This is a genomic window from Plantactinospora sp. WMMB782, from assembly GCF_049179135.1.
Classification (GTDB): Bacteria; Actinomycetota; Actinomycetes; order Mycobacteriales; family Micromonosporaceae; genus Plantactinospora.
This window is the reverse complement of the sequence record NZ_JBMHMC010000007.1, coordinates 113261-170931: the sequence shown is the minus strand read 5'-3', so window position 1 is coordinate 170931 and position 57671 is coordinate 113261. Positions and strand designations below refer to the sequence as shown.

The 57671-nt window shown below is 73.0% G+C and carries 45 protein-coding genes and 1 pseudogene (2 of these 46 running past the window's edge); 25 read left to right on the top strand and 21 right to left on the bottom strand.

Features of this window, described 5'->3' with window-relative positions; translation table 11 throughout:
• Together ACN28A_RS02580 and ACN28A_RS02575 are read left to right on the top strand one after the other, a co-directional pair.
• Positions 1–1315 carry the 3' portion of an anthranilate synthase component I gene (locus ACN28A_RS02580; protein ID WP_421391901.1) on the top strand. It extends 362 nt beyond the left edge of the window, so 1315 of the gene's 1677 nt are visible here — the last part of the coding sequence; its start codon lies off the left edge, out of view; it ends in the stop codon at positions 1313–1315.
• A 104-nt stretch (positions 1316–1419) separates the two neighbouring features.
• A complete protein-coding gene (locus ACN28A_RS02575; RefSeq protein ID WP_421404094.1) occupies positions 1420–1953 on the top strand; it encodes a Trp biosynthesis-associated membrane protein in 534 nt (177 codons plus the stop codon).
• A 47-nt stretch (positions 1954–2000) separates the two neighbouring features.
• Here the strand turns inward: ACN28A_RS02575 and ACN28A_RS02570 are convergent.
• Positions 2001–2237 (bottom strand): annotated as a pseudogene (locus tag ACN28A_RS02570) (hypothetical protein); the annotation flags it as partial.
• Positions 2238–2721: 484 nt separating this feature from the next.
• Between ACN28A_RS02570 and trpC the strand changes: the two are divergent.
• The 6 genes from trpC (at position 2722) to ACN28A_RS02540 (ending at position 12313) form a co-directional block, all read left to right on the top strand.
• Positions 2722–3525, top strand: coding sequence for an indole-3-glycerol phosphate synthase TrpC (gene trpC / locus ACN28A_RS02565; RefSeq protein ID WP_421404092.1), 804 nt, complete (start codon positions 2722–2724; stop codon positions 3523–3525).
• Positions 3522–4763 carry a tryptophan synthase subunit beta gene (trpB, locus tag ACN28A_RS02560; protein WP_421391900.1) on the top strand — a complete coding sequence of 414 codons (1242 nt, stop codon included), beginning with the start codon at positions 3522–3524 and terminating at the stop codon, positions 4761–4763. The genes trpC and trpB overlap by 4 nt, the downstream gene beginning before the upstream one ends.
• A 5-nt stretch (positions 4764–4768) precedes the next feature.
• The gene (gene trpA, locus ACN28A_RS02555; RefSeq protein WP_421391897.1) at positions 4769–5605 is read left to right on the top strand and encodes a tryptophan synthase subunit alpha; all 837 of its coding nucleotides are present in this window, start codon (positions 4769–4771) and stop codon (positions 5603–5605) included.
• Between the two features lie 311 nt (positions 5606–5916).
• A complete protein-coding gene (lgt, locus tag ACN28A_RS02550) occupies positions 5917–7251 on the top strand; it encodes a prolipoprotein diacylglyceryl transferase (protein ID WP_421391895.1) in 1335 nt (444 codons plus the stop codon).
• 17 nt (positions 7252–7268) lie between these two features.
• On the top strand, positions 7269–8474 hold the full coding sequence (locus ACN28A_RS02545; RefSeq protein ID WP_421391892.1) for an FAD-dependent oxidoreductase: 1206 nt from the start codon (positions 7269–7271) through the stop codon (positions 8472–8474).
• Positions 8475–8704: 230 nt separating this feature from the next.
• A complete protein-coding gene (locus tag ACN28A_RS02540) occupies positions 8705–12313 on the top strand; it encodes an ATP-binding protein (protein ID WP_421391891.1) in 3609 nt (1202 codons plus the stop codon).
• Here the strand turns inward: ACN28A_RS02540 and ACN28A_RS02535 are convergent.
• From ACN28A_RS02535 to ACN28A_RS02525, 3 genes are all read right to left on the bottom strand, one after another.
• Entirely contained in the window at positions 12283–13008 is a 726-nt protein-coding gene (locus ACN28A_RS02535; protein ID WP_421391889.1) for a fasciclin domain-containing protein, read from the bottom strand. The two genes, ACN28A_RS02540 and ACN28A_RS02535, sit on opposite strands and share 31 nt — an antisense overlap.
• 268 nt (positions 13009–13276) lie before the next feature.
• Positions 13277–15409: a M14 family zinc carboxypeptidase gene (locus ACN28A_RS02530; RefSeq protein ID WP_421391887.1), complete on the bottom strand. Its 2133-nt coding sequence runs from the start codon at positions 15407–15409 to the stop codon at positions 13277–13279.
• A gap of 178 nt (positions 15410–15587) precedes the next feature.
• Positions 15588–16463, bottom strand: a complete 876-nt coding sequence (locus ACN28A_RS02525) for a GNAT family N-acetyltransferase (RefSeq protein ID WP_421391884.1) — start codon at positions 16461–16463, stop codon at positions 15588–15590.
• A 308-nt stretch (positions 16464–16771) separates the two neighbouring features.
• On the opposite strand from ACN28A_RS02525, the gene gltB reads away from it, so the two are divergent.
• Together gltB and ACN28A_RS02515 are read left to right on the top strand one after the other, a co-directional pair.
• The gene (gene gltB / locus ACN28A_RS02520) at positions 16772–21427 is read left to right on the top strand and encodes a glutamate synthase large subunit (RefSeq protein ID WP_421404090.1); all 4656 of its coding nucleotides are present in this window, start codon (positions 16772–16774) and stop codon (positions 21425–21427) included.
• Entirely contained in the window at positions 21420–22937 is a 1518-nt protein-coding gene (locus ACN28A_RS02515; protein WP_421391881.1) for a glutamate synthase subunit beta, read from the top strand. Before gltB ends, ACN28A_RS02515 begins: the two co-directional genes overlap by 8 nt.
• Before the next feature lie 96 nt (positions 22938–23033).
• Here ACN28A_RS02515 and ACN28A_RS02510 read toward each other — a convergent pair whose 3' ends face one another.
• Entirely contained in the window at positions 23034–23639 is a 606-nt protein-coding gene (locus tag ACN28A_RS02510) for a TetR/AcrR family transcriptional regulator (RefSeq protein WP_421391879.1), read from the bottom strand.
• A gap of 95 nt (positions 23640–23734) precedes the next feature.
• Here ACN28A_RS02510 and ACN28A_RS02505 point away from each other — a divergent pair, with 95 nt between their 5' ends.
• A complete protein-coding gene (locus ACN28A_RS02505; protein WP_421391876.1) occupies positions 23735–25312 on the top strand; it encodes an alpha-L-fucosidase in 1578 nt (525 codons plus the stop codon).
• 15 nt (positions 25313–25327) lie between these two features.
• Here ACN28A_RS02505 and ACN28A_RS02500 read toward each other — a convergent pair whose 3' ends face one another.
• The 3 genes from ACN28A_RS02500 to ACN28A_RS02490 all read right to left on the bottom strand — a co-directional run bounded on the left by ACN28A_RS02500 (position 25328) and on the right by ACN28A_RS02490 (position 28424).
• Positions 25328–25978, bottom strand: coding sequence for a class I SAM-dependent methyltransferase family protein (locus ACN28A_RS02500; RefSeq protein ID WP_421391873.1), 651 nt, complete (start codon positions 25976–25978; stop codon positions 25328–25330).
• A gap of 303 nt (positions 25979–26281) precedes the next feature.
• Positions 26282–27376: a zinc-dependent alcohol dehydrogenase gene (locus ACN28A_RS02495; RefSeq protein ID WP_421391872.1), complete on the bottom strand. Its 1095-nt coding sequence runs from the start codon at positions 27374–27376 to the stop codon at positions 26282–26284.
• Positions 27369–28424, bottom strand: coding sequence for a Gfo/Idh/MocA family protein (locus tag ACN28A_RS02490; RefSeq protein WP_421391870.1), 1056 nt, complete (start codon positions 28422–28424; stop codon positions 27369–27371). The genes ACN28A_RS02495 and ACN28A_RS02490 overlap by 8 nt, the downstream gene beginning before the upstream one ends.
• 339 nt (positions 28425–28763) lie before the next feature.
• Here ACN28A_RS02490 and ACN28A_RS02485 point away from each other — a divergent pair, with 339 nt between their 5' ends.
• From ACN28A_RS02485 to ACN28A_RS02475, 3 genes are all read left to right on the top strand, one after another.
• Positions 28764–29735, top strand: a complete 972-nt coding sequence (locus ACN28A_RS02485) for a glucosyl-3-phosphoglycerate synthase (RefSeq protein ID WP_421404088.1) — start codon at positions 28764–28766, stop codon at positions 29733–29735.
• Positions 29732–30889, top strand: coding sequence for a glycosyltransferase (locus ACN28A_RS02480; RefSeq protein ID WP_421391868.1), 1158 nt, complete (start codon positions 29732–29734; stop codon positions 30887–30889). Before ACN28A_RS02485 ends, ACN28A_RS02480 begins: the two co-directional genes overlap by 4 nt.
• 219 nt (positions 30890–31108) lie before the next feature.
• Positions 31109–33715 (top strand): hypothetical protein, encoded by a 2607-nt coding sequence (locus ACN28A_RS02475; RefSeq protein WP_421391866.1) that lies wholly within the window; start codon positions 31109–31111, stop codon positions 33713–33715.
• On the opposite strand, the gene ACN28A_RS02470 is transcribed toward ACN28A_RS02475, so the two are convergent.
• Positions 33648–34670 carry a patatin-like phospholipase family protein gene (locus ACN28A_RS02470; RefSeq protein WP_421391864.1) on the bottom strand — a complete coding sequence of 341 codons (1023 nt, stop codon included), beginning with the start codon at positions 34668–34670 and terminating at the stop codon, positions 33648–33650. The two genes, ACN28A_RS02475 and ACN28A_RS02470, sit on opposite strands and share 68 nt — an antisense overlap.
• A gap of 336 nt (positions 34671–35006) precedes the next feature.
• On the opposite strand from ACN28A_RS02470, the gene ACN28A_RS02465 reads away from it, so the two are divergent.
• The gene (locus ACN28A_RS02465; RefSeq protein WP_421391862.1) at positions 35007–37565 is read left to right on the top strand and encodes an FtsK/SpoIIIE domain-containing protein; all 2559 of its coding nucleotides are present in this window, start codon (positions 35007–35009) and stop codon (positions 37563–37565) included.
• 1 nt (position 37566) lies between these two features.
• Entirely contained in the window at positions 37567–38610 is a 1044-nt protein-coding gene (locus tag ACN28A_RS02460; RefSeq protein ID WP_421391860.1) for a hypothetical protein, read from the top strand.
• Between the two features lie 180 nt (positions 38611–38790).
• Here the strand turns inward: ACN28A_RS02460 and ACN28A_RS02455 are convergent, their stop codons facing one another.
• The gene (locus tag ACN28A_RS02455; RefSeq protein ID WP_421391857.1) at positions 38791–39144 is read right to left on the bottom strand and encodes a hypothetical protein; all 354 of its coding nucleotides are present in this window, start codon (positions 39142–39144) and stop codon (positions 38791–38793) included.
• Positions 39141–39611 (bottom strand): hypothetical protein, encoded by a 471-nt coding sequence (locus tag ACN28A_RS02450; protein WP_421391855.1) that lies wholly within the window; start codon positions 39609–39611, stop codon positions 39141–39143. The genes ACN28A_RS02455 and ACN28A_RS02450 overlap by 4 nt, the downstream gene beginning before the upstream one ends.
• 206 nt (positions 39612–39817) lie before the next feature.
• Here ACN28A_RS02450 and ACN28A_RS02445 point away from each other — a divergent pair, with 206 nt between their 5' ends.
• Positions 39818–39964, top strand: a complete 147-nt coding sequence (locus tag ACN28A_RS02445; RefSeq protein ID WP_421391854.1) for a hypothetical protein — start codon at positions 39818–39820, stop codon at positions 39962–39964.
• A 10-nt stretch (positions 39965–39974) separates the two neighbouring features.
• On the opposite strand, the gene ACN28A_RS02440 is transcribed toward ACN28A_RS02445, so the two are convergent.
• A complete protein-coding gene (locus tag ACN28A_RS02440; protein WP_421391852.1) occupies positions 39975–40274 on the bottom strand; it encodes a hypothetical protein in 300 nt (99 codons plus the stop codon).
• A 139-nt stretch (positions 40275–40413) separates the two neighbouring features.
• Here ACN28A_RS02440 and ACN28A_RS02435 point away from each other — a divergent pair, with 139 nt between their 5' ends.
• Positions 40414–40626 (top strand): winged helix-turn-helix domain-containing protein, encoded by a 213-nt coding sequence (locus ACN28A_RS02435; protein WP_421391850.1) that lies wholly within the window; start codon positions 40414–40416, stop codon positions 40624–40626.
• 389 nt (positions 40627–41015) lie between these two features.
• Here the strand turns inward: ACN28A_RS02435 and ACN28A_RS02430 are convergent, their stop codons facing one another.
• A complete protein-coding gene (locus tag ACN28A_RS02430; protein ID WP_421391847.1) occupies positions 41016–41402 on the bottom strand; it encodes a MerR family transcriptional regulator in 387 nt (128 codons plus the stop codon).
• A 59-nt stretch (positions 41403–41461) separates the two neighbouring features.
• Between ACN28A_RS02430 and ACN28A_RS02425 the strand changes: the two genes are divergently transcribed.
• Positions 41462–42355: an NAD(P)-dependent oxidoreductase gene (locus ACN28A_RS02425; RefSeq protein ID WP_421391845.1), complete on the top strand. Its 894-nt coding sequence runs from the start codon at positions 41462–41464 to the stop codon at positions 42353–42355.
• Between the two features lie 122 nt (positions 42356–42477).
• On the opposite strand, the gene ACN28A_RS02420 is transcribed toward ACN28A_RS02425, so the two are convergent.
• Positions 42478–43194: a hypothetical protein gene (locus ACN28A_RS02420; RefSeq protein ID WP_421391842.1), complete on the bottom strand. Its 717-nt coding sequence runs from the start codon at positions 43192–43194 to the stop codon at positions 42478–42480.
• Between the two features lie 300 nt (positions 43195–43494).
• Here ACN28A_RS02420 and ACN28A_RS02415 point away from each other — a divergent pair, with 300 nt between their 5' ends.
• Both ACN28A_RS02415 and ACN28A_RS02410 read left to right on the top strand, forming a co-directional pair.
• Entirely contained in the window at positions 43495–44274 is a 780-nt protein-coding gene (locus ACN28A_RS02415) for a hypothetical protein (protein WP_421391840.1), read from the top strand.
• A gap of 2 nt (positions 44275–44276) precedes the next feature.
• Complete coding sequence (locus ACN28A_RS02410) at positions 44277–45149, top strand: hypothetical protein (RefSeq protein WP_421391838.1); 873 nt, start codon at positions 44277–44279, stop codon at positions 45147–45149.
• 123 nt (positions 45150–45272) lie between these two features.
• Here the strand turns inward: ACN28A_RS02410 and ACN28A_RS02405 are convergent, their stop codons facing one another.
• The 5 genes from ACN28A_RS02405 to ACN28A_RS02385 form a co-directional block, all read right to left on the bottom strand.
• A complete protein-coding gene (locus ACN28A_RS02405; protein WP_421391836.1) occupies positions 45273–45809 on the bottom strand; it encodes a hypothetical protein in 537 nt (178 codons plus the stop codon).
• Between the two features lie 41 nt (positions 45810–45850).
• Positions 45851–46120: a hypothetical protein gene (locus ACN28A_RS02400; RefSeq protein ID WP_421391833.1), complete on the bottom strand. Its 270-nt coding sequence runs from the start codon at positions 46118–46120 to the stop codon at positions 45851–45853.
• A 224-nt stretch (positions 46121–46344) separates the two neighbouring features.
• The gene (locus ACN28A_RS02395) at positions 46345–47961 is read right to left on the bottom strand and encodes an alpha/beta hydrolase (RefSeq protein ID WP_421391830.1); all 1617 of its coding nucleotides are present in this window, start codon (positions 47959–47961) and stop codon (positions 46345–46347) included.
• A 6-nt stretch (positions 47962–47967) separates the two neighbouring features.
• Positions 47968–48273, bottom strand: a complete 306-nt coding sequence (locus ACN28A_RS02390) for a WXG100 family type VII secretion target (protein ID WP_421391827.1) — start codon at positions 48271–48273, stop codon at positions 47968–47970.
• Positions 48274–48503: 230 nt separating this feature from the next.
• Positions 48504–50225: a S8 family peptidase gene (locus ACN28A_RS02385; protein ID WP_421391824.1), complete on the bottom strand. Its 1722-nt coding sequence runs from the start codon at positions 50223–50225 to the stop codon at positions 48504–48506.
• A 279-nt stretch (positions 50226–50504) separates the two neighbouring features.
• Here ACN28A_RS02385 and ACN28A_RS02380 point away from each other — a divergent pair, with 279 nt between their 5' ends.
• Together ACN28A_RS02380 and ACN28A_RS02375 are read left to right on the top strand one after the other, a co-directional pair.
• A complete protein-coding gene (locus tag ACN28A_RS02380; protein WP_421391822.1) occupies positions 50505–53144 on the top strand; it encodes an ATP-binding protein in 2640 nt (879 codons plus the stop codon).
• Between the two features lie 115 nt (positions 53145–53259).
• Positions 53260–53976, top strand: coding sequence for an SDR family oxidoreductase (locus ACN28A_RS02375; protein WP_421391820.1), 717 nt, complete (start codon positions 53260–53262; stop codon positions 53974–53976).
• Positions 53977–54018: 42 nt separating this feature from the next.
• Here ACN28A_RS02375 and ACN28A_RS02370 read toward each other — a convergent pair whose 3' ends face one another.
• Entirely contained in the window at positions 54019–54675 is a 657-nt protein-coding gene (locus tag ACN28A_RS02370; protein WP_421391817.1) for an SRPBCC family protein, read from the bottom strand.
• A gap of 115 nt (positions 54676–54790) precedes the next feature.
• A complete protein-coding gene (locus tag ACN28A_RS02365) occupies positions 54791–55168 on the bottom strand; it encodes a DUF7674 family protein (RefSeq protein ID WP_421391814.1) in 378 nt (125 codons plus the stop codon).
• Positions 55169–55351: 183 nt separating this feature from the next.
• On the opposite strand from ACN28A_RS02365, the gene ACN28A_RS02360 reads away from it, so the two are divergent.
• Positions 55352–57376 carry a sensor histidine kinase gene (locus ACN28A_RS02360; RefSeq protein ID WP_421404086.1) on the top strand — a complete coding sequence of 675 codons (2025 nt, stop codon included), beginning with the start codon at positions 55352–55354 and terminating at the stop codon, positions 57374–57376.
• Between the two features lie 161 nt (positions 57377–57537).
• Positions 57538–57671, top strand: partial view of a hypothetical protein gene (locus ACN28A_RS02355; protein WP_421391811.1) — the 5' portion only. It continues 19 nt past the right edge of the window; 134 of the gene's 153 nt are visible here — the first part of the coding sequence; it begins with the start codon at positions 57538–57540; its stop codon lies off the right edge, out of view.

Sequence of the window (57671 nt, the reverse complement as noted above, 5' to 3'; positions counted from 1 at the left end):
GCCGGTCGGACCCGGGCGCGGCCCCCTGCCACCGCTGCTCGGCGGCATGGTCGGCTACCTCGGCTACGACGTGGTACGCCGCTTCGAGCGGTTGCCGTCGCTGACCGAGGACGACCTGAAGCTGCCCGAACTGGGCATGATGCTCGCCACCGACCTGGTCGTGCTGGACCACTTCGACGGCTCCGCGATCCTGGTGGCCAACGCCCTGCTGCCGGCACCGGAGACGGCGACCCCCGGGGACGCCCCGGCAGCCCCGGCCGGGCTCGACGCCCCGGCAGCCCCGGCAGCCCCGGCCGGTCCGGGCGACCAGGCAGCCCCGGCCGGTCCGGGCGCCGGGGACCGGGCGGCGCAGGTGACGGCGGCGTACCACCAGGCGGTCGGCCGGCTGGACGCGATGACGAGCGCGCTGTCCCGACCGATCCCGCCGATGATCGCCACGGTCGACCGGCCGGCGCCGGGCGAGGTGCTCAGCCGGACCGCCGAGGGGGAGTACCCGAAGGCGGTCGAGGTGGCCAAGGAGGCGATCCGGGCCGGCGAGTGCTTCCAGATCGTGCTGGCCCAGCGCTTCGAGCGGGAGACCCGGGCCGACCCGCTGGACGTCTACCGGGTGCTCCGGGCCACCAACCCGAGCCCGTACATGTACCTGCTCCGGTTCGACGACTTCGACATCGTCGGGTCGTCCCCGGAGGCGCACCTGAAGGTCACCGCCGGGGCCGACGGGCAGCGGCAGGCGATGCTGCACCCGATCGCCGGCACCCGGCCCCGGGGGAGCAGCCCGGCCGACGACGGCCGGCTGGCCGCCGAGCTGATCACCGACCCGAAGGAGCGGGCCGAGCACGTCATGCTCGTCGACCTGGGCCGCAACGACCTCGGCCGGGTCTGCCGGCCGGGCACGGTCGAGGTGCCGGAGTTCGCCACGATCGAGCGGTACAGCCACGTGATGCACATCGTCTCGACAGTGGTGGGGACGCTGCGGGAGGACCGGACCGCCTTCGACGCGCTCGCCGCGACCTTCCCGGCCGGCACCCTCTCCGGCGCACCGAAGGTACGCGCGATGGAGATCATCGAGGAACTGGAGCCGACCCGACGGGGCCTGTACGGCGGCACTGTCGGCTACTTCGGCTTCGGTGGCGACCTGGACATGGCGATCGCGATCCGGACCGCGCTGATCCGGGGCGGCCGGGCGTACGTGCAGGCCGGTGCCGGGATCGTCGCCGACTCCGACCCGGCCGCCGAGGACCGGGAGACCCGGAGCAAGGCAGCCGCCGTACTCGCCGCGATCGCGGCTGCCGAGACACTGCGGCCGGCCCGGTGACCGTCGGCGGCGCACCGGCGGCCGACCCGTCGGCCGGCACGTCGACCGACCCGTCGACCGACCCGTCGACAGTCGGGTGGGCCCGGTCGGCCGGGCGGCGCGAGTTGGCGTACGCGGTGCTGCTCTGCCTGCTCGGCGCGGGCCTGGCGGTGCTCGCGGCGACCCGGACCTGGTCGGTGGAGCTGACCGCCCGCCCGGTGCCGCTGCCGCCCGACCGGGCGGCCCGGACCGGCGGCGACCTGCTGCCCTGGCTGCCGGCGCTGGCCCTGGTCGGGTTGGCCGGCGCCGGAGCGTTGCTGGGCACCCGGGGCATCGGGCGCCGGCTGGTCGGCGGGCTGCTGGCGCTGCTCGGCGCCGGGGTGGCGGCCGGTGCCGGCTACGCCGTTCTCGGCACCGGCGGCGAGGTGTCCGCAGGCTGGCCGCTGCTCTGTGCGCTGGGTGGCCTGCTGGTCGGCGCGGCCGGGGTGCTCACCGCGCTCCGCGGTGCCGGCTGGCCGGTGATGGGTGCCCGTTACGACCGGGCCCGGCCGGCCGGGGCGGGCCGGGAGGCGACCGCCCCGGACGGGCGGGTCGACGCCCGGCGGACCACGGCCGCCTGGGACGCGCTGGACCGGGGCGAGGACCCGACGGCCGGCTGAGTCTGCGGCTGCCCGGTGGCCGGGCGGCCGGGGTTCGGCACGGTCGCGGGTACCGCGGGCGGGGCGGAGGCCAGCGCCGCCACCAGGGCGCGGATCTCGTCGCGCCGCAGCGCCCGGTCCCGGTCGGCGCAGATCGCCTCCCAGGCGTTGCCCCGGGCGGTCCGCATCCGGGCGTCGCCGACCACCGCCCGCTCCACGCTGTGCACCATGCCGACGGCGGCCGAGAGTACGGCCCGGGGGATGCTGCTCAGGTCGATGCCGGAGTCAGGCTTCGCAACGCTCATGGTCTTCCCCGCACGGAAATCGATCCGACTGGTCGGCGGCGGCCCCGCGACCAGTGTGCCCGACTCAGATGGTGCCGAGCCGGTGTTTCCGGCCGGTCACCCCCGGCTTAACGGTTCGTAGGTGTTCCGGGCCCACCATTCGGGAGAACGGCGGGGTTGCCGTCCGGCTTCCTTGACTTCCGTCACAGCCGTCCCGCCGGCCACCCCGGTCGTCGCCTGGCAGGGCCACCCCGGTCGTCGCCGGGCGGCGTCCGCTCACCGGCCGGCTCGCCGCGCGCTTCCGATGGCGCAGCGTGATAATCCGCTCACAAGGTCGGCCATTATGCCCCAGCCCATCTCGTGAAGCACGCCATACCCCCGGAGGCGTCCGTCCCGTGGCGACGCCTAGCATCGGCCCATGACACCCGGAGAGGGGAGTCCGTTGGTGACTGCTGAGCAACCGCACGCGGCGGGAGACGAAGCCGGATCGGCGACGTCCGCCAACGTGCTCGACGAGATCCTCGCCGGAGTCCGCGAGGACGTCGCACGGCGGCAGGAACAGGTGCCGCTGGAGCAGATCAAGCAACTGGCGGCGGCAGCCGCACCACCCCGGGACGCCTACGCGGCGCTGCGCCGCCCCGGCGTCGGGGTGATCGCCGAGGTGAAGCGCTCCTCACCGTCCAAGGGGCAGCTCGCCGAGATCGCCGACCCGGCCGACCTGGCCGGTGACTACGCCGCCGGTGGGGCGCGCTGCATCAGCGTACTCACCGAGGGGCGCTGGTTCGGCGGGTCGCTGGAGGACCTGGCGGCGGTCCGGGACGCGGTGGACATCCCGGTGCTCCGCAAGGACTTCGTCGTCTCCAGTTACCAGGTGCACGAGGCCCGGGCGCACGGCGCCGACCTGGTGCTGCTGATCGTCGCCGCGCTGGAGCAGAACGTGCTGGTCGGCCTCCTGGAGCGGATCGAGTCGCTGGGCATGACCGCGCTGGTCGAGGTGCACGACGAGGAGGAGGCGGACCGCGCCATGGAGGCCGGTGCCCGGGTGATCGGGGTGAACGCCCGCAACCTGCGCACCCTGGAGGTCGACCGGTCGGTCTTCGAGCGGATCGCCCCGGGCCTGCCGAACAACGTCGTCAAGATCGCCGAGTCCGGGGTGCGCGGCCCGCACGACCTGATCCGGTACGCCTCGGCCGGTGCCGACGCCGTACTTGTCGGCGAGGGGCTGGTCACCCAGAAGAGCCCCCGGGAGGCGGTGGCCGAACTGGTCAACGCCGGCAACCACCCGGCGACCCCCCGCCCGGTCCGATGAGCACGGGCACCGGGCCGGCCGGCGGGACGGAACTGCCGGACCTGGCCGGGCACTTCGGCCCGTACGGCGGCCGGTTCGTCCCCGAGGCGCTCGTCGCCGCGCTCGACGAACTCGACAACGCCTACCAGAAGGCGCTGGCCGACGAGTCCTTCAGCACCGAGTTCACCCGGCTGCTGCGGGAGTACGCCAACATCCCGTCGCCGCTCTTTCCGGCCGAGCGGCTCTCCGCCCGGGTCGGGGCGCGGGTGCTGCTCAAACGCGAGGACCTCAACCACACCGGCGCGCACAAGGTGCGCAACGTGCTGGGGCAGGCGCTGCTCACCAAGCGGATGGGCAAGCCCCGGGTGATCGCCGAGACCGGCGCCGGCCAGCACGGGGTGGCGAGCGCGACCGCTGCCGCGTACCTCGATCTGGAGTGCGTGGTCTACATGGGTGAGCTGGACACCCAGCGGCAGGCCCTGAACGTCGCCCGGATGCGGATGCTCGGCGCCACGGTGGTCCCGGTGACCACCGGCTCGCGCACCCTCAAGGACGCGATGAACGAGGCGATGCGGGACTGGGTGGCGAACGTCGACCGGACGCACTACCTGATCGGCACCACCGCCGGCCCGCACCCGTTCCCGGCGATGGTCCGGCAGTTCGTCCGGGGCATCGGGGTGGAGGCCCGGCAGCAGTGCCTGGAGCTGACCGGCGGGCTGCCGGACGCGGTGACCGCCTGCGTCGGCGGCGGCTCCAACGCGCTCGGCATCTTCCACGCCTTCGTGCCCGACGCCGACGTCCGGCTCTACGGCTTCGAGGCCGGCGGCGACGGGATCGAGACCGGGCGGCACGCGTCGAGCATCACCGGCGGCTCGTCCGGGGTGCTGCACGGCGCCCGCACCTACGTGTTGCAGGACGCCGACGGGCAGACGGTCGAGTCGCACTCGATCTCGGCCGGGCTGGACTATCCCGGGGTCGGCCCCGAGCACGCCTGGCTGAACGACGCCGGGCGGGCCCGGTACGCGCCGGTCACCGACGCCGAGGCGATGGACGCCTTCCAGTTGCTCTGCCGGACCGAGGGGATCATCCCGGCGATCGAGAGCGCACACGCGCTGGCCGGCACACTCAAGATCATCCCTGGTCTCGCCGCCGAACTGGGCCGGGAGCCGACGATCGTGGTCAACCTCTCCGGCCGGGGGGACAAGGACGTGCACACCGCCGGGGAGTACTTCGGCATCCTCGACGGCGACCGGAGGTGAGCGGGATGACCGCCGGATCGGACCGGAGCGCCGGAGCGGACCGGAGCATCGGGGTCGCCTTCGAGAAGGCCCGTGCCGAGGGGCGGGCCCTGCTGGTCGGCTGCATGCCGGCCGGCTTCCCCACCGTGGACGGCAGCATCGCCGCGATGCGCGCCATGGTCGACGCCGGGGTCGACGTCATCGAGCTGGAGATCCCGTACTCCGACCCGGTGATGGACGGGCCGGTCATCCAGCGGGCCAGCGACATCGCCCTGGCCGGCGGGGTACGCACCCGGGACGCGCTGCGGATCGTCGAGACGGTCGCCGCCACCGGTGCCCCGGTGGTGATCATGACCTACTGGAACCCGATCGAGCGCTACGGCGTCGACGCCTTCGCCCGGGACCTCGCCGCCGCCGGTGGCACCGGCCTGATCACCCCGGACCTGATCCCGGAGGAGGCCGGCGAGTGGCTGGCCGCCTCCGACGCGTACGGGCTGGACCGGACCTTCCTGGTCGCGCCCTCGTCGACCGACCGGCGGCTGGCGATGACCGTCGAGCACTGCCGGGGCTTCGTCTACGCCACCGCCCTGATGGGGGTGACCGGGGCCCGGGAGCGGACCTCGGACGACGCGCCGACCCTGGTCGGCCGGGTCCGGGCGGTCAGCTCGCTGCCGGTCGGGGTGGGTCTCGGCGTCGGCACCGGCGCCCAGGCCGCCGAGGTCGGCCGGTACGCCGACGGCGTGATCGTGGGCAGCGCCCTGATCCGCTGCCTGCTGGACGCCCCGGACGAGGCGGCCGGGCTCGCCGCGCTGGGCAGGCTCAGCGCCGAACTCGCCGAAGGCGTCCGAACCGTCCGGCGCTGACCGCCACACCGCCCGCCTGCCCGTCCGCGCCTACGCCACCGCTCTCCGGTCCTCGCCGTTCTTCGTCCGTCTTCTTCGCTGCCGCGTTCGGCCCGTCCGTCTTCACCTCCGCTGCCGCGTTCGGCCCGCCCGTCCCCGCCTTCGCTGCCGCGCTCGGGCCTCGCTCGTCTGTCGGTCCTGCCTACGACCGGCGCAAACAGGCGAGCAGGCAAGCGTGGGCCGTATCGGGACGAAACAGGCGGGCTTCGCCGGAAGGCAGCAACCGGACCGGGGTGCCGCAGGCAGGGGGTGCGACGGTAGCCTGTGCACCCGTGACCCTCGCCTCGCTCTCTCCTCAGGCGGCCCTGCCGAGTCCCGCCACCGCCGTGTGGCAGCTCGGGCCGGTGCCGGTCCGGGCCTACGCGCTCTGCATCGTGCTCGGAATCGTGGTCGCCTGCGCGGTGACCGAGCTGCGGCTGCGCCGCCGGGGCGCCGCGCCCTGGGCGGTGCTGGACATCGCCGTCTGGGCGGTTCCGTTCGGCATCGTCGGTGCCCGGATCTACCACGTGATCACCTCGCCCGGCTCCTACTTCGGCGCCGATGGCGAGCCGATCCGGGCCCTCTACATCTGGGAGGGCGGGCTCGGCATCTGGGGCGCCGTCGCGGGCGGCGCGGTCGGCGCCTGGCTGGCCGCCCGGCAGCTCGGCCTGCCGCTGACCATGGTGGCCGACGCGCTCGCCCCGGGCATGCCGCTGGCCCAGGCCGTCGGCCGGATCGGCAACTGGTTCAACAACGAGCTGTTCGGCGGGCCGACGACGCTGCCCTGGGGCCTGGAGATCCACCGGATGGACCCGGCCAACCCGGGGCACGCCCTGCTCGACGACAGCGGCAACCCGGTGCTCGAACCCGGGCTCTTCCACCCGACCTTCCTCTACGAGGCGCTCTGGAACGTCGGCGTCGCCGGCCTGGTCCTCTTCCTCGACCGGCGGCTCAAGCTCGGCCGGGGCCGGGCATTCGCGCTCTACGTGATGGGCTACACCGCCGGCCGGTTCTGGATCGAGATGATGCGCACCGACGAGGCGACCGAGATCCTCGGCGCCCGGCTCAACGTCTGGACCGCGGTTCTGGTCTTCCTCGGCGCGCTCGTCTACTTCGTCCGGGTCCGGGGTCCGCAGGAGTTCCTGGTCCCGGTCGGTGGCGCGCCCGCACCGCTGGCCGCGGCCGACGCCGTCACCAGCGACGTCTCCCAGGTCGACGTCTCCCGGGTCGACGTCTCCCGGGAGCCGGCCGCGGTCGGCGTGCCGACGGCGTACCGGGTGGTGACCGAGGAGCAGTTCCGGCGCTTCCAGGAGACCGGCGAGGTGCCGCCGGCCGAGGACCCGACCGCACCGACCCGGGCCGACGCCGACTCCGCCGCCGCCGACTCCGGCGCCGACAGCGGCGAAGGCGACGACGACGGCGAAGGCGACGCCGACGGCCGCCACGGCGACAGCGACGGCCAGGAGGGCGCCGGCGTGGACGGCGAACTCGCCGAGGACGGTGCGCCGGCTGGGAGGCCGACAGCCGCCGCCGGGAGGTCGACAGCCGCCGGAAAGCCGGCCGAGACCCGGGACGGCGAGCCGGCCGACGCCGGGGCCGCGCCGGGGACCGCCGACCGGGACCGTTGAGCGGGGGAGCCGGGCCGATGCGTACGGCCGTGGTGGTGGGCGCCGGGATCGGCGGACTGGCGACCGCCGGTGCGCTGGCCCGGTCCGGATGGCAGGTGACCCTGCTGGAACAGGCCGACCGGATACGCGCCGAGCGCACCGCCCTGGTCCTCTGGCCCAACGGGATACGCGCACTGCGCGCACTCGGCCTCGGCGAGGGGCTGGCCGCGATCGCCACCCGGTTGCCCGACGTCGGGGTCCGGCGCCCCGACGGGCACTGGCTGGTGCAGCCCCGCCCCGGGCTCGGCGAGCGCGCGCCGGTGGTCGTACACCGGGAGGACCTGCACGACGCGCTCGTCGCCGGCCTCGGCGACCGGGTGGAGATCCGGACCGGCATCGAGGTCCGGACGGTCCGGATCGGTGACGCCGACGGCGACCGGCCCGCGGTCGGCGACGGGCGCGGCAACTACGAGGCCGACCTCGTCGTCGCCGCCGACGGGATCGACAGCGCGGTACGCCGCCGGCTCGCCCCGGAGGCCACCGTGGTCAGCTCCGGCTGCGCGGCGTGGCGGGCGGTGATCCCCTGGTACCGGGCGCCGCAGCTTCCGCCCGACCGCCCGGTGGACGGCGAGACGCTCGGCGCCGGTTACCGGTTCGTCGCCGCCTCGCTCGGCGACCGGGGCGCCTCCGGCGGCTCCACCCGGGGCGGCATCTACTGGGTGGCGACCGCGGCCGGCGCCTCCCGCCCCGAGTCGCCGGCCACCCAGCTCGCCCTGCTCCGGCGCTGGTTCGCGAACTGGCCGGCGCCGATCGGCGACCTGCTCGCCGCCACCGAGCCGGAGGACCTGGTGCAGCAGGAGGTACGCGAGCTGCGCCCGCTGCCCCGGGCCTACGGCTTCCCGTCCGGTACCGGCGGGGTGGTGCTGCTCGGCGATGCCGCGCACGCGATGCCGCACCACCTGGGTCAGGGCGCCTGTCTCGCCCTGGAGGACGCCGCGACACTGCGTTCGGTGGTCCGGGAGGCGATCCCCGGCCCGGCGCTGCGCGAGGCGGTCGAGTCGTACCACCGGCTGCGCCGTCCCCGGACGGTCACCGTGGTCCGGCAGACCAGGCGGATGTCGGCGGTGTTGCAGGCCCGGGGACGGCTGGCCCTGCGGGCCCGGGACGCCGCGCTCGGCACGATCACGCCCCGGCTGCTGGGCAGCGCGGCGACCGTCGCGGCCCAGTGGCGGCCACCGGAGTAGGCGGGCCGTCGGTCGCCGAAGTGGTCGGGTCGTCGGCCACCGGAGTGGTCGGGTCGTCGGCCGCCGGGTGACCGGTCGGTATCCGAATCGAAGCGGACTGCTGCCCGAGCGGATCCCGCCGGACCCACCGCTTTGTCGGGCAACCGACCGGTCGGGGGGATGCCCCGCACCCGCACGGGTCACGCACACTACCCGGGAGCGAAGGTGAGGGCTCCCAGTTGCGGCACAGCGTGCCTGATCAACAGGTCGGTTCGGAGCGGCGGCACGCCACCCCGGGCGAGGTACGGCTGCTCGGGCCGGTACGCCTGATCGGGCCTCGGGGGCCGGTCGCGCTGCCGGACGGCGCCGGAGCGCTGCTCGGGCTGCTGGCGCTGCGCCCCAACGAGGCCGTCCCGGACGCGGAGCTGCTCGCCGCCCTGGTCGGCCGGGAGGGGCTGGCCCGGACCGGCGCCCGTCCGCTGCACCGGGCGGCGACCCTGCTGGCGGCGGCGCTGACCGGCTGCGGATCGCCCGGAACCCTGGAGGTCCGACCGACCGGCTACCTGCTCCGGATGCCGAGCGGCCGGATCGACGCGAGCCGGTTCAGCCGGCTGGCCGACCGGGCCCGGCAGCGGATGGCGGCCGGTGAGCTGCGCGCCGCCGCCCGGCTGTTCCGGGCCGCCCTGGCCGTCTGGCCCGAGCCGCTGCCGGCCCCGTCCGCCGGGCGGCGGATTGACCGGAGTGCCGGCGCTGATCTCGGTGCCGGTGCTGGCCCCGGTGCCGGTGCTGGTGTCGGTGGTGCTGGTCTTGCCGGTACCGGTACCGGTACCGGCGAGACCAGCCTGCCCGGTCCGTCCGCGGCACCGGACCGGTCCGTCGGGGCGGCACCGGGCGGCGGCGCGGCCGGCGACCCGTACCGGCTCTGTCCGTCCGGGTGGGCCGCCGCCGAGCTGGCGCGGCTGCGCCAGGCCCGGGTCGACGCCTTCGAACAGCGCTGGGAGTGTGCAATGCGGCTCGCCGTGGCGGCACACAACGCCGCCGGCGGTCCGGTCGCGGACCGCACCGTGGTGGCCGCCGGGGCGACGGCCGCCCGGGTGGCGCGGGCGGCGGTCGCCGAACTGGACCGCGCGGTGGCGACACATCCGCTGCGGGCGCGGTTGTGGGAACTGCTGCTCGTCGCGGCGTACCTGCACCAGGGGCGCCGGGCCGCCGCGGAGGTGCACCAACGGGCCCAGCACGTCTTCCGGGAACAGCTCGGCGTCGAACCGGCCGGCCGGGTCTGCGTACTGGCGGCGGCGGTGCGCGCCGGTGAGCTGCCCGAGGACTGGGCGACGGGGCCGGCGGCGGTGTCCGGCCCGGAGGTCCCCGTCGACCCGTCGACGCACCGGGAACGTCCGGCTGCCAGGCTGCCGGTCCCGCTCACCGCCCTGCTCGGCCGGGACGCACTCCTGCACGTCGTCGCCGAGCGGCTGGACCGGCACCGCCTGGTCACACTCACCGGGACGGGCGGGGCCGGCAAGACCCGGCTGGCGGTCGCGGCCGCCGGGGCGGTCACCGACCGGCCGGTCTGGTTCGTCGACCTGACGGCGGTGGAGAGCCCGGTACGGGTACCGCAGGCGGTCGCCGCCGCACTCGGCGTACCGGACGTGGGGCGGGACGTGGTCGAGACGCTCGCCGCCGACCTCGGGCCGGATCGGGCACTGCTGGTGCTGGACAACTGCGAACACCTGGTCAGCGGCTGCGCGGAGCTGGTCGACCGGCTGCTGTCCCGCTGTCCGGGGCTGCGGGTGCTGGCGACCAGCCGGATCGCGCTGCGGCTGGGCGTCGAGTCGTTGATCCGGGTGCCGGCGCTCGGCGTACCCGAGGTGGGTGCCGGGCACAGCCTCGCGGCACTGGCCGCCCATCCGGCCACCCGGCTCTTCCTCGAACGGGCCCGGGACTGCGCCGGCCGACCCGTTCCGGAGGCCAGCGCCGAGGCGGTCGTCCGGCTCTGTGCCGAACTGGACGGGCTGCCGCTGGCGATCGAGCTGGCCGCGGCGCGTACCCCGATGCTGACGGTGCCCGAGATCGTCGGGCGGCTGCGGACCGGCGTACGGCTGCTGCGCAGCCCGGACCCGAGACCGGCCGACCGGCACCGGAGTGTCGCCGCCGCGGTGGAGTCCAGCCTCTGCCTGCTGGACACCGACGCCCGTCGGCTCTTCGACCGGCTCGCGATCTTCACGGGCGGGTTCGACGCCGAGGCGGCCCGCTCGATCGGCGGCCCGTCCGCGCCGGCCGCCCTGACCGCGCTGGTCGAGGCGTCCCTGGTGGAACCGCTGCCGTCCGGCCCCGCCCCGCACGCCGGGACGTCCGGGCCGGGACAGAGCGGGCCCGCCGGAAAGTCCGGGTCGGGCGACGTCACGCATGCCGGGGTGTCCGGGCCGGGCGACGTCACGCACGCCGGGACGTCCGGGCCGGGACAGAGCGGGCCCGCCGGGAAGTCCGGGTCGGGCGACGTCACGCCCGCTGGGAAGTCCGGACCGGGCGACGTCACGCATGCCGGGGCAGCCGGCCCCGGGGAGGGCGGGCAGCCGCGTTACCGGATGCTGGAGCCGGTCCGGCGGTACGCGCTGGACCGGCTGGTCGGCTCCGGCGCCGAGGTGGCCGCCCGGCAGGCACTCGCCAGGTACTGCCTGCAGCTGGCCCAGCACGCCGACGCCCGGCTGCGCGGCGCCGCCCGGGACCGCTGGTTGGCCCGGCTGCGTGCCGAGGAGCCGAACCTGCGGTCCGCGATGACCTGGCTGGCCGAGGCGGGCGCGGCCGGACCGGCACACGGTGACCTGCGGCTGGCCGCCGCCCTCGCGATGTACTGCCGGCTGGCGGGGAACTACCGGGAGGGCCACGCCTGGCTCGCCACGGCGCTGGCCCGGCATCCCGACGCACCGGCCGCGCTGCGCTGCCGGGCCGGGATCGGCGCCGCCATGCTGGCGATGCTGGCCTGTGACTATCCGGCCGCGACCCGGCACGCCGAGCTGGCCCGCGCCGCCTGCCGGGCCACCGGAGACCGCCGAGCCGAGGCGCAGCTGGCACAGATCCTCGGCTCGGTCGCCCGGGAACAGGCCCGGTACGCCGAGTCCGCCGCCCAGCTGGCCACCGCCGGAGCCATCTTCGCCGACTGCGCAGACGAGTGGGCCGAGGCGCAGGTCACCGAGCTGCGTGGCTTCACCGCCTGGCTCGCCGGTGACCTGGACCGGGCCGACGCGCGGCTGTGGGCGAGCCTGCGCCGGCACGAGCGGCTGGGCGACCGGCTGGCGGCGGCGAGCGCACTGACGAACCTCGGCGCGGTCGCGCTGTACCGGGGCGACATCGACCGGGCGTCGGCCCTGCTGGACGTGGCACTGCGGCGGTACTCCGCGACCGGCTTCCCGGAGGGGGTCGGCTGGGCACACAACCTGCGCGGGCTGGTCGAACTGCGCGGCGGGCGTACCGGCCGGGCAGGCCGGCACCTGCGGCTCAGCCTGGCCGCTCACCGGCAGGTCGGCGACCGGTGGCGTACCGCAAGTGTGCTGGAGGCGCTCGCCGAGGTGGCCCGGCAGGACGGCGACCCGGTACGCGGAGCCCGGCTGCTCGGCGCCGCCGACCGGATCCGGGCGGAGATCGGTGCACCGGTGCCGGCCTGCGAACGGGCCGACACCGAGGCGACCGGGCGGGCCCTGCGCGCCCAGCTGGACCTCCCGGCACACCTGTCCGGGCACGGCGGTGGGTTCGCCCCGGCCTACCGGTACGGGCGGGAGGCGTCGCTGGACGCCGTCCTGGCCGGGGACCGCGGGCCGGGCCGGCGGCGGGCGGGTCAGTGGCCGGAGTCGGCGTTCGGGTCGTAGGTGGTGGGCAGCTTGCCGAGTACCCCGTCGACGATGTGGATCCGGCCGCCCGCGACCCGGTAGTCGGCGCAGACGCTCCGCACCTGCTCGCCGATCCGGGCCATCGAGCCGGCGGTGCCGACCGGCAGGGTGCTGCCGTCGAGGGTGCGCAGCGTGCCGGCGGTGACCAGGTCGGCCAGCGGGTGCACGCCGGCCACCAGGTGCGCCCGGACGAGATCCCGCAGCTCGTCCCGGCGGTGGATCATCAGGTCGTCGAGGTCCTCCTCGGAGAACTTCCTCGCGAACGCGTCGTCGGTGGGGGCCAGCACGGTCACCCCGCCCGGTGCGCGCAAGTCGGCCGAGAGGCCGGCGGCGCGTACCGCCGCCTCGAACCGGGTCAGCACCGGGATCCACTGCAACGCCACGTCGCCGGGCTGGTCGGCCAGGGCGGCCGGGTTTCCCGGATCGCTGCCGGTGGGCAGTGCCGAGCAGAGCGGACCGGTCACTCCGGAACCGGCCGCACCGCCGGGGCCGGCGGCCGGCGTCCCGGGCCGGTCCGCCGCGTCCGGCCGGTCCGCCGGGTCGCCGGTGCAGCCGGCAGCGGCCGCCGCCAGCAACGCGGTCGCGACCAGCAGCGCGGCCCGGAATTGCCGCCGGCCGTCCCGGGTACGCCCGGCGGGCCCGATCGACGGCCGGGACGACGAGACGGACGCCACGAAGCGCGCGGACGCCGTCCCGGACGTCCCGACGGGCACTGACGTCTCGACGGGCACTGACGTCTCGACGGGCACTGACGTCTCGACGGGCACTGACGTCCCGACGGGCACTGACGCCCGGGACGGCTCGGACACGACGACCTCCACGACGACGAGGAACGTGCAACGGAAGCGACGGACGGCTCTGCCGTACCGGTGGGCCGGGCGTCGGCGGCCCGGCCCACCGGTTACGGCGGTCGGTGCGTGGTCGTCCGTTACCCGCGCGGGGTCACAGCGCCGCGCACTGGCCCGACCTCGGGCCGCGCACCGAGTTCGCCACCTCGATGTTCGTCGGTGCCGGGCTGTTGACCGCGCAGCTCAGTGGGCCGTGCACCGAGTTGCCGGCGATCAGCGCCGGGCCGCTGCCGGTGTTGTTCACCGCCATCGAGACCGGGCCGGAGACGGTGTTGCCGATCAGCGAGATCGCTCCGGTGGTGCCGGCGACCGAGACCGGACCCCGGACGGTGCTGTCGCCGAGGAAGATCCCGGCGGCGCCGGCCGCGTTGACCGGACCGCTGATCGTCGTACCGGTGGCGACCAGGATGGCGCCGGGCAGGACGGTGACCGGTCCGTTCACCGTCGCGTCTTCGAGGCAGGCGAAGCCGGAGACGGTGAGCGGCCCGTTGTGCCGGCCGGTGCGGGTCGGGTGGACCCGGCTCCCGGCCACCCACTCCTCGGCGCCCTGCTCGTCCAGGAGCAGCGGGATCAGGCCGCGTTCCGGTTGGGCGAGCGGCACGTAGTACCCGTCGGTGCCCTTGACGACCTTCCAGCCGTGTGCGGCGATCCGCTGCGCCACTGTGGCGCCGACCCCGTCCGGACCGTCGGTACGCGCCCCGTTGTACTGCTCCTCGGTCAGCTTGTACGCGCACGGCGCGTCGTCGAGGATCATCTCCGGTACCGGAAGGTCGTCACGCGGGCCGGCCTCGCCCGGGTGCGGTGCCGGGTGCAGCGGGATCGGCCGGGAGCCCCGGAAGACCAGCCGGCCGGTGTTGGACGCCTGGAACCCGATCGCCTCGCCGCGCGCCTTCGTGATCGCCGGCAGGTTGGCCCGGTGGTAGTCGAGGAACTGGCTGAACGTCCAGAGCGCCGAGTACGTCTTGCGGCGCCGGTTGTTCGCCGAGTTCCCCTCGTCCGGCCGGGTCTGCCCGCCGGAGCTGCGCAGTTCCAGCAGCGAGTTGACGGTGTTCTTCAGCCCGAGCGTGTTGCGCAGGATGGTCTCCTCGCTCAGCCCGACGCCGCTGCCGCCCTGGCAGCCGTACGGGCAGGCCCACCAGCCGTCCCGGGCGCCCTGGACGTACATGTGACCCTCGATCATGTCCAGTGACTCGTCGAAGATCTGCTTCGCCACGTTCTGGTGCCGGGGCGGCAGCATCGGCAGGTCACCGGCCTGCGAGTTGCCGTACTCGTGCCCGTCGTAGCCGGCCACCGGCCGGTAGTCGCGGAGCATCTCCACGTACGCCGTGGTCTCCGGCTGGCGGATCAGCGAGTAGTCGCGGTTGAGGTCCTGGCCGGTGGAGTTGCCCCGGGTGTTGGCGGCCCGGCCGTCGCCGTTGATCGTCGGCACGATCAGCACGGTGGTGTGGCTGAGCAGGTCGACCGTCCGGGCGTCGGTGCCGAAGGCCAGCTTGCGGGCCAGCACCAGGCAGGCTTCCCGGTCGCCGGGCTCGTTGCCGTGCACGTTGCAGTTGATCGCCAGTGGCGAGGTCGCGGCGACCGCCGCCGGGGTGGCCGGCGGTGCGGGGTGGCCGATCACGAACATGTTGATCGGCCGGTCCTGCACGGTACGGCCGATCTCCACCACCCGGACCCGGTCACTGAGCCGGTCGATCTCGGCCGTGTAGGCGTACTCGTCGACGTCGCTGGTGTACTGCGCGGCCTTGGTGGTCTCCCACTGGGTGCGCAGGTTCTGCCCGGGTACCGCCGGGTCGCCCCAGGGCGCCAGGGTGCTGCCGGTCACCGGTGCCGAGTACGGCTGCTCGGCGGTGTCGATCCGGGCACGTACCCGCCACCGGAAGCGCTGGCCGGGGTCGAAGCCGGCGTCGGCGAAGGTGGGCGAGGTGTTGTCGACCTGGCGGTTGGGGCGCCAGATGCCGACCACCACCCCTGGCCCGGTGGCGGTGTCGGAGGCGTCGACCGGGGTGCGTTCGATCTGGTAGTCGGTGGCCCCGGCCACCGGGGTCCAGGCGAGCGTGGCGTACCCGTCGGCCTGGCTGACGCGCAGCCCGGTGACCTGGTTGGGCTCCGCCGCCAGGCTGCCCGGTGCCGCCGGCTGGCCGAACGCCACCGCGGGGGCGGTGCCGGCGCCGAGGGTGACTGCGAGCAATGTGGACAGTAGTACCGCTGTCGGTTTCGTCGTTCGCATGTGAACTCCGAGGGGGGAGGAGTCGGGGGACAGCACTGCGGGTCATCATGATCCTGCGACGTGCGACGATGCAATGATCTTGAGGATGTCTTGAGTATCCTCGGCCGTCCCCCGGCCGCCGTCTCCTGTGGAGTCCGCGAACCGTAGCTCGGCCTGCGGAGTCCGTGGAACCGTCGGCTCAGCCCACCGGGGCGGGTTCGGCGATGCAGGCGGTGCCGATCCGGCGGAAGCCGACCCGCAGGTAGACCCGGGCGATCTCCTCGCTGCCGGCGGAGAGGAAGACCAGGTTCGTACCCTCGTCGAGCAGCCGGCGGGCGAGTGCGGCGGTGACGGCGGCACCGAGCCCCCGGCGGCGCGCGGCGGGCAGCGTGGCGATGCCGGCGATCTCGGCGACGTCGTCGACCCGCAGCGCCATGCCGCTGGCCACCGCACCCTGGCCGGGCTGTTCGACGAGCGCGGAGAGCCGGCGGCCGGCGGCTGTCCGGGTGCGCTCCTCGTCGAGCGAGTCCAGCGGCAGCTCGACCAGGGCGGTGTCCCGGGCGGCCGGTCCGGCGGCGCCGACCTCGGTGCCGGGCGTGGCGAAGCCGACGGCGGCGACGGCACGCCGGGCCGCCACGTCCTCGGCGAACGTCGACGCCGCCGGGTCGAGGATCCGGACCGGCGTGCCCGCGAACCGCTCGGGCGGGGGCAGTTCGGCCGGGTCCAGGACCATCAGCGGTGCCTCCAGCACCGCCAACCCCGCCGACCGGGCCACCGCGAGCAGTTCCGGATGGTTCTCGTGTACCCACTCGAACGCCTCGGGGAGCCCGAGATCACGCTGCCGCTGCCGGACGGCTGTCACGTCGGCGGCCGACGGCGGCTCCGTGGCGTCCAGCCTCGGTCGGGCGTAGAATGGCCATCCCGCGCCATCGCGGACGAACAGCACCAGCCCCCCGAAATCCTCCGTGTGTGCCCCGTCACGCGGCACCGCATCGTAAAAGCGTTCCAACCGGTCAAACGGCTCGTCTCGTACAGATGCCACCGGGGGAGCGTACACGTACGGGATCCGGGTCATGTGATCAATTCCGCTGCCCGTGATCGGTTCGCCCCTGGTGGACCCCGCCGGCCCCTAACGTAGACTCGAGAGACCCAGCAGGGCCGACGTCGTCCCGACCTAATGATTGAACGTGAGTGACGACAGGAGCCCCGGTGGCCTTTCCGTACCCCCAGGAACCGCACCTCTCCTCGTCGGCGGGTGCCGACTCCGCGTCGACCGGCCCGGGACACCTCCCCGGCCGGGTCCCCGAGCGCGCCGCCGCGGCCGCCCGGACGCCGGAGCCGCAGGGGCTCTACGACCCGGCCGCGGAGCGGGACGCCTGCGGGGTGGCCTTCGTCGCGGACCTGCACGGGCGGCGCTCCCACGAGGTCGTCGCGAACGGTCTCGCCGCGCTCTGCCGGCTCGACCACCGGGGTGCCCGGGGCGCCGAGCAGAACACCGGGGACGGCGCCGGGATCATGCTCCAGGTGCCGGACGACTTCCTCCGCGAGGTCGTCGACTTCCCGCTCCCGCCGGCCGGGCAGTACGCCACCGGCCTGGTCTTCCTACCCACCGACCCGGCCGACGAGGCGCGCGCCCGGACGGTGCTGGAGAAGTACGCCCTGGTCGAGGGGGCCGAGATCCTCGGCTGGCGGGACGTGCCCGTCCGCGCCGACGACCTCGGCGAGACCGCGCTGGCGGCCCGGCCGGTGATCCGGCAGCTCTTCCTGGCCGCGCACCGGCTCACCGACTCGCCGGCCGGCCGGGCGGGCACCCCGCTGACCGGCCTCGACCTGGACCGGGTGGCGTTCTGTGTCCGCAAGCAGGCCGAGCGGGAGACCGCCGAGCGGGGCGTCCCCGCCTACTTCCCGTCGCTGTCGGCCCGGACCATGGTCTACAAGGGGATGCTCACCCCGGACCAGCTGCCCGAGTTCTTCCCGGACCTGACCGACCCCCGGATGACAAGCGCGATCGCCCTGGTGCACTCGCGTTTCTCCACGAACACCTTCCCGTCCTGGCCGCTGGCCCACCCCTACCGGTTCATCGCACACAACGGCGAGATCAACACGATCCGGGGCAACAAGAACTGGATGCAGGCCCGGGAGGCGCTGCTGCGCAGCCCGGAGATCCCGGGGAACATCAAGCGGCTCTTCCCGATCTGCACCCCGGCCGCCTCCGACTCGGCCAACTTCGACGAGGTGCTCGAACTGCTGCACCTGGCCGGGCGGAGCCTGCCGCACGCGGTGCTGATGATGATTCCGGAGGCCTGGGAGAACGACCCCGACATGGACCCGGGTCGCCGCTCCTTCTACCGCTTCCACGCCAGCCTGATGGAGCCGTGGGACGGCCCCGCCTCGGTCGCCTTCACCGACGGTTCGCTCGTCGGCGCCGTGCTGGACCGCAACGGCCTGCGGCCGGGCCGCTGGTGGCTTACCGCGGACGGCCTGGTGGTGCTCGGCAGCGAGGCCGGGGTGCTCGACCTCGACCCGGCGACGGTGGTCGCCAAGGGGCGGCTCCAGCCGGGCCGGATGTTCCTGGTCGACACCGCCGCCGGCCGGATCGTGCTGGACGACGAGATCAAGTCCGAGCTGGCCGCCGAGCACCCGTACGACGACTGGCTGCACGCCGGCCTGATCGACCTGGCCGACCTGCCGCCGCGCCGGCACATCGTCTACGCCCACCACTCGGTACGCCGCCGGCAGCAGACCTTCGGCTACACCGAGGAGGAGCTGAAGATCCTGCTCGGCCCGATGGCCCGGACCGGTGCCGAGCCGGTCGGCTCGATGGGCACCGACACGCCGATCTCGCCGCTGTCGACCCGGCCCCGGCTGCTCTACGACTACTTCCACCAGCTCTTCGCCCAGGTCACCAACCCGCCGCTGGACGCCATCCGGGAGGAGTTGGTGACCAGCCTCCAGGCGACCATCGGGCCGGAGGGGAACCTGCTGGAGCCGACCGCGGCGAGCTGCCGGCAGGTCGTGCTCCCCTACCCGGTGATCGACAACGACGAGCTGGCCAAGATCCTCTCCATCGACGAGGACGGTGACCTGCCCGGCTTCAAGGCGGTCCGGGTCTCCGGGCTCTACCGGATCCGGGACGGCGCGACCGGGCTGAAGGCCCGGCTGACCGAGATCTGCCGGCACGTCTCCGAGGCGATCGAGGACGGCGTACGCATCCTGGTCCTCTCCGACCGGGACTCCACCGCCGACCTGGCGCCGATCCCGTCGCTGCTGCTCACCGCCGCCGTGCACCAGCACCTGGTGCGGGAGCAGACCCGCACCCAGGTGGCGCTGATCGTGGAGTCCGGGGACTGCCGCGAGGTGCACCACACCGCCCTGCTGATCGGGTACGGCGCGGCGGCGGTCAACCCCTATCTGGCCTTCGAGTCGGTCGAGGACCTGATCAACACCGGTGCGCTGACCGGGGTGGAGCCGGCCAAGGCGATCCGGAACTACGTCAAGGCGCTCGGCAAGGGCGTACTCAAAATCATGTCGAAGATGGGCATCTCGACTGTCTCGTCGTACTGCGGTGCCCAGGTCTTCGAGGCGGTCGGCCTGGACAACCGGCTCGTGCAACGGTATTTCGCCGGTACGCCCGGCAAGATCGGCGGGATCGGGCTGACCGAGATCCACGCCGAGGTCGCCGCCCGGCACGCGCGGGCGTACGCCGAGAACACCGGCCAGCTCACCCACCGCCCGCTGGAGGTCGGCGGCGAGTACCAGTGGCGCCGCGAGGGCGAACTGCACCTGTTCAACCCCGAGACGGTCTTCCTGCTCCAGCACGCCACCCGGAGCCGGCAGTACGACGTGTTCCGGGAGTACACCGCAAAGGTCGACGCGCTGGCCGAGCAGGCCGGCTCGCTGCGCGGACTGTTCCGGCTGCGCACCGGCCTCCGGCCGCCGGTGCCGATCGACGAGGTCGAGCCGGCCAGCGAGATCGTCAAGCGGTTCGCCACCGGCGCCATGTCGTACGGCTCCATCTCGGCCGAGGCGCACGAGACCCTCGCGGTCGCGATGAACGCCCTCGGCGGCAAGTCCAACACCGGCGAGGGCGGCGAGGACGTCGAACGGCTCTACGACCCGACCCGGCGCTCCGCCGTCAAGCAGGTCGCCAGCGGCCGGTTCGGCGTGACAAGTGAATATCTCGTCAACGCCGACGACATCCAGATCAAGATGGCCCAGGGTGCCAAGCCCGGCGAGGGCGGGCAGTTGCCCGGCAACAAGGTCTGGCCGTGGATCGCCCGCACCCGGCACGCCACCCCGGGCGTCGGACTGATCTCCCCGCCGCCGCACCACGACATCTACTCGATCGAGGACCTCGCCCAGCTCGTCCACGACCTGAAGAGCGTCAACCCGGCCGCCCGGGTGCACGTCAAGCTGGTCAGCGAGGTCGGCGTCGGCACCGTCGCGGCCGGCGTCGCCAAGCTCAAGGCCGACGTCATCCTGATCTCCGGGCACGACGGCGGCACCGGCGCCTCCCCGATGAACTCGCTCAAGCACGCCGGCACCCCCTGGGAGCTGGGGCTGGCCGAGGCACAGCAGACGCTGCTGCTCAACAGGCTCCGCGACCGGGTCACCGTGCAGGTCGACGGCCAGCTCAAGACCGGCCGGGACATCGTCGTCGCGGCCCTGCTCGGCGCCGAGGAGTACGGCTTCGCGACCGCACCGCTGATTGTCGCCGGCTGCGTGATGATGCGGGTCTGCCACCTGGACACCTGCCCGGTCGGCATCGCCACCCAGAACCCGGTGCTCCGGCAGCGCTACACCGGCCGCCCCGAGTTCGTGGAGAACTTCTTCCTCTTCCTCGCCGAGGAGGTCCGCGGCTACCTGGCCGAGCTGGGCTTCCGCAGCCTGGAGGAGGCGATCGGCGCCAGCGAACTGCTCGACTTCGCCCCGGCACTCGACCACTGGAAGGCGCACGGGCTCGACCTGCGGCCGGTGCTGCACGTACCCGAGCTGCCGGCCGGTGCCGCCCGACGCGGCGTACGGGCCCAGGACCACGGGCTCGACAGGTCGCTGGACAACGAACTGCTCGCCCTGGCCGAGCCGGCGCTGGCCAACGGCACCCCGATCCGGGCCCAGGTGACGGTACGCAACGAGCACCGCAGCGTCGGCGCGATGCTCGGCGGCGCGGTCACCCGGCGGTTCGGCGGTGCCGGCCTGCCCGCCGACACCGTCGAGTTCGACCTCACCGGCACCGCCGGCCAGTCGTTCGGCGCCTTCCTGCCCAGCGGCGTCACGCTGCGGCTGGCCGGCGACGCCAACGACTACGTCGGCAAGGGACTCTCCGGCGGCCGGATCGTGGTCCGCCCCGACCCGGGCGCACCCTTCGCCGGCAGCCTCGACGCGCCGCCGGGTCCGAACGGCCGGGCCGAGGACCAGATCATCGCCGGCAACACCATCCTTTACGGCGCCACCGGCGGCGAACTGTTCCTGCGCGGCCGGGTCGGCGAGCGGTTCGCGGTCCGCAACTCCGGCGCGGTCGCCGTGGTCGAGGGGGTGGGCGACCACGGCTGCGAGTACATGACCGGCGGCACCGTCGTGGTGCTGGGCGGCACCGGCCGGAACTTCGCCGCCGGCATGTCCGGCGGTACGGCCTTCGTCTGGCAGCTCGACACCCGCCGGGTCAACCCGGAACTGGTCGACCTGGCCCCGCTCACCGACGACGAGCGGGTCACCCTCTACGACCTGGTGCAGCGGCACTTCGCCGAGACCGACTCGTCGGTGGCGGAGGGGCTGCTCAAGCGCTGGCCGGAGGCGGTGCGGGAGTTCACCGCAGTGGTGCCCCGGGACTACAAGCGGGTCATGGAGATCATGCGGGCGGCCCGGGCCGAGGGCCGGGACGTGGACGAGGCGGTGATGGGCGGACTGTCGAGCCCGGCCGTACCCGCCCAGCCCGCCGGCAGCGGCACGCCGGCCGGCCCGTCGCCGGCCCCGCCCGCGTCCCCGGCCCGACCGGTCGCTCCCGGCTCGCGCCCGTCCCAGGAGGTGGCCCGTGCCTGACCCGAGTGGATTCCTGAAGCACGACCGGAAGCTGCCGGCCCGCCGTCCGGTGCCGGTGCGGATCTCCGACTGGCGCGAGGTGTACCCCTCCGCCGACGAGGGCCTGATCCGCGACCAGGCCACCCGGTGCATGGACTGCGGCATTCCGTTCTGCCACGACGGCTGCCCGCTGGGCAACCGCATCCCGGACTGGAACGACCTGGTCCGGACCGGCAACTGGGCGGCCGCCATCGAGTCGCTGCACGCCACGAACAACTTCCCGGAGTTCACCGGACGGCTCTGCCCGGCGCCCTGCGAGGCGGCCTGCGTGCTCGGGATCGGCGGCGGGGCGCCGGTGACCATCAAGCAGGTCGAGGTCGAGATCGTCAACCGGGCCTTCGACCTGGACCTGGTCGCCCCGCAGCAGGTGCCGACGCCGTCCGGCCACTCGGTCGCGGTGGTCGGCTCCGGCCCGGCCGGACTCGCCGCCGCCCAGCAGCTCGTCCGGGCCGGGCACGCGGTGACGGTCTACGAGCGGGACGACGCGGTCGGCGGCCTGCTCCGCTACGGCATCCCGGACTTCAAGCTGGAGAAGGAGCACATCGACCGGCGGCTGGCCCAGCTCACCGCCGAGGGGGTGGTGTTCCGCACCGGCGTGAACGTCGGGGTCGACGTCACCGCCGAGCAGCTCCGGGCCGAGCACGACGCGGTGCTGCTCGCCTGCGGCGCACTCGCCGGCCGGGACACCCCGGCGACGCCGGGTCGGGCGCTGCGCGGCGTACACCAGGCTATGCAGCACCTGGTGGCCGCCAACCGCGCGGTCGCCTCGGCGGCCGACGGTCAGTCCAGTGTGAACGGCCGGGAAGCGGCGACGCCGATCGACGCCGCCGGTAAGCACGTGGTGATCATCGGCGGTGGCGACACCGCCGCCGACTGCCTCGGCGTGGCACACCGGCAGGGCGCGGCCGGCGTGCACCAGCTCGACCTCTATCCGCAGCCGCCGCGCGAGCGGGACGAGGCCCGCGACCCGTGGCCGACCTGGCCGTGGATCCTGCGTGAATACCCGGCGCACGAGGAGGGCGGCGAGCGGGTCTTCGCGGTCGCGGTCCAGGAGTTCGTCGACGACGGCACCGGCCAGGTACGCGCGGTCCGGATCGCCGAGGTGACCGTCGAGAAGCGGGACGGCCAGCGGTTCCTGACCACGGTGCCGGGCACCGAACGCGAGCTGCCGGCCGACCTGGTGCTGCTGGCGATCGGCTTCGAGGGCACCGAGGAGCAGCCGCTGCTCGACCAGCTCGGCGTAGCCCGCAACCGGCGCGGCGCGATCGATTCCGACCCCGAGTGGCAGGCCGCCGGCACGCCGGGGGTCTTCGTCGCCGGTGACATGCACCGGGGCGCCTCGCTGATCGTCTGGGCGATCGCCGAGGGCCGGGCCGCCGCTGCCGCGATCCACCGCTACCTGGGCGGCACCGGCCAGCTGCCCGCCCCGGTGGCGCCGTCCGCGCAGCCCCTGGCGGTGCCGAGCCGCTGAACGGTCGCCGCCGGCCGGGTCCGGCCAGCCGGCGGGGTCTGGTCAGCCGGCGGGGTCTGGTCAGCCGGCGGGGTCTGGTCAGCGGGCCGGGTCTGGTCAGCGGGCCGGGCCGAAGAGCAGGTCGAGGTGGTGGTCGACCACGGAAAGGGCCTCGGCGGGGGTGCGGTAGCCGACCAGGACCTGCGGGACGAGGCCGTCGATGACGGTCTGCAGGGTGGCGGCCAGCGCGGCCGGGTCGAGTCGAGCGTCCAGCTCGCCCACCTGCTGCGCCGCGCGCAGCTCGTCGCCGATCAGGACGTGCGTGCCGGCCCACGCGTCGGCGATCAGAGCGGCGAGTTCCGGTGCGGTGACGGCGCGGGTGACGAAGGCGTACCAGACGGCGGCCCCGGCCCGGCGCTCGGGTGTCGCCGGTACCGTCTGCTCGGCCACGGCCCGGATGGTGGCGCGTGGGGACGGCGGCTCCGGGCGGGCCGCGAGACTTCGCCGGAGTTCCTCGCCGGCCAGCTCGACGAGGCGCTGGCCGGCGTACCGGAGGACCTGGTCCTTGGTCTTGAAGTAGTGCTGCACCTGGCCGAGTGAGACGCCCGCTTCGGCGGCGACGTCGCGCAGGCTCACCGCCTCCAGACCGCGTAGCGCGACGATGGCCCAGACCGCCTGCGCGATGCGGCGGCGACGCTGCTCGTGATCGACCTTCCTCGGCATGTCTCGATTCTCTGCGCAATACAGTTGACTTGCAAACCCCAGACTGCGCTGCCATGCTTGGCCATACATTTGTATTGCTACTGGGGAGGTGCACGATGCGAGGCTTCTTCCGCCGACATCGCCGGAAACTGCTTGTGGTGCTGGCCGTGCTGGCGGTCCTGGCGGCCACGCCGCCGATCGCGGCCAAGATCTACGCCTGGCGGGACGACCGGAAGGCCCGGATGACCACCGACGGGCCGTACCAGGCGACCCGGGAATCCCTGAACGCCCATCCCGTGCCCGACTGGTTCTCCGACGCGAAGTTCGGCATTTTCGTCCACTGGGGACTGTTCTCGGTGCCGGGCTTCGCCCCGACCGGCAACTTCGCCGACGTGCTGCGCACCGACTACGACCGGGCGATGCTTGTGCATCCGTACGCGGAGGACTACCACAACGCGATGCGGGTCCCGGGGACGCCGACCGCGGACCACCACCGGGCCAGCTACGGAGACCTGCGGTACGAGGACTTCAAGGCCGCCTTCGACGAGGGACTGAAGCGGTGGGACCCGCAGGCCTGGGCCAGCACGTTCCGCGACTCCGGCGCCCGGTACGTCGTACTTGTCGCCAAGTACCACGACGGCTACCCGCTCTGGCCGACCGAGGTCACCAACCCGCACCGCCCCGGCTGGCACAGTGAGCGTGACATCGTCGGGGAACTCGCCGCCGCCGTACGCGCCCACGGCATGCGCTTCGGGCTCTACTACTCCGGCGGCGTGGACTGGACCTTCCAACGCGAGGTCGTACGCACCCTCGGCGACTACACCTACGCCCGGTACGGCGACGGCTACGCCGACTACGCAGACGCCCAGGTCCGGGAACTGATCAACAGATACCGGCCCGACCTGCTCTGGAACGACATCTCCTGGCCGACCGGGCAGCGACGGCTGTTCAGCCTCTTCGCCGACTACTACAACACCGTGCCGGACGGCGTGCTCAACGACCGCTGGCAGACCGACTCGCTGTGGCGCTGGCTGATGGGAACCCGACTCGGCCGGGCCGGCTTCGACCAGGTGATGAAGTGGGCGATCGCCGACGATCCCGAGTTCGTCGACAACGTCAAGCCGCCGGCCGTGCCGCACAGCGACTTCACCACCCCGGAATACACCAGCTACGACACCGTGCAGGCGAAGAAGTGGGAGATGACCCGGGCCATCGGCAACTCGTACGGCTACAACCGCAACGAGACGGACGACGACTACGCCTCCTTCACCGGCACCCTGCTGCCCGACTTCGTCGACGCCCTGGCCAAGAACGGAAACCTGCTGCTGAACGTCGGACCGGCCGGCGGCGAGGGGACGATACCGCCGGAACAGCTCAGCCGGCTGGAGGGCTTCGGCCGGTGGCTCGACCGCAACGGCACGGCGGTCTACGACACCCGGCCCTGGAGCCGGGCCGAGACCGACGGCGCACACTTCACCGCCGCCCCGGACGGAAGCGTCAACGTCATCCTCGACGGACCGGTCCGCACCGACCGGGTCCGGCTCACCGGAGTCCAACTCTCCGGAGCCGGCCGGCTGCTCGCCGACGGCAGCACCGTCACACTCACCGCCGAGGGCGCGGACACGGTGCTCGGCTTCACCCGGCCGCCCGGTCCGGACGATCCCTTCCCGACGGTCCAGGTCAGCCCCACCTGACCGGCGGAGGGGCGCTCAGCCGTCGACGAAGGTGAACATCCGGCCGCGCCGGTCCAGCGGTCGGGGCGTACCCGTGAACCGGTGCGTGCCCACCCCGAAGCCGGCCTCCGGCGGGGAGAGCCAGCCCGGTTCGAAGCCCTCGGCGGCGAACCACTGGCAGATCCGGGGCACCAGGTCCGGCTCCCGACGGTGTCGGGTCCACACCACCGTGCCGCCGGTCGTGCAGAGCTGGGCGCAGTAGCCGACCGTGCGCCGGACGTCCTCGTCGGTGATGTTGCCGAAGACGCCGCAGACCAGCACGAGATCGGCCGGCACCAGACCGGCGTACCGGTCGACGGCGGCGGCGTCCCCGACCACCACCTCGACACCGGACAGGCCGGCGACCCGGGCCGCGTCGACGGCGATCCGGGCGTTGCGCGGGTCCAGTTCGACAAGTCGTGCGGTCACGTCCGCCCGCCGGGGATGCGCGGCCAGCACGTCCAGCAGGTCCCGGCCCTGCCCCGCGCAGACGCTCACCACCCGGACCGGCCCGGGAGCGGCGGCGTCGAGAACCTCCCGGATCCGCGCCTGGACCGTCGCCAACCGCCGACTCAGCGGCGAGGTCGGGTCGGTGTAGTCGTCGTGCCAACGGTGCCAGTCCCGCTCGCTCGTCCCGTCGACAGCCATGCCGGCAGGCTAACGACCTGACGGCCCGGAAGGTAGGTGGCGGTGCGACCAGGCCGGTAACCGACCTTCGAGGAACGGTCCGGAGCAGAGACTGTCGAGCTGCCCCGTTCGTGCGCCCAGCTCGACAGTCTGCGCATCAGACACTGCCCTCCGGGCCGGGGAGGCCCCGGAGTACGCCGATCCGACGCCCCGCCCCTTCCACCGGCACAGGTCGTCGCCATGCCCGTCGTCGCCGCGTCGCAGCACTGCTCACGCGGCGAGGACTGCTCACGCGGCGAGGACTGCTCACCCGGCGAGGACTGCTCACGCGGCGAGGACTGCCTGGACCTCGTGGCGGCGGCCGTCGGCCAACTCGGTCAGCAGCGCGGGCGCCTCGTCGAACGGGACCACCGCCGAGACGAGATGCTTGCGCACCAGGTCGCCGTAGTCGCGGAGCAGGGCGATCGTCTCCGCCGACAGGCGGTCGCGGTCCCAGGTGGGGGCCAGCCCGCGGGGTACCCGGCCGATCTGCGCGCAGCGCAGCGAGAGTCCGTTGTGGTGGAACTCCTCACCGAGCCGCACCAGGTCGGCGCCGCCCTGGTAGAAGGCGAGGTCGACGACGGTGCCCTGCGGGCGGAGCAGCCGCAGCGCCAGATGCAGCGCCGACGCCTGCCCACGGCACTGGAAGACGACGTCGGCACCCCGGTCGTCGGCCGTGTGCCGCCAGCGCGTCTTCAACACCACGGCCGGATCGTCGGCGGTCGGGTCGAGCGTCTCCAGGCCGAGCGCCTCGGCCACCGCCCGCCGCTGCGGCGTCGGATCGAGTACGACCACCGAGGCGGCACCGGCCCGCCGGGCGAAGAGCGCGGTCAGCAGCGCCACCACACCCGCCCCGGTCACCGCCACCCGGCGGCCCCGCACCCCGTCGCCGAGGTCCCGCACGCCGTTGCCGTACAGGTCGGCGGCGGCGTGCAGCAGACCGTTGGCGCAGATCGGCCCCATGTGCGCCACGTAGATCCCGAGCAGCGGATCCAGCTCCTCCGGCACCGGCACCACCCGGTCGCGCAGCGGGTCGCCCCGGTACGCCGAACGGTGCCCGTAGGTCATCGCCACGAGTATGCCCTCGGGGACCGCCGGGGTACGGCTCTGCACCACCCGGCCGACCTCCATGTAACCGAGCCGGGTCACCGGGTACGGCGTACCAGGTGTGCCCTCGACGAAGAGCCCGAGCGTGCCGTCCCAGCCGGCCGACAGGTACGGGTTGGTGCCCTTGACGTAGCTCAGCTCGGTGCCGGCGGAAATCCCGCTGAACAGCGTCTCGACCCGGAACGTGCCGTCGGTGAGCGGCTCCGGCTCCTCCGCGCGGAACGCCAGCTCGTGCGGGCCGGTGACCACCAGGTTGCGCTCCCGCTCAGCCACGCGCCGGCTCCAGCTCCGACTGCTGGCCCGGCGCCAGCTCCGACTGCTGGCCCGGTTCCGGCGCCGCCGCTGGTTGCGGCTCCGGGGACGGGACCCGGACCGGCTGGCCGGTGGCGGCGGACTCGGCGACCGCCAGCGCCAGCAGGTGGGTCCGGAGCGCCTCCGGATAGGGCACCCGGACGTCGTCGCCGATGCCCCGGACCGCGTCCACGAAGGCCCGGTCCACGGCCGTCCGGCCCTGCTCCAGGTCGCCGGGGAGCCGGTGCTCGCCGTCGGCGTCCCGGACCAGCAGGCCGTCCTCGCCGACCGACAGGGCCAGGCCGTCGGCGTACACCTCCAGGCCGGCCCGGTGCTTCCAGCCGAGCGCGCAGGTGGTGGTGAGCGTGCCCACCGCGCCGGTCACGAACCGCAGCGTGGCGGCGGTCGCGCCGTCCACGTCCGCACCGGCGACGTCCGGCGGCGTGCCGTTGCCGACCGCCCAGACCTCGGACACCTCACCGACGAGATGCCGGGCCAGGTCGAGGACGTGGGCGGCCTGCTCCACGACCGGGCCGCCGGACCGGTCCCGGTGCGGCCACCAGCCGACCGGCGGCACCTTGTCCAGCCAGGCACCGGCGGCCAACCGGACCGGCCGGTCGGCGAGCAGCTGCCGGGCCTGCTCGACCGAGGGCAGATAGCGCCAGAAGTGCCCGACCGCCGTCACGACACCCCGCTGCCCGGCGAGCCGGTTGATCCGAACCGCGGTCTCCCGGTCGAGCGCGACCGGCTTCTCCACGAAGAGGGCCAGTCCGGCGTCGAGTACCGCCTCCTCGGCGGCGCCGTGCGCGAAGGGTGGCACGCAGACGTAGACCGCGTCCAGGTCCGCCGAGAGCAGCGCCGCTACGTCGGGGAAGACCCGAGCCCCCGTCGAGCCGGCCAGCCGGGTCGCCGCCTCCGGCAGCACGTCGGTGACCCCGACGAGCTGTACGTCGTCGAAACCCGACAGCACCCGTGCGTGCCGCTGCGCGACACCGCCCGCGCCGACCAACCCCACCCGGCAGATCCGCATCGCCCGATCCTCCCCTGTCCGACCCGACCTACGCCTTCTCCGGCCGGAGCCGGCCGGAAACCTCGGCGGGCCGGAAAACCGCTGCACAGCCCCTCCGGGCATGGTGCGAAACGAACCGTTCACCGTGACGGTGCACGTAGGCCGCCAATTGGAGATCAAGCTGTTAGCCGGCCTCGGGTTTGCCCGGACCGCCGGAGGAAAAGGTTCGGCCGGCGCTGCGGATCACGAAATTGGGGGGTGCCCGTGCGACGGCAAACAGAACCGACCGTTCCACCGGTCGTGGAAGCCTGGACTACGTACCGTACCGACAACTCGGCCGGCTGGACGCCACGCCGGCTGCTGAAGGTCAAGGGGGAGCAGCGGGTCAGCGTGGTGTTGCCGGCCCGCAACGAGGAGGCCACGGTCGGTACGATCGTCGGCACGCTGCGCCGGCACCTGATGGAGAAGGCTCCGGTCGTCGACGAACTGATCGTGGTCGACTCCCGCTCCACCGACGCGACCGCGGCGCTGGCCACCGCCGCCGGGGCCCGGGTGGTGAGTCAGGACGAGATGACCCGCGGGCTGCCCCGGCTGGACGGCAAGGGCGACGCGCTCTGGTCCGGGCTGGCCGCCGCCACCGGCGACGTCGTCGCGTTCGTCGACGCCGACCTGCGCCGCTTCTCGCCCCGGTTCGTCACCGGGCTGGTCGGGCCGCTGCTCGCCGACCCGACCGTCGCGTTCGTCAAGGGCTTCTACCACCGGCCGCTGGTCGGGGCCGGCGGCGTCGAACCGGACGGCGGCGGGCGGGTGACCGAGCTGACGGCCCGGCCGCTGATCAGCATGTTCTGGCCGGAACTGGCCGGCTTCGTCCAGCCGCTCGCCGGGGAGTACGCCGGCCGTCGCGAGATCCTCGAACAGATCCCCTTCGTCTCCGGGTACGGCGTCGAGATCGCCATGCTGATCGACCTGCTGGAGCTGGTCGGGCTGGACGCGCTGGCCCAGGTCGACCTCGGCGAGCGGTTCCACCGGCACCAGGACACCGAGGCGCTGGGCCGGATGTCGGCGCAGATCCTCTACACCGTCTGGTCCCGGCTGCACCGGCGTGGGCTGGTCGCCGAACCGGTGCCGCCGGCCGCCGCGCTCACCCAGTTCCGCCGGGGCGGCGACGCCGCACTGCCGAACCTGGACCGGGAGATCGTCGTCACCGACGTGTCGGTCGCCGAACGGCCACCACTGGCCAGCCTCTCCCCGCGTACCCGGATGGCCCGCAACCGGGCCCGTCGGCTGGCGCTGGCCGGTGCCACCCCGACCGGGGCGGTGGCCGCCGGATGAGCCTCACCGTACTTGTCAACGCCGGTCCCTGGCTTCCGGTGCCGCCGAACGGGTACGGCGGGATCGAGAACGTGATCGCCACCCTCGTACCCGAGCTGCGCCGGCTCGGCGTACGGGTGGTGCTGGCCACCGTCGGCAGCAGTGAACTGCCGGTCGACGAGCGGCTGGCGGTCTTCGCCGACGGACAGTTCGGCAGCCTGCAACGGCCGTACAACCAGGCGTGCGGGGTGGTGCAGAGCCACCTGCACGCGGTGGTACGCACGCTGCGGGAGCGCGACGACATCGACCTGGTGCACGACCACGTCGAGGCGGCCGGCCTGGCCACCCTGGCCGCGCTCGGCCCGGACGCCCCGCCGGTGCTGCACACCCTGCACTGGGACCTGGCCAAGCATCCCGAGCTGTACGGCAACTTCGACGGCGCCGACCGGGTACGCGTGAACGGCGTCTCCGCCTCGCAGCTGGCCCGGGCCCCGGAGGCGCTGCGCGCACACTCGGTCGGGCACGTGCACCTGGCCACCCCGCTGGCCGTCGGCGCGGACCGGCGCCGCCCCGCCGCCAAGGGCGGACACGTCGTGGTGCTCGGCCGGATCAACCCGGGGAAGGGGCAGGATCTCGCCGCCCGGCTGGCCCACCGGGCCGGTTTCGACCTGGTCCTCGCCGGTCCGGTCGGCCCGTACCGGCAGCCGGCCGAACTCGCCGCCGCCGGGAACGATCCGGTGGCGGCGGCCAACCCGGACGTCCAGTTCTGGCGGGAGCGGGTCGCGCCGCACGTCGACGGGGTACGGGTGCGCTGGATCGGCACCGTCGCCGGCCGGGAACGCGACGACCTGGTCGCCACCGCCCGCGCCTCGCTCTTCCCGCTGCGCTGGGCCGAGCCCGGCGGCACGGCGGTGGTCGAGTCCCTCGCCCTCGGCACCCCGGTCGTCGGGCTGGCCAAGGGCTGCCTGCCGGAGCTTGTCCAGCATGGTGAGACGGGTCTGCTCACCGACGACGAGGAGGAACTGGCCGGGCTCGTCCCGGACGCGGACCGGATCGACCCGCGTCGCTGCCAGGTCGAAGCCGCCCTGCGGTTCACCCCGGAGGTGATGGCCCGGTCCTACCTGACCCTCTACGACCGGGTCCGGGCACTGTCCGAAGTGGCCGTGCCGGCCTGAGCGGTGTGGCGGTGCCGGGCTGACCGGTGTGCCGTGAAGTGCGATTGTCCTGTCGGCAGTTTTTCGTGACCGCCGGCCGATCGGACCGAATGCGGCCGTGGCGTTTGCCCCGCCAGCCCGGTTCTGCAATATTCTCTGCGACGACGTAGGAGCACGGATCAATTGCCTGCGGCAGAGGCAGGGGACACAGCCGTGGACGAGGGACAATATCAAGATCGGTTGACGCCGCCGAAGCAGCTCCTGGACGACCTCCTGTCGGTCAATCGCAACCTTTCGCCGGCGGAGCTTGTCCGGGAGTTGCTCGGCCTGTCCCTCGATCCGGAGAATATCTGGGAGTTGATGGCCAGGGCACCGGTCGAGCACGATGCGTTCGAGGGTGCGTTCCGGCGGAGCCGACACGACGCGATCGAGATACTTCGGAGTATCTGTTCCGGAGTGTCGGACCGGTCCGAGGAGAGCGTCGGGCTGATTGGCCTACTGCTGGGTTTCCTGGTCATCGCGCACGAATTCGATCGACGCCGGGGCGGTGGTCCGGAAGCGGCGGTCGACGGCACCGCCAAAGCCGTCGAGGCCGAGGTCGGCGCATTGTTCGAGGACGCCCGGGTACTCGGCGCACTGGCGACCGTCTACGGTCTCGGGAACCGTGGTAACCGGCCCGGCGTGCCGGACCCGGCCAAGGTGTGGGCAGAGATCGACTTCTCGCGGTTGCGGTTGCTGCGGTTCGGGACCACCTCGTTCATCCTGCGGGGCCCGTGGAAGGACCGGCAGGGCCGCCGGGCCAGGATCGCGCTCAAGTGCGTGCTGCCGCCGTACACCCGGATCGAGGCGATCGCCGCCGCCACCGAGACCTACGTCGAGCGCTACGGGTCCCGGGCCTCGACGGTCATCGCCGGGGACGAGACGCGGGCGTCCGGGCCGGGACCCTCCGCGCACCTGCCGGAGATCTACGCCAGCACCCGGGCCTGGGTGGCGATGGAACTGGTCGAGGGCCGCACCCTGGAGGAGGAGCTGACGGCCCGCCTCGGCCACGCCGGGACGCGGACGCGGCCCAACCCGCGGACCGGGAGTCGCAGGCCCGCGCTGCTGCGGCTCGACGCCCTCTGCGACCTCGCGCCGCCGCTGTTCCGGGCGCTCGCCGAGATCCAGAAACTGGGTCTCACCCACCAGGACCTGACCCCGTCCAACATCATCATCACCAGGGACCAGGGCTACGGCAGCGGGCTCAAGGCCGTCCTGATCGACCTCGGCCGCAACCACCTCTACAGCCGGACGATCGGCGCGCTGGAGGGCCGGGAAGCCGGTTACGTCGCGCCGGAGATGAAGCAGCGCGCCGCGGTCGTCGATCCCGCGCGGGCCGACCTCTACTCGCTGGGTCGGCTGCTGATCGCCATCGGCGGGGCGGACGCGACGCACGGGTCGGAGGTGCCGGACGCCTTCTACGTCCGCACCCCGCTGCTGGCGAGATTCGTCGAGGACCTCGTCGAGCGGGACCCCGGCCGGAGACTGCTGCTCTACGGCGACACCACCTGGACGTACGCCGAACTCGGCACCGCGTTCGCGATGGAACTCCAGGCGGTGACGGTCGCGGACCGGGAGGGGCTGCTCGGCGAGGAGCGGGTCACCCTGCGGGGTCTCTTCGACCTGGCGTCACCGACCGCCCGGACGACCGCACGGCAACGGCGGATCCGCCGGGTACGGGTCCAGCAGCGGCACCTGCTCCGGCAGTGGTGCGAGGCGGAGTCGGCGGCCCGGCCGGACGGCACCGGACCCGTCAAGTCCCGCGCCGTGGACCCGCCGGTCGGCACTGACGAAACCAGCGCGGCGGACCCGCCGGTCAGCACCGATCCGTCCGATCCCGAGTTCATCCGGATCGGGCGGCTCCCGGAGCCGGCGCTCCGGCGACTGTCGCGGCGGGCGGGGCGGAACAACCGCCGGGCCGCGATGCTGCTCTACTGGTCGGCGCTGTGCGGGGCCTGCTGGGCGCTCGTCTTCCTGGTGCTGTTGGTGCAGGTCAGCCGGGACTTCGGGGTCGGTCCCACCCCGGGGGTCGTCGAGCTGGCCCGGCGCGGCACCGAACTCGTCGGCTGGACCGCCGGTGCCGGACTGTTGGCGGGCGGGGAGCGGTGGGTACTCGACACCCTCGGTCCGCCCGGGGTGCGCAACCTGGACGCCCGGATCGTCGCCGGAACGTTCGCCCTGGTGAACGTGCGGCACTACCAGAACATCTTCGCCGGGCTCAGTGCGGCGTACGGCAGCGGCGGGCTTCCGCTCCCGCGTCGTCTGCACGCCTGGGCCGCCGAGTTCTGGATCAGGCTCTTCGCCTTCTGGTGGATCCTGGTGGTGCTGCCGCCGAACCTCGGGCACCCGCTGTGGTGGCCGATCTGCACGGCTATCGGGCTCACCATGCAACTGGGGCTGAACGCGACCGTGTCGTCGTTCGCGAACCGGACGGTGCGGGACGCCCGGGAGAGCGGCTCCTCGTCCGTCGTCCCGCCCGACTATCGGGACGTCACCGGTCTCAAGATGTTCAGCAGGTGGACCCCGTCGATGTTCGTCTTCCTGCTGATGGTCTGGCCGTTGGCGTACTTCATCTTCCGGGGCGACCTCGACGGCCGGCCCTACGCGCTGATGCTCGGCGTGTCCAACATCGGCATCTTCTACATCGTCAAGTGCGGCATCGACGCACCGGCGATCCGCACCGGCCTGGCCAGGGCCTTCCTCGCCTCCGAGCGGGCGGCGGCGGGCACGGCTGGGAACGCTACTGGGACAGCCCGCTCGACGGGCCCAGCGGCACCACGTGCTCGACAGCCGTCAGCCGGGGGATGATCCGCAGCGTGTTGTCCCGGATCCGGTCCGGCGAGACGCCGTTCAGGGCGCAGTACATCACGCCGTAGGCGGTGCGGGCACCGGCGAGCAGCTTCGCGAGGTCGAGTTCGTGCCGCTGGACCTGCCGCATCCAGGGCAGTGGCGCGAGGTCCAGGACGGCCGGATCGTCCTTCGGGTGGGTCATCTGGTGCTGTAGGTCCCGGCGGTCCTGCCAGCCCTCCCGTACGGCGCGCAGATATCCGTCGCCCAGCCCGGAGCGCAGCCGGTTGATCCGGGACGCGGCGAACCGCTGGGTGATCGAGTGCCGCCGCTGGGGCAGGCTCGTCGGTCGGGTGCTCAGCGAGAGGACGTGCGTGCAGCCGTCCCGGACCGCCAGCCGGAACGGGAAGGCGGTCAGCACACCGCCGTCGACCGCGCGCTGTCCGCGCCAGATCGCGGTGCCGGGCACGGCCACCGGAAGCCAGGCACTGGCCCGCAGCGCCGCCTTGAGGTCCGCGCGGTTCTCGAAATCACTGACGTCGAGGGTGCGGAGCTCGTCGACGAGGGTCACCGAGACGTGGAAGCGGATCGGTGCGGCGAGGACCGCGGAGAAGTCCAGTGGTTTGATCACCTCGACCACGTTCTCGAACGCGTACTCCATGTCCAGGATCGGTTTACCGGTGAAGACCCGGCGGAAATCGACAAACTTGCGACAGGCGAGGTCGTCGTAGTAGATGGAGAGCGGATACCACGTGTTGGTCGCCAGGAAATAGGCGGAGTTGATGGCTCCGGACGACGCCGCGTAGACGTCGTCGAAGGCATAGTGAAAGCCGAGATCCTCGATGGCGGTGAGCATCGCGGCGGAGACTATGCCGCGCATGCCGCCGCCCTCGACGGCGAGCCCGATCTTCCACGGGTCTTTCCGGTCACCGGGTCTCGAGTCGGTGGCGCGGCGCTGGCGGAGCGCCTCCAACACGGGATGATTATCGAGCCAACGCCCGGCAGGGGCCCGTTCGATCATCTGCCCGGTCGCCAATTCGTACTCCAGGACCCTCGGAGGAGGCATTGACGTAGTCACGGTTCCACAGTCATCTTGACTCGTCAATGGACCTTCGGCAGCGACCACCTGCCCGTGCGGACCGGAACAGATCATGATCCCTTTCGGATCTCCATCCGGGTTCCTGTGGCCGGGCCGTCCCGCCGGGTCGCATGTCAGCCCCGCCTGGTACGTTCCCGCCCCCGCTTCGGTTAGTGTTCCGGTGACTACGCGTACCCGTACTACGCGTACCCGAGCGGTTGGGGGCAGGGCAGGGTGGGACTCGCAGCCACATTCGGGCGGGCGGTGGCCGCCCACCGGCAGGCCCGGGCACACCTGGACGCGGCCCGGCACGGGCTGGCCCGACTACAGCCGCCGCCGGAGGGCGGCGAGACCGCCGACATCGTGGCCCGGCTGCACCGGGTCGGCGGGGCGATAAGCGCCGAACCCGAGCCGGCCCGGTTCTTCGCCGGCCCGCTGCCGATGCGGCTCGGCGTGGCGAGCACGCCGCACGGGGACTTCCCGGCGGTCGTACCGCTGAGCGGCGGCACCCACCTGGCGGTCGACGCCGACGCCCGGGACGGCCGGGTCGCGGCGCTGCTGCGTACCCTCGTGGTCCGGCTGCTCGCCGCCGCACCGCCCGGCTCGGTCCGGGTCGCCGGACTGGACAGTGCCGCGCTCGGCGCCACCTTCCTGCCACTGCGGGTGCTGATCGAGGCCGGTGCGATGCCGCCACCGGCCACCACCGAGGCGGAGATCTCCGCCGTGCTCGACGCCGCCGAACGACACGCCCGGGCCGCCCAGCAGGCCGCCACCTCGGGTACGCCGGAACTCCTGCTCCTGGTCGCCGCCTCGCTGCCGGACGGGGGCCGGGAGCTGGCCCGGCTCGCCGCGCTCACGCACGCCGGCCCGACCGCCGGGATCTGCGTACTCGCCGCCGGCTATCCGCCCCGGAGCGCCGGGCTCGCCCCGCCGCCGCTCGGCGGCACCACACTGGTCCGGCTCGACCCGCAGGGGTACGCCTGGATCGGCGACCCGCCCGGCCATCCGTTCAGCTCGGACGGCACCGGCCTGGCCGCCCCGGTACGCCTGGACGGCGAGCCGCCGGCCGGCGCGGTCGCGGCGCTTGCCGACCGGCTCGGCGAGATCTACCGGCGGGAGTCGAGTTTCGAGTTCACCGACCTGCTGCCGGCCCGCCCCTGGGCGGAGTCGTCCGGCAACGGGCTGCGCGCGGTCGTCGGCCGGGCCGGCCGGGAGCCGGTAATCTGCGCCTTCGACGACCAGACCCCGCACTGGCTGGTCGGCGGCCGGACCGGCTCCGGCAAGACGGTGTTCCTGCTCGACGTCCTCTACGGACTCGCCGCCCGCTACTCCCCGGACGAGCTGTCGCTCTATCTGCTCGACTTCAAGGAGGGCGTCAGCTTCACCGAGTTCGTGCCGACCGGCCGCGATCCGAGCTGGATCCCGCACGCCCGCGCGGTCGGCATCGAGTCCGACCGGGAGTACGGCGTCGCCGTGCTGCGCGAGCTGCGCCGGGAGCTGAACCGGCGGGCGTCGGCGCTGAAGCGGCACGGCGTGACGAAACTCGCCGACCTGCCCCGGGACACCGGCAGGCCGGTACCCCGGATCGTGGCGGTGATCGACGAGTTCCACGTCCTCTTCGCCGGCAACGACGCGGTGGCCCGAGAGGCGGTGGCGCTGCTTGAGGAGCTGGCCCGCAAGGGTCGCTCCTACGGCATCCACCTGGTGCTGGCCAGCCAGAGCATGTCCGGGATCGAGGCGCTCTACGGCAAGAACGACTCGATCTTCGGGCAGTTCCCGCTCCGGATAGCCCTGCCTGGCGGCGGCGGAGTGCTGGACCACCTCAACGACGCCGCCGGAGCGCTGCCGATCGGCTCGGCGATCGTGAACCCGTCCGCCGGGCTGGCCGCCGCGAACACCGTGGTCCGGTTCCCGGACGCGCACGCCAGCGGCGCCGAGGTGGCCCAGTTGCGGCACGAGCTGTGGCAGGCCCGCCGGCCGGGCTCCCGGCCACCTGCGGTGTTCAAGGGGTACGAGTCGGTGCACGTCGAGGACGACCCGACGTACCGGGGACTGGTCCCGGGTGGACGGCGACCGCTGGCGCTTGTCGGGCGTACCGTCGACGTGGACCTGACCTCGGCGATGTTCGCGCTGGACGCGACACCCGGCCGGCACCTCGGGGTGGTCGGCACCTCGCCGGTCGGGGCGAGTGTGCTGCACGCCGCCACGGTCAGCCTGGCCCGGCAGCACGCCCCGGGCAGCGCCCGGTTCCTGGTCGCCCCGCTTGTCGCGGTCGCCGACGAGATCGCCGAGCAGACGATCGCCGAGCTGACCGGCGCCGGCCATCCGGTCGACCGGCTCGACGCCGCCGGGCTCCGCGAGGAGCTGCGCAAACTCGCCACCCAGCCGGCGGACGGCCCGGCCGCGGCCCGGACCTTCCTGATCGGGTACGGCATGGACGGAGCCAGCGGCATCCTCGGCGCCCGGGACGAGCAGTTCAAGTCCGGGCTGGACGACCTCCAGGCGATGCTCCGGCAGGGCCCCGCGTACGGGGTGCACCTGCTCGGCTGGTGGCGCGGGCTGCGCCGGCTCTCCGACGACATCGGCGGGTCGAGCAACCGGGACGACATCGCCTGCCTGGTGGCGCTGAACGTGCCAGGTGGCGAGCTGGGGATGTATCTCGGCGTCACCGACCTGGCCTACACCCCGAGGTCGAACCGGGCCCTGCTCGTCGACCGCCACGACCAGCGGATACGCCTGATCGTGCCGTTCGTCCAGGCCGGCCACGAGCACGACGACGAGGAGGGGAGCTGAGGTGGCGAGCTTCGCCGAGTACGCGGCCCTGGCCCGGCACCTGCACGAGCTGCGGCGCGGTGCCGAGCGGACCGCCGCGCAGCTCGCCGAGGCGCGGGGGAGTGCCGGGGTGGTCGCCGACCGGCTCGACCAGCGGCTCGCGGTGCAGCAGCAGCGGTTGACCGCACTCGGCCAGATGATCGGCAAGTCGATCCCGCCGGCCGCCGCCCCGCAGTCCGGGCCGCCGCTGCCTCCGCCTCCGGCGCCCGGGTTCGCGCCGCCGGCCGGGGCACCCGGGCACGCTGCCGTGCCGGCCCAGTACAGCGGGCCGGACCAGGAGCCGCCGCCTCCGCCCCCACCTGGATCGCCGCCCACCTCGGAAGGGCCGTCCGGGCTGCAGAGGCATGTCTACCGGCCGACCGGGCTCGGCAACCCCGCCGGCTCGGGAACCGGCGAGCAGGGGAGCGGGGCGGATCCGGCGAGCGGCGGTGCGGCGTACCCGGAACTGCCGGCCGGTCCGGCGCGGCGCGCGCTGCCGGCGACCCCGGCCTCCGGCGCGGTCCCCGGTCCCCGGCTGCCCGCCGACGCGGCGCCGGACGGCGTCGGGCCGGTCTCCGGCGCGGCGGCCGGGATGCCACCGGCCCCGCCGGTCGACCCGCTGCGCGAGCTGGACCTGGCCCGGCAGTCGGCCGACGGCGCCGACGTGATGATCGTGCAGACCGAGACGATGGCCCAGCAGGCGCCGCTGTTCCCGGCGATGTCACCGCTGGCTCGGGCGACGACTGTCTATCTGATCTGTGCCAGCCTGCTTACGGTGATCATCTGGATCCTGCTCACCGTCGCCGAGGTGACCCGGAACAAGGGCCTGGACAGCGGCACCTTCGCGCTCTTCTCGTGGAGCTGCGCCGGCCTGCCGACGATGGCCTTCTTCCTCGGCTATCTGGCGCTCGGCATCTGGGGCAAGCCGAGGATGATCGTCGGTCGTCCCGCTCGGTACGCCAGGCTCGGCTTCCTGATCTGCTTCCTCGCCCCTCCGGTCGCCTTCTTCGGCTATTACCTGGTCTGAGGATCTTTCTTCCAAGGTGTCGCCTGTGCCGGGCTCGTCTCTCGGGTCGGTGTCGGTGTCGGTCTGGGCAGTGGCGTCGGGGGTGCCTTCGGCGTCGGTGAGGAAGCGGTCCAGCTCGGCGCGGGACAGTCGAAGGCCGCGAACGGCAAGCCAACAGCAAACAACTCGCATCCGCCAGTGTCAGTCAGTGATCCGCGGGTGACCGGTGCCCGCGTATTTGATCCAGCAGATACGAGCTTCGTGGTCGACCAGGTACCAGATTCGGCCGCCGCCAGTGACCTCGTACTGCCATTGGTCCAGCGTCTTACCTGTATAGGCGTCGGAGGACAGGGAGCCCTTGAGCCGGTGCTGACGGCTGGTGGGAGGACTGGGGCAGGGGTTGACTTCGATCGCATCGAAAGCGGTGCGAGTGTTCGTGGGCGCCTGTCGGCACAGCTCTTCCCAGCCCTTCGCCGCGTCATTGGTTGCGAACCGGAGGACGTAGCCGCCTGGGCGACGGGGAGGTGCTGCCCGGTCGCCGCGCTTGGCGCTCACTGCTCGTCCGGCCGGGGCGCCGGCCCGAAATCGGCAAGCTCCTGCCCAGTCAACGCTCGGTGCAGGTCGGGGTCGGCGTGGATCTCGGCGGTGTGTCGCCACTCGATGAGCAGTTGTGATACAGCTGCGGTGTTACCGATCGCGGCGGCGGCCTCGGTGACGGCCACGAACTCGTCAGCCATCTCGTCGATGTCATGCGCTGGTAGGAACCGGACCCACGGGAGCGCGGTGGGCAGTACCTCCCGTACCAGCTCGGGCTTACGGCGGGCGATTCCGGCCAGCAGTCTGGCAGTCACGTCGACCACCTCGGCCTCGGCGTCGGCGCGATCGGCCGACATCAGCACCAGGTCCGCCGCGTCGCGGCGGCGCAGCCGTACGGCACGGGTTCGTGTCAGTCTGTCGGTGGTCTCGGCGGGCTGACGTAGCAGCTCGGAGAACGGTACCGACTCCAGAGGAGCAGCAGTCACACTTCAACACTACTTCAGAAGTGGTTGGTATAGCCAGGGTCAGCGGGTTTTGAGCCAACTAATCGACAAAAGCAACAGAACAAACCTGCCAACGGGCGGAGGACGGCGACGGGCGCCCTCCGACCCGTGACCAACGTCTAACTACGATCCAACTGGACAGCGGCACTTTTGCCCTCTTCTCCTGGGGCCGTGCCGGCCTGTTGACGATGGCCTTCTTCCTCGGCTTCCTGGCGCTCGGTGTCTGGGGCAGGCCGAGGATGATCCTCGGTCGTCCCGCCCGGTATGCCAGGCTCGGCTTCCTGATCTGCTTCCTCGCCCCGCCGGTCGCCTTCTTCGGCTACTACCTGGTCTGAGGGTCTTTTTTCAAGGTGTCGCCTGTGCCGGGCTCGCCTCTCGGGTCGGTGTCGGTGTCGGGCTGGGCATTGGCGTCGGGGGACCTTCGGCGTCGGTGAGGAAGCGGTCCAGCTCGGCGCGGGACAGGCCCTCGTCATCGAGCAGGGCGACCAGCAGGAGCGTCTGGGTGGTGTGCGTCCGGGCACGCAGCGGGTCCGGCGTCGGCTCGCCGGCCAGGGTGGCCCAGAGCAGCGACTCGGCCAGCCTCGGATCGAGGTCGTAGCCGGTGTGGTCGTAGCGCTCCCGGACGCTCGCCACGAACCGGATCACCGGGGCCCGATCCTGGCCGCCCGGCCGGAACCGCCGGTTGACGGCGAGCCGGAACGCGGTGTCGACGAGGAGGCCGTACCGCCGCCAGTCCGGCTCGTCGAACCGGTCGATCCGGTGCTGGTAGTCGCGTGGCCGGCCGATGACAAGATCGCGGGAGCGCCTTGCGGATCACCTCAGATCGCAGATCGGATCGGGTGAGCTTGCGCCAGGCGACAAGTTGCCGTCCACGGCTGAGCTATGCCGAGAGCATGGGGTGTCCGCGATCGTCGTACGACAAGCGATCTTCAAGTTACGGACGGAGGGTCTCGTTGAAGGAGTGCAGGGCGTCGGTGTATTCGTCTCCGAGTCCTGAGCGCCAGTATGTAGGTGTCGTTGGGTTGCCGCAGTTGATCTAGGAACCTCCAGTGAACCCGGCCCAAGCGTGGGGTTCCCAAGCCGATTTCTTCACCTAACGGGCATAAAGGATGTCCTGGGGATGGCAAAGGCATGTTCGTGGCTCTATCTTTGCAGATCATGAGCCGCTGCACCCGGTCCTCGGACCGGGTGAGGATCGCAACTTCTACGGCACCAACCAGTACGGCGAGAAGATCACCTGCTGTACCCGGTTTCCGGACCGGGTGAGGATCGCGACTTAACGCCCCTCGGGTCGATGAGGTGTGGATGCTGCACCCGGTCTCCGACTTGGCGGAAAATGCACCACAGGGGAACGGCCCCCAACGCCACACAGAGCTGTACCCCGCCTCACGACACGGCGCAGATCTCCGGAGTCGGCTCTGCCTGTGCGGCGACCTGCACGATGGCGTCGAGGATCCGGCGTGCTCCGCGCAGGTCCTCGATCGCAGCGTCGATCCGGTCGCGCTCGTCGGCGAGTACCGGGGCCAGCCCGGCGCAGGCCGGCACCAGTACCTCGCCGTTGTCGGTCATGCAGGGCAGCACCTCGGCGATGACGGCGGTGTTCAGCCCGGCGGCCAGCAGCATCCGGATGCTGTGCACCCGCCGGACGTCTGCCTCGTCATACTCCCGGTAGCCGCTGGGGCGGCGTACCGGGCTCAGCAGGTGCTGTTCCTCGTAGTAGCGCAGCGCGCGTTCGCTGGCCCCGGTACGCCTGGCGAGTTCACCGATTCGCATGTGGACCCCATCACCGAGCATTGACTCTGACGTCAACGTGAAGCTTTACCGTAGCCGCCATGACATCCGCACCGTCAACCGTGACCGACAGCTCGGTAACCCTCCTCGGCCTGGGCAGGATGGGCAGTGCGCTCGCCGGTGCCCTGCTCGACGCCGGCAGCCGTACCGTCGTCTGGAACCGCACCGCAGGTAGGGCCGACGCCCTCGCCGCCCGGGGCGCCGTCCCGGCCGGCTCGGCCGGCGAGGCGATCGGGGCCAGTCCGCTTGTCGTCGTCTGCCTGCTCGACTACGACAACGTCCGCGCGGTGCTGGAGCCGAACGCCGGCACGCTGGCCGGCCGGACCCTGGTCAACCTCACCACCGGTACGCCGGAACAGGCCGCCGCCCTCGCCGACTGGGCCGGCGCGCACGGGGCGCGCTACCTCGACGGCGCCATGATGGCGGTGCCGCAGACGATCGCCACCTCCGAGGCGTTCTTCCTCTACAGCGGCTCGCGGGAGGCGTTCGACGCACACCGGTCGACGCTGGACCGGCTTGCCAGGAGCCACTATCTCGGCCCGGACGCCTCCCTCGCGGAGCTGTGGGACACGGCCCTGCTCGGCAGCGGCTACGCGGCCCTGGCCGGCTTCCTGCACAGCGTGGCGCTGCTCGACACCGCGGGGGTACCTCCGACCCGCTTTCTCCCCCTTGCACTCCGCTGGCTGAACGGCATGCTGGCCTTCATGCCGGAGCTGGCCCGGGAGGTCGAGACGGACGACTACTCCGACGGTGTCTCACCGGTCGACTTGAACCGCGCCGCCGTGCACAACCTGATCGAGGTCAGCGGCAGGCGTGGCGTAGATGCCGGGATGCACGCGCCGCTGCTGGAGCTGTTGGACCGGCGGATCGCCGACGGCCATCCGGCGGACAGCTTCGCCAGCATCGTCGAGGTGATCCGCAAGCGCCGCGCCTGACCGCCGGTCGACGTCGAATCCTGCCGACCTCGACGCCCGGCCGCCTCGCCAGCCTCGTCAGCGTCGGCGGGTTCTTCGGCGTCGCCGGGGTCGGCGTCCGCGGCGACCCGGGGCGCCGCCGGTCAGTAGCTCTGTCGGCCGTGCACCAGGTCCCACAGGTTAGTCCGGGAGACGATCACGGCGGTACGCCGGGCCAGCAGGTATTCGGTGACGCAGACGCAGAACCCGGCAACGAGCAGTGCGGCACTGTCGAGCGCGATGCCGAGCAGCAGCGGGAGCAGGCCGTGCGCGGTGAGGGCGCGGACCAGCCAGAACGGCGCCACCAGCAGGTCGACCGATCTGCCGAACGGGGTGCCGTAACCGGCGATCACCTGGTCACCGGCATGGAAGAGCCAACCGATGACGGCAACGACGCTGAGTCCGATTCCCCACCAGAGGCCCGGCAGGATGTCGAGTGAGCGCCAGGGTGCGCCGAGCCACCAGCCGAGCGGAGTGAACGCGACCGCCCAGGTGGTGAGGACTCCGACCACCCGGGCGCGTCGCCAGTTCCGGTACCGGCTCCGCCGCGCGTGGGTGCCGCCGTCGTCCAGGGCGCCTGTCCGGGCCATCACGGCGACACCCGACAACACTGCCAGTACACCGGTCAGTACGCTGCCGCCACGGGTGGTCACCACCGCGATCCCGCCCACGATCGCGGGGGCGAACTCGGTCAGGGTCAGCAGCACCGCCCAGGTCCAGGTCTCGCCGATGTCCAGCTGCTCCGGCTCAGGTCGCGGCGCTGCCGATCCGGTCTCGGGCACATGTCGCGGGTCCTCGGCCGACGGATCCTGCCCCGCCATGTCGGCTCCAATCGGCTGTGCCGGGCGCGGGTGATGCGCCAATCCTGCCTTCCCGGTCAATGACGAGTTTTCCAAGCGCGGTCCCGGCTGTCCACGATCGACTGTCGGCCACGGGACAGGGCGCCTCGGTGGCCGAGACCTTCTCCGACGAGTGGACCGCACGTCTCGTCGGACCGCCGGTGGCGACCTCCTCGGTGTCGCGTCCAGTCGTTGTCCAGTCGTGCTTGGCACCGTAGCGCCAGAACCGACGCCGCATCGACGGGCCTGTCTGTCTGCGGCCTCAGTGGAGGGAGTCTCTAGGTGAGAGCCAGATTCTTACGAGGCATCGCCGTGGCGGCGCTGGCGGTGGTGGTGGCCTTGCCCGGTACGGCGACGCCGGCACAGGCGGTCGTCGGCGTCGACAAGATCAAGAAGGTGGGTGAGATCGCCTTCAGTCTGTTCCTGGACTCCCGCAGCGGCGAGCTGACCGAGCAGCAGCTCTTCGAGGCGCTACAGGAGTTCGTCGGGGCGGTCAACGAGGCCGAGGACGCGATCCTCTCCCACCTGGACGCGGTCGCCGCGGCCCCGTGGGTCGGTGCCGCCGAGCACGCGATCCTTGAGGTGCCGTCCCTGCCCCTGCTCAACGAGGACGCCCTGCAGGACTACGCCCTGGAGGTGGCCCTGCACGCCCGCCAGGCGAAGAGTGTGTTCGACGCCGTCCAGTCCCCGGTCGAGGCCGACCACCTCGGGTTCGCCATCTACTCGCTCTATTCGGTCGGGCTGGAGGCGCGGATCGCGGCCGGGCTCGGCACCGCCACCTACCTGCCGAACTACCGGGCGGCGATGCAGGCGATCGTCGACCGGCTCAAGCCGAGGTGTGTTCCCCGGGAAGGCGACATGGACTGGCACCCGTCGATCTACCACGTGGTGCACGAGTGCTCCACCCCGCACGGTACTCGCACCTATGTGGACTACCAGGTCAACGGCGACTGGCAGCAGGGGCCGTGGAGCGATGCGGCGCTGGAGGCGGCGGCCGGTGCCGGCACGAGCTGGGAAGTGGCCAGGGACGCGCTGCAACGGATGAACGACGAGGGGGTCTGACGATGAGAACCAGGCTGAAGAGGGTGGCGACCCGGGGACTGGTCGCCACGGTGGTGGCCACCGGGCTGGCGGTGCCGGCCGCACCCCGCCCGGCGCAGGCGGTCGACCCGGCCACGATCATCCAGGTGGCACAGTTCGCCTACGCCGCGTACTCCTTCTACAACGACTCCAAGGGCGGCGGGCTGACGCTGGAGAACGCCGTCACGATGATGATCAGCGAGGTCCGCCGCTCCGAGCAGGCGATCAAGAACCACATGGACGCGCTCACCGTCGCCGAGGTCCGCGGCTGCACCGAGCACGCCATGCTGGAGTTCGTCGAGAGCCCGGATTTCCCGCTGAGTCTCAAGCAGCGGTTCGCCCAGGACGCCACCGCCTGCGTCACCGCGATAAACGTCCGCTACGACGTGGTCGGGCAGAACTTCAACTTCGAGGCGATGCGCGACCTCGGCGTACTGCTCAGCACCCTGGGGCCGGTCGCGTTGGCGGCGCGGGCGCAGGCCAGGCTCCAGACAACGCAACTGGAGCAGTACCTGATCGCCGCCTTCACCAAGATGCAGGCCACCTTCCAGGTCTTCTGCCACGAGTACTTCGACCGGTTCCACCTGCCGATCCCGAACGAGGAGGAGGTGTGGCAGGTCTATCCCGAGCTGTACATTCCCGGCTACTTCCAGTGCGTGGAGCACGCCGGTGGACCGATGGCGGGCCGGCATGAGTACGCGCTGTGGCGGTGGGGAGCGTTCGCCGGGTACCGCGATCCGGCCAACCCCAGTCAGATGTTGAACTACTACCCGCACTATCCGGCGCTGCGCGAGGAACTGTCCCGGAGATCACTGTCCGGGATCCTCGCGGCGGCCCTGGCGGAACTACGGTCCTGACCGGACAACCCGGAGCCGACGACGGGCCTCCCACACGTCACCCCGGGAGGCCCGTCGAGCGGGCCGTCGAACTGCCACCTCGGCAACGATCGACACCCACGCCGGGACCTACCGACGGCCAGGTCAGCCCGGATATCGCCCGTCCGGCGAGATCACGCAGGACGACACGACGAGCAGGGCCACCGCGTCCGGCGGTTGGGTACTGGTCAGCGAGAGGCTGAAGCCAGCCGCGGGGTCTCGGCCGGCCAGACTCACTTTCACCCCGTCAGGCAACTCCCGGTACTCGGTGATCTCGATTCCCCTTGCCTGCCAGTCCTCCCGGAGTTGCCGGAAGGTGGCCCGGTGTCGGCCGGACGGCAACGGGACCTGCCAGCTCCCCGACACCTGGTAGCGGCCGTCGTCGGCCAGGTCACCGCCCGGATCGTCGCAGGGCACGGGCCCGAGCCGGGTCGCGTCCGGCAGCGTCGCGAAGGTGGCCAGGCTCCCGGCCGCGTATGCGCCGGTGCTGGCGCGCAGGGTCGTTAGTGCGATGTACGTCGATCCCGTGCTGCGTTTCGCCTCGCCACCACAGCCGATGGTGGCTATGACGAGCGCAGCCATCGTCGCCGCCATCGGGCGACGACAGATGCCGGCCTTCGCGATCACCCATGCCGGATCCATCACCGCTCCAGTAACCATCGCGCTCTGCCGCAGCAGGCGGGTCAGCCCGGATACTTTCCGTCGGGCGAGCGGACGCACGGGGACACGATGATCAGGGCTATCCACACCCTGTCCCCGGAGGTGGCCCAGGAGAACTGGAAACCGTCGGCGGGCCGGACGAGGTCCAGTTCGGCGCCGGCGCCGTCGGGCAGTATCCGGAAGTTCTTGAGTTCGTATCCCCGTGCGATCCACTCGTCGCGGAGTCGCTCCAGCACCTCGGCGTGCTGCTCCACGGGAAGGGTCACATGGCTGAAGCCGGAGACGTGGAACACCGCATCGTCACGGTATTCGTCGCAGGGTGCCGGTCCGACCGTTGGGGCCGGATCCGCGCGACCCGCACCGATCGCTTCACTCGCGGCGGCGAGATGCGTGCGAGTAGCCGACTCGACCTCCGCCCGTGACAGGATTCGCACTGTCGGGTCCTCCCGGTCGTCGGGGTTGGCGCAGGCTGCGATCAACACCAGCGCTGTGCAGCCTGCGGCAACCGCTCGTACCCTCATCGTGGCGCCTGCCCGTGATCGAGGCTTACCTGGTCGTAGAGGCCCAGCACGATCCTGCCCTGGTTCTTCAGGCTCTCGCTGCCCGGCGTCCAGTAGCCGCTGTGCCCGGACGTGTCCGCGTGGTACCGGTTGGCGCCGAAGTCCTGACTCGTGGGCTCGTTGTCGTGGATCCCCGGAATGCTGCCCGGCCCACCAGTCATCGGATCGTCCGCCGCGCCACCCGCCCAGACGTGCCGGGGGTCGATCATGAGGTCTCCGGCGGTGCCCACGGACATCCCCGGGCTGCCCGCCGTGATGATGTCGTCCACGGCGAGGCCGTTCCCGCGGCTGGCCGCCTCACCCACCACCACACTGCCGTAACTGTGCCCGATCACCGTGGTGTGGTTGGATTCCCCGGCATGGGCGGCGTGCAGCCCGTTGACGAAGCTGTCCAGAGCCGGCGCACCGGCCTCGGCGTGCCCTGTGCCGACCGCGCTGCTGTCGAAGCCCGGCGCGTCGTAACCGAGCCAGGCGATTACCGACACCCCGCCCGCCGTCGGGCCGCCGAGCTGCTCTGCCGCTCGTTGAACCTCCGCCGCCCGGTCGATTTGGCCGCGCATGTTGTCGAGCTCGGTACCGGTGCCGGGAACGAGTACGGCGGTGTGCGCCGCGGTGTCGGGATTGCCGACCGCGACGATCGCCTTGCCGTCGTTGGCGTTGTCGAGGCCGAGCAGGAACAGCGCCTGGCCGGGCGGACCGTACTCGGCTGCCTCCAGCTTGTCGAGCAGCGGAAGCAGTCGGTCCAGTTCGCGCCGTTCCTGCGGGCCCCACTCCGGAGCCCGCCCCAGCTCCCCGATTTGCGCCCGCAGCGCCAGCCGGTTCGCCTCGTCCCGGTCGGCGGTCGGCAGCCCGTCCAGCGCACCGAGCCGGTCGGGATGGGCGGTCAGGTAGAGCAGTCGCTGGTCCTCGGTAAGCCCGGCCCACCAGGTCCGGACGCTCTCCGGATCGGTGCCGGACTCCGGGATGGCGGACTCCGTCACGCCCAGCAGGTCGGCTACCTCCTGGGCGTCCAGGATCGCGTTCTTCCACTCGAAGGTGTCCATGCTGCCGCGCTGGCTCGGCTCCAGCTTGCCCAGCGCGCGCTTGATGTCGGCGTCCGCGTCGTCGGCCTCGCTGAGGAGCTTTCCGATCAGCTCGGTGTAGATCTCGGCGTTCTGGTACTGCAGCGCCCGCTCCGTCCGGCCGTCGTCCAGGTGGATGTGCCAGTCCTGAGCCGGTGGCGGCACCACCCGGCCGTCGTCGGTCACCTGTAGTCCGAGCAGGTCGCAGGCGTCGATCGCGGCGTGCAGGCGCTGCTGCACGTCGCGCAGCCGCTCGGCGGCGTTGTCGAGCACGATCGCGGCCATCCGGTGCAGCAGCGCCGCCAGCTCGAACTCGTCGTCGAGCTGATCCAGCCGGGTGAACAGCGCGGACGCCGCGTCACCGGACCAGCCGGAGGTCCGCAACGGCCCGGTCAGTTCCGTGACGACCTGCCGTTCGAGTTCGCCGGAGCGGCGGGCCAGCAGGCGCCACGCGTGGGCCGCCTCGGTCACCGCGCCGAGCCGGGCATCACGCAGGTCGACGTAGCCGACCACTGACGTTCACCGCCCCAGGTTCCGAAAGTTGTCCGCGCTGGCCAGGTCGCTGTGCCGGTAGTCACGGGCACAGAGCCGCAGGCCCTCGGCCAGCGCGTCGAGGTGCTGCCGCAGTTTGCCGAGGTCGTCCTGCCACCAGTGCAGCAGATTTTCCAGGGCGGTCCCGGTCTGCCAGCCGTGCAACTCCCGGGCCGCCTGGGCGGTCTCCGGCTCCACATCGGTCAACTCCCGATCCAGGCCCGCGTGCAGCTCCGCCGCCGTGCCGGCCTTCGCCTCCAGCAGTGCCGGGTCCACCCGCACTTCTGTAGCCATCGACACCCCTCCCCGTGTCGCAGAGTAGCAAAGTAAAGACACTCAGTACTCTGTCAAGGTCAGATAGGTGTCTGTGCCGATCCGGCCGGCGGCTTCGCTGCCGGGGTACCCCCGGTGCAGGGCGATCCGGGCGGCGGAGGGCGAGCCGGAGGGGCGACGGCGCACGGCGGGATCGCCGTGCGCCGTCGACTCGCTGGAGCCGTGACCCTGACTGCGCCGGTCGGACCGGCTCAGTTCCAGGGGTTTCCGGCCTGGTCGTTGATGTGCACCCAGAACCGGGTGTCGGCCGGCAGGGTGCCGTGCCCCCAGAGGTTCCAGCCGCTGCGGGCCCGCCGTGGCGGGAGCGGCAGCCCGGGGAAGGGAGGCCGGAGGAAGTAGTAGCCGTCGTGGAACTCGGCCATCTTCCAGCCTCCGCCGAAGGACGCCGCGCAGATCCGGTCGGCCTCGGCCGGACTGCTCAGCCGGATGCCCGGCACCGGGGCACTGAGCTGCATCGAACCACCCGACCAGCCGTTGTACTGGTCCGGCGTGACGCCGGCCGGAACCGGCGCGTCGTACTGGGACAGGCACAGGATCGGCAGGCTGGTGCCGGCCGGCGTGTCCCCCTGGTACGGGTTGGTCTGCTCGTCGGAGCCGACCAGCACCACGTTGTCGGCCCGCTGCTCCTTGACCCGCCAGGTCATCGCCGGGTGCGTGCCGGGGCTGCCGGCGTAGAGCAGGAGGTTCGGCGACCCCCGGACGTCGGAGAGCACGTTCGGGGTGGCGGTGTCGGTGAGCCAGGCCGAGACCTCGGCCGGCGGGGCGGCCGGACTCCGCTCCAGATAGAGAGCGGCGGCGCCGGCCACGTGCGGGCTGGCCATCGAGGTGCCGCTGGCCACCAGGGCGGCGCTGTCCGAGGCGATGCCGGTGGAGAGGATGTCCGAGCCGGGGGCGAACAGGTCCACGCACTGGCCGAAGTTCGAGAACCAGCTGCGGTTGTCCCCGGAGTCGCTGGCGGCCACGGTGACGACGTTCGGCAGCGCCGCCGGGGACTGGCCGCACGCGTCGACGGCGTCGTTGCCGGCCGCGACGACGTACGTCACCCCGGAGGCGATCGAGTTGGTCACCGCGGCGTCCAGCGCCGGCTGGGGCGGCCCGCCGAGGCTCATGTTGGCCACCGACGGGCCGGTCCGGTTCGCGGTGACCCAGTCGACCCCGGCGATCACCGCCGACGTGCTCGTGTACGGCGAGCAGCCGAAGACCCGGACCGGCACCAGCCGCACCCCCTTGGCCACCCCGTACGCGGCCGAGCCGACCGTGCCGGCGACGTGTGTGCCGTGCCCGTGGCAGTCGTTCGTGCCGTTGCCGTCGGCGATCGCCGTGAACCCGCCGGCCACCCGCCCGCCGAACTCGACGTGGCTGGCCCGGATGCCGCTGTCGATGACGTACACGGTGACGCCGGAACCGCTCCGCAGGTACTCGTAGGTGTTGTTCAGTGGCCGGTCCCGCTGGTCGACCCGGTCCAGGCCCCAGGTGACCGGGGTCTGCGTGACGTCGAAGCCGATCCGCTGGTCGGGCGCGACGTAGGCCACCTCGGGGTCGTCGCGCAGCGCGTCGACCTGAGCCGGCGTCAGCTCGGCGGAGAAGCCGTTGAGCGCGCTGCGGTAGCGGTGCCGAACAGTCCCGCCCAGCGCGGTCACCCGGGCCACGGCGCTGCCGTCGCGGGCGGCGGCGGCCGATCCCGGCTTTCCGTGCAGCACGACGACGTAGCTTCCGGCGACCGCCGGCCCGGTCGCGGTGTGCAGCGGGGCCGGCCCGCCCGGCCGGGCGGGCGCGGCGCCGGCGCCCGCCGGGGGCACGGCGAGGCTCCCGGCCAGCAGTGCGAGGACGGCGGCGGCCGTGACGCCGGCCCGCCGGTGCCATGGTCGTCGGCTCTGGACCGAGTCGGGCAGCCGAACAGGATCGTCTGACATGGACAGTCTCCCTCCCGCGGAACACCGTCCGGGCCGCCTCGGGGCGGATCGCGTGGAGGGGGACCGGGTGGCGGACCGAGCCGACGTCGTCGTCGCGTCGCCGCCACACCTCCGCCGAGTTCCGCCGGCAGCACCGGGTGCGTACCCGGCGATGGTGGCGGATCGGCGGGCGGCGGGATCGGGATTCCGGACAGCAGCAGAAATCGACAGACAGCTGTTGATCACTCAGTGTCGCGGTCTAGGCTTCGTCCGTAGGCGGAGACCGGGGGTCCCAGCACGATGCCGCACCGCTCGACCGGGCCGGTCTTCGACCTGCCGCCCCTCGACGTCTCCGGGGTGTCGACCCTGCCCGACCTGGCCACCGTGCTGCGGGCACTGCGCCGCCGGCACGCCCGGCAGCGCCGGGACGGCGAACTCACCTACCGCGAGCTGGCCGCCCGGACGGGCTGGTCGACGGCGGCGGTGGCGGAGTACCTGACCGGCCGGACGCTGCCGCCCACCGACCGGTTCGACATCCTGGTCGGGCTGCTCGGCGCCACCCCGGTCGAGCAGGGCATGCTGGCCACCGCCCGGGACCGGGTCGCCGAACAGCACCGGCGTACGCCGCGCCGACCGGCCGGGTCCGGACAGCGATCGGTACCCCGACAGTTGCCGGCCGACGTCTTCGGCTTCACCGGCCGTGGCGAGCAGCTCGCCCACCTCGACGACATGCTGGCCGGCCCGGCCCCGACCGCGGTGGTGATCTCGGCCGTCTCCGGTACCGCCGGAGTCGGCAAGACCGCACTGGCCGTGCACTGGGCGCACCGGGTCGCCGACCGGTTCCCGGACGGCCAGCTCTACCTGAACCTGCGCGGCTACGACCCGGAGCAGCCGATGCGGCCGACCGACGCACTGGCCCGGCTGCTGGCCTCGTTGCGGGTCACCGGGGCGGAGATCCCGGTCGACGTCGAGGACCGGGCCGCCCGCTACCGCACCCAGTTGGCCGGCCGGCGGATGCTGATCGTGCTTGACAACGCGGCCACCGTGGAGCAGGTCCGCCCGCTGCTGCCCGGTACCCCCTCCTGCGCGGTCGTGGTCACCAGCCGGGACCGGCTGGCCGGGCTGGTGGCCCGGGACGGCGCCCGCCGGGTCGACCTCGACCTGCTGCCGCTGCCCGACGCGGTCGCGCTGCTCCGCCAGCTGGTCGGGGCGCGCGCCGAGACGGAACCCGGGGCGGTCGCCACGCTGGCGAACCTCTGCGCGCGGCTGCCGCTGGCGTTGCGGGTCGCCGCCGAACGGGCCGCCGCGCACCCGGACGCCACCCTGGCCGAGCTGACCGCGGAACTTGCCGACCGGCAGCGCCGGCTCGAACTGATGGACGCCGACGGCGACCCCCGGGCCGCGGTCACCGCGGTCTTCTCCTGGTCGGTGCAGCACCTGCCGGCGTCGGCGGCGCGCACCTTCCGGATGCTGGGCCTGCACCCGGGCACCGACTTCGACGAGTACGCCGCAGCCGCGCTTACCGGCACCGGGCCGGCGGCGGCCCGCGACGACCTGGCGGTACTGGCCCGCGCCCACCTGCTGCACCCGGTCCCCACCGCCCGGCACGGCATGCACGACCTGCTGCGCGGCTACGCCAGCCAGCTCGCCGGCGCGCACGAGTCCGAGGACGGGCGGCGGGCCGGGCTGGGCCGGCTCCTCGACGCCTACCTCGGCACCGTCCGGTCCGCGACCGAGCTGCTCGACCTGGCCGACCCGCGCCGCCGGTCGGGTGTCGAGCCGCCGGCCGGGGCGGGTCGGCCGCTTGTCGAGCCCGGCGGTGCGGGTCGGCCGCTGGACGGCGCCGGGGCGGCCCGCCGCTGGCTGGACACCGAGCTGCCGAACCTGGCCGCCGTCGCCACACACGCCGGAACCAGCGGCTGGCCGGGGCATGCCGTCGAGCTGTCGGCGCTGCTCTACCGCTATCTCGACGGCGGCCACTACGCGGAGGCGCTTACCATACACAGCCAGGCGTACCAGGCCGCCGAGTCGACAGGTGACCAGACCGGCCAGGCGCACGCGCTGCTCGGCATCGGCGTCGCCCACCTGCACATGTGCCGATACGAGCGGGCGGTAGACCCACTCCGGCGGGCGCTGGCCGTGGCGCGGCGGGCCGGTGACCGCAGCCAGCAGGCCCGGGTGCTGACCGTGCTCGGCAACCTCGAACGGCTCCGGGGCCGGCCCGGACCGGCGGCCGGACATCTCCGGCAGGCGTTGGAACTCGCCGGGTCGGCCGGCGACGACGCCCAGCAGGCCCTCGCGCTGAGCAACCTCGGCACCGTCGACGCGCAGCAGGGCCGCTACGAACCCGCCGTCGAGCATTTCGCGCGGGCGGCGGCGCTGTCCCGCCGGGCCGGCAACCGGCTGGGCGAGGCGACCGCGCTTACCAACCTCGGCCTCGCCGAGCAGCGGTTGAGCCGGCACCGCTCGGCCGCCGGCCACCTGGAGCGGGCCCTGGCCGTGTTCCGGCAGCTCGGTCACCGACAGGGTCAGGCGAACGCGCTGGACAACCTCGGCAGTGTCCACCTGAGCCTCGACCAGCCGCACCGGGCCGTCGAGTACTTCACCGAGGCGCTGGGGCTCTGCCGCGAGATCGCCGACCGGGAGGTGCAGGCGTGGGTACTCAACGGTCTCGGCGAGGCGGCCCGCAGCACCGGCCGGCCCGCCGAGGCGGTCACCCACCACACCGAGGCACTTGGCATCGCCGCCGACATCGGTGTCCGGGAACCGCAGGCGCGGGCGCACACCGGGCTCGGCCACGCACACCGTGACCTCGGTGACCTCGACCTGGCCCGGCAGCATCTCGAACTGGCACTTGCCGGCTACACCGAACTGGGCTCACTCGACGCCCAGCAGGTCCGCCGTGCCCTCGCCGCCCTCACCGCCCCCGCCGACGGCTGACCCGATCGGTGGCGGCCACGGTCGAGCCGGTCGGTGGCGGCCTTTGTCGACCCGATCGCCGACGGCCACGGCGGAGAGTTGACTTCAACCGTGGTTGAGGTGGTCGACTCGGGCAATGCTCTCGAACGGACTGCGGGTCGTCGTCACCGGTGCGGGCCGGGGCACCGGCCGTACCCTGGCACTGGCGTTCGCCGAGCGCGGCGCGCACGTCGTGGTCTCGGCCCGGGATCCGGCGGCGGCCGGACGCACGGCGGACCTGATCGGCCGCAGTGGGGCCGGCACCGCCGAGGCGCACGGCTGCGACCTGGCCGACCCCGCTTCGGTACGCGGCTTCGCGGCTGCGCTGGCCGACCGGAACGACCGGATCGACGTGCTCGTCAACAACGGTGCCGGCTATCTGCCCGGGGTGGGCCTGGACGACGCCTCCGACGAGGAGATCGTCGAGACCGTCGCCGGCACCGCGACCGGTACGGTGCTGCTCACCCGGCACCTGCTGCCGCTGCTCCGGGCCTCGGACCGGCCCGACGTCGTCAACCTCGTCTCCGCCTGCGGGGAGGTCGGCCACCACCGTTCGGAGGCACATCCGGCCTACTATGCCGCCAAGCATGCCCAGGCCGGCTTCGCCGGCATCCTGTCGCACCGGCTGCGCGCCGAGGGGATCCGGGTGATCTCGCTCTATCCGCCGGACTTCGTGCAGGACGGGCCGCGCGAGCCAGGCGCACCGCTCACCGCGCGGTCGGTCGTGGAGTGCGTGCTGTTCGCGGTCGGACAGCCCCGGGACTGCTTCATCCGGGAGTTCCACTTCGAACAGGTACGGTCGCCGGGACCGTAGGCTCTGCCTCCGGGCCGGGAGCGGTCAGCCTCGGCTCCCGGTTCAGGGTGCGTTCGGGCCGGCGGGCGGGTCCGGGGCGTAGAACCGGGTGGTGTTGGCGACCATCGCCGCCACCGCGTCCGGGTGCTCACCGCCGGCCACCGTCGCCGCCCCCCACGCGTTGCTGCTCAGCGTCATGAACTCCCGGGCCTCCCGGGACTCACCCCAGGCGTCGGGGTCCTCGACGGCGGTGCCGCCCAGGTAGAGACCGAGGCCGAGCAGGGACAGGTCCCAGCCGACGCCGACCGCGCCGGGGCCGTACTCGGTCCACCGCTCCGGGTCGATGACGGCGACGTGTTCGAGTTCGAGGGTGGTCCGGTCCGCGCCGTCGGCGGGGGAGAGCCGGATCTCGACCTCGCTGAACCCGCCCTCGGCCGGCTCGCCGAAGATCCAGGTCAGCCTGAACATCCGGGGTGGTTCACAGCGGATGATCTCGCCACCGGCGTTTCCCTGGACCTGGTACCGGCCGCCCAGCTTGAAGTCCCCGCTCACCGGTGCGAACCACCGCGGCAGCCGTTCGGGGTTGGTGACCGCGTCCCAGAGGTCGTCCACGGAGGTGTCGTAGCTGCGGCGCAGCAGGACGGTACGCCCCTCGCCGGCCGGTGTCTCGGCCCGGCCGACCCTCCGGTGGATCGCGTTGATCTCGTCGACGATGTCCACCCCGTACTCCTCACGCTGGTTCTCGACTGTCGAACGGGTGGCAGCGTATCAGGAGCAACTTATATAAGCGAACCATGAGGGGTTTTCGGCGTGGCTGCCGAGGCACCCGCACGACTCAGCCGTGCGGGCGGATCAGGTGGAACCGCGCCCGGAGGCGTTCGGGCAGCTCGTCGACCAGTCCGTACCCGGGCTGCTCCGGCCACGGCAACGCGTCCAGGAAACTCGTCACGACGACCTCGTCGACCGCACGGTCACCCCGGTCGAAGTACGCGTCCAGGAACGTCAGCACGCTGCGCCAGTCGAGGGTGTCGGCGGCGCCGTCCCGGGTGTAGGCGTCCACGACCCGGTCGGTGAACCCCTCGCCGATGCCGAAGAAGACGTGCGGTAGCAGCTCGCCGTTGTCTCGCAGGTGTTCCTCGTAGCCGGGCCGCAGCGCGGGGAAGCGCGCCACGAGGTCCCGGACGAACTGCTCCGCCGAAGTCACAGCCGTCATCTCCCCGCCGCCGCTCGGCCTGTCCGCGGCCGCCGAGCCGTAGCGTCACCGAGCCGTAGCGTCACCGAGCCACCACGCGGATGATCCTGCCACGCCGGCCGGCCGGGCGCCGGTGACCGACGCGACGGCGCCAGCCGCCGAGGATGAGTAGCGGAACTCAGGTCCCGGGAGGCTCGGCTGGTGATGATGCTACGCGTGAACGAGATGATCTCCCGGTCCCGGGTGCCTGCCGGTCTCGGTCGTCGGCGCCTGCCGGCACTGCTGGGCGGGCTGGGCGGTTGCCTGTTCCTCGTGGTGTGGACCTCTCCCCGCTACGCCAACGGGCTGCCGCCCTTCATCGACACGCCGCGACACGGCGAGTTCCACGGCATCGGGTGGGCGTTCCTGGTGGTGCCGATCGCGGCTACCGTCGTCGGACTCTGCGCCCTGCGGTGGTGGCCGTACCTGCTGGTCGTCGCGGGTCTGCTGGCCGTACCCGACGTGCTGTCGGCCTCGGCGGGGCTGACCTTCCCGCTCGCGGTCGCCGCCGCGGCCAAGGCCGGGTACCCGCTGGCGGTCCTGGGGGTGCTGGCATGTGCCCAGAGCCTCTTCCGTGATTCGCCGGGCTGGGGCGCGGCGGTCACCGGCCTCTCCGTCGGCGCCCAACTGTTCGGCTCCGTCCTGGTCGGTGCGGGCTGGCTGATCTCGAACAGCGGCATTCCGGCCTGGCACGCTGCCCTGGTCGTCGTCGGTCTGGTCGGAGTGCTGCCGGTGGCCTGGCAGCACGCGAGGCACGGCGACGACGCCGCGACCGGGCTGACCGACGTCGCCGACCGGTCGAGGCGCCGGGTCCGGCTGGTGCTGGCCGGCGCGTTCGTGGTGTGCCTGGCGATCCCGCTGTCCCTGCTGAGCACCGAGCGACTGGCCGACCTGCTCGGGGTCAGCTTCACGGCCCTCTACATCCGCAGCTTCGTGGAGGTCGCCATCGTCGGGGCGATCACCCTGGTGGTCACGATTGGCATCGCCGCCGTCGCCGGTCCCTGGTCGGTCGCGGCGGCACTGATCGTGGCGACCACCCGGGTGGCCGTGGTGGCACCGATGATCCTCGTCGTCACCGCGCTGGTCTTCGCCGGCCCGCTGGGATGGCTGTCCGCGTTGGCCGGGGTGGTGCTCGGCGCCGTCGCGGCCGGCAGTCGGTGGCGGGTCCCGCTCGCCAGCGCGCTGACGGTGGTGGCCGCCATGGCGCTGTTCATCGCCTACGCCGCGACGTCCGGGCACCCCGAGAAGCTGGCGGAGCAGCGGAGCACCATTCCCGCGTCACTCATCCTGTTCGTGGTCGCCGCCGCGGCGACCGCCGTCGTCGGCGCCACCGCCCCGGTGCTGGCCCCCCGTGGTGCCCTTCCGGTCGTGCTGGGTCCGGTGGCCGCTGTACTGGCGAGTGGCGGGCTGCAGACCATCCAGGCGACCTACCTGCGGAACGGCTCGCCGGTAGGGTCCTACCTCAACTCGGTGTTCCACCTGAACACCTCGGCCGGGTTGCTGCTGGTGGCGGGCGCGGCGATCGGCGGGCTCGGCTTCGCGCAACAGATCGCCACCCGACGGGCCGAGCGGAAGCACGCGGAGCAGATCCGCCGGGACGCCGCCACCGCCGAGCGGGAACGGCTGGCCCGGTCCATCCACGACGGTGTCCTGCAGGTACTGACGCTGGTGCAGCGGCACGGTTCCGATCTCGGTGGGCAGGGCCCGCAGCTCGCCACGCTCGCCGCCGAGCAGGAGACGGCGTTGCGCAGCCTGCTCACCGGGGCGACCGCCCCGCATCCTGACGGTGCCCAGGACCTGCGGACGGGTCTGGCGGCACTGGCGTCCGGCACGACCGAGATCGCGGCGCCGGCCGAACCCGTGCTGCTGCCGGCCCCCACCGCCGTGGAGCTGACCGCCGCGGTGCAGGCCGCCCTGGACAACGTACGCCGGCACGCCGGCCCCGGCGCCCGCGCCTGGGTACTGCTCGAGGACGAGGGGGAGGCGGTACGCGTCACCGTCCGCGACAACGGGGTCGGATTCTCCCCGGAGCGGCTGGTCGAGGCGGCCGGGGCCGGCCGGCTCGGTGTGGTCCAGTCGATACGCGGCCGGATCGCCGATCTCGGCGGCAGCACGACGATCCACAGCACTCCGGGCGAGGGAACCGAGGTCGAGTTGTCGGTACCCCGGCGCAGCGCCGCCGGGCGGTGAACGCCGTCCGGTGAGGTGATCGCGCTCTGTGTCTGGTCTGGCGTGCCGTACGCCTAGGCCGCCACGATTCTCGGCGTCACCGAGGGCGCCGTCCGCTCCCGGGTCAGCCGGGCGCGATCCCGACTGGCCCGCCTGGTGGCCACCCGCGGACAGGAGGAGCGATGACCGACATCCTGCAACCCCCCGCCGAGCGGGACCTGCCAACCGTCCGCGCCGAGCGCATACGCGCCGGCATCCTCTCGTCGCACTGCACGGTCCCGACCGCGAACCGAGGCACACCGGCCGGCGCGTGGCG

What these genes read in the sequence shown, in the direction of transcription:
- trpB (WP_421391900.1), top strand. Translation starts at nt 3,522, where the DNA reads ATGAGCACGGGCACCGGGCCGGCCGGCGGGACGGAACTGCCGGACCTG.
- trpA (WP_421391897.1), top strand. Translation starts at nt 4,769, where the DNA reads ATGACCGCCGGATCGGACCGGAGCGCCGGAGCGGACCGGAGCATCGGG.
- ACN28A_RS02545 (WP_421391892.1), top strand. Translation starts at nt 7,269, where the DNA reads ATGCGTACGGCCGTGGTGGTGGGCGCCGGGATCGGCGGACTGGCGACC.
- ACN28A_RS02530 (WP_421391887.1), bottom strand. Translation starts at nt 15,409, where the DNA reads ATGCGAACGACGAAACCGACAGCGGTACTACTGTCCACATTGCTCGCA.
- ACN28A_RS02525 (WP_421391884.1), bottom strand. Translation starts at nt 16,463, where the DNA reads ATGACCCGGATCCCGTACGTGTACGCTCCCCCGGTGGCATCTGTACGA.
- ACN28A_RS02510 (WP_421391879.1), bottom strand. Translation starts at nt 23,639, where the DNA reads ATGCCGAGGAAGGTCGATCACGAGCAGCGTCGCCGCCGCATCGCGCAG.
- ACN28A_RS02505 (WP_421391876.1), top strand. Translation starts at nt 23,735, where the DNA reads ATGCGAGGCTTCTTCCGCCGACATCGCCGGAAACTGCTTGTGGTGCTG.
- ACN28A_RS02500 (WP_421391873.1), bottom strand. Translation starts at nt 25,978, where the DNA reads ATGGCTGTCGACGGGACGAGCGAGCGGGACTGGCACCGTTGGCACGAC.
- ACN28A_RS02490 (WP_421391870.1), bottom strand. Translation starts at nt 28,424, where the DNA reads ATGCGGATCTGCCGGGTGGGGTTGGTCGGCGCGGGCGGTGTCGCGCAG.
- ACN28A_RS02480 (WP_421391868.1), top strand. Translation starts at nt 29,732, where the DNA reads ATGAGCCTCACCGTACTTGTCAACGCCGGTCCCTGGCTTCCGGTGCCG.
- ACN28A_RS02445 (WP_421391854.1), top strand. Translation starts at nt 39,818, where the DNA reads ATGGCCTTCTTCCTCGGCTTCCTGGCGCTCGGTGTCTGGGGCAGGCCG.
- ACN28A_RS02435 (WP_421391850.1), top strand. Translation starts at nt 40,414, where the DNA reads ATGACAAGATCGCGGGAGCGCCTTGCGGATCACCTCAGATCGCAGATC.
- ACN28A_RS02430 (WP_421391847.1), bottom strand. Translation starts at nt 41,402, where the DNA reads ATGCGAATCGGTGAACTCGCCAGGCGTACCGGGGCCAGCGAACGCGCG.
- ACN28A_RS02425 (WP_421391845.1), top strand. Translation starts at nt 41,462, where the DNA reads ATGACATCCGCACCGTCAACCGTGACCGACAGCTCGGTAACCCTCCTC.
- ACN28A_RS02420 (WP_421391842.1), bottom strand. Translation starts at nt 43,194, where the DNA reads ATGGCGGGGCAGGATCCGTCGGCCGAGGACCCGCGACATGTGCCCGAG.
- ACN28A_RS02410 (WP_421391838.1), top strand. Translation starts at nt 44,277, where the DNA reads ATGAGAACCAGGCTGAAGAGGGTGGCGACCCGGGGACTGGTCGCCACG.
- ACN28A_RS02405 (WP_421391836.1), bottom strand. Translation starts at nt 45,809, where the DNA reads ATGGATCCGGCATGGGTGATCGCGAAGGCCGGCATCTGTCGTCGCCCG.
- ACN28A_RS02390 (WP_421391827.1), bottom strand. Translation starts at nt 48,273, where the DNA reads ATGGCTACAGAAGTGCGGGTGGACCCGGCACTGCTGGAGGCGAAGGCC.
- ACN28A_RS02385 (WP_421391824.1), bottom strand. Translation starts at nt 50,225, where the DNA reads ATGTCAGACGATCCTGTTCGGCTGCCCGACTCGGTCCAGAGCCGACGA.
- ACN28A_RS02380 (WP_421391822.1), top strand. Translation starts at nt 50,505, where the DNA reads ATGCCGCACCGCTCGACCGGGCCGGTCTTCGACCTGCCGCCCCTCGAC.
- ACN28A_RS02375 (WP_421391820.1), top strand. Translation starts at nt 53,260, where the DNA reads ATGCTCTCGAACGGACTGCGGGTCGTCGTCACCGGTGCGGGCCGGGGC.
- ACN28A_RS02365 (WP_421391814.1), bottom strand. Translation starts at nt 55,168, where the DNA reads ATGACGGCTGTGACTTCGGCGGAGCAGTTCGTCCGGGACCTCGTGGCG.
- ACN28A_RS02360 (WP_421404086.1), top strand. Translation starts at nt 55,352, where the DNA reads ATGATGCTACGCGTGAACGAGATGATCTCCCGGTCCCGGGTGCCTGCC.